Source organism: Anoxybacillus sp. LAT27 (genome assembly GCF_022030075.1).
Taxonomy (GTDB): Bacteria; Bacillota; Bacilli; order Bacillales; family Anoxybacillaceae; genus Anoxybacillus; species Anoxybacillus kestanbolensis.
The window spans coordinates 1-57,671 of record NZ_JAIWYK010000425.1 but is presented as its reverse complement, the minus strand read 5'-3'; the positions used below and the strand labels follow the sequence as shown (position 1 = coordinate 57,671).

Annotated in this window: 52 protein-coding genes, 1 pseudogene and 1 riboswitch (1 of these 54 running past the window's edge); of the genes and pseudogenes, 43 read left to right on the top strand and 10 right to left on the bottom strand. The window is 41.8% G+C overall.

Annotation, left to right across the window (positions count from 1 at the left end):
• The 9 genes in view from purC to purD are tightly spaced (at most 15 nt apart) and all read left to right on the top strand, a layout consistent with a single transcriptional unit that may run on beyond the window.
• On the top strand, window positions 1–174 hold the final stretch of the coding sequence (gene purC, locus LD028_RS13025; protein ID WP_237810531.1) for a phosphoribosylaminoimidazolesuccinocarboxamide synthase. 549 nt of this gene lie to the left of the window's left edge; the window shows 174 of its 723 coding nt (coding positions 550–723); its start codon lies beyond the left edge, outside the window; its stop codon occupies window positions 172–174.
• The gene (gene purS / locus LD028_RS13020) at window positions 162–416 is read left to right on the top strand and encodes a phosphoribosylformylglycinamidine synthase subunit PurS (protein ID WP_006323591.1); all 255 of its coding nucleotides are present in this window, start codon (window positions 162–164) and stop codon (window positions 414–416) included. The genes purC and purS overlap by 13 nt, the downstream gene beginning before the upstream one ends.
• Window positions 413–1,099, top strand: a complete 687-nt coding sequence (gene purQ, locus LD028_RS13015) for a phosphoribosylformylglycinamidine synthase subunit PurQ (RefSeq protein WP_237810532.1) — start codon at window positions 413–415, stop codon at window positions 1,097–1,099. The genes purS and purQ overlap by 4 nt, the downstream gene beginning before the upstream one ends.
• Window positions 1,083–3,305 carry a phosphoribosylformylglycinamidine synthase subunit PurL gene (purL, locus tag LD028_RS13010; protein ID WP_237810534.1) on the top strand — a complete coding sequence of 741 codons (2,223 nt, stop codon included), beginning with the start codon at window positions 1,083–1,085 and terminating at the stop codon, window positions 3,303–3,305. The genes purQ and purL overlap by 17 nt, the downstream gene beginning before the upstream one ends.
• Window positions 3,281–4,708, top strand: coding sequence for an amidophosphoribosyltransferase (purF, locus tag LD028_RS13005; RefSeq protein WP_237810535.1), 1,428 nt, complete (start codon window positions 3,281–3,283; stop codon window positions 4,706–4,708). Before purL ends, purF begins: the two co-directional genes overlap by 25 nt.
• The gene (purM, locus tag LD028_RS13000; RefSeq protein ID WP_237810536.1) at window positions 4,671–5,708 is read left to right on the top strand and encodes a phosphoribosylformylglycinamidine cyclo-ligase; all 1,038 of its coding nucleotides are present in this window, start codon (window positions 4,671–4,673) and stop codon (window positions 5,706–5,708) included. The genes purF and purM overlap by 38 nt, the downstream gene beginning before the upstream one ends.
• Complete coding sequence (gene purN / locus LD028_RS12995) at window positions 5,705–6,307, top strand: phosphoribosylglycinamide formyltransferase (RefSeq protein WP_237810537.1); 603 nt, start codon at window positions 5,705–5,707, stop codon at window positions 6,305–6,307. The genes purM and purN overlap by 4 nt, the downstream gene beginning before the upstream one ends.
• Complete coding sequence (gene purH / locus LD028_RS12990) at window positions 6,285–7,820, top strand: bifunctional phosphoribosylaminoimidazolecarboxamide formyltransferase/IMP cyclohydrolase (protein ID WP_237810538.1); 1,536 nt, start codon at window positions 6,285–6,287, stop codon at window positions 7,818–7,820. Before purN ends, purH begins: the two co-directional genes overlap by 23 nt.
• A gap of 15 nt (window positions 7,821–7,835) precedes the next feature.
• Window positions 7,836–9,116, top strand: a complete 1,281-nt coding sequence (gene purD / locus LD028_RS12985; RefSeq protein WP_237810543.1) for a phosphoribosylamine--glycine ligase — start codon at window positions 7,836–7,838, stop codon at window positions 9,114–9,116.
• On the opposite strand, the gene LD028_RS18115 is transcribed toward purD, so the two are convergent.
• Window positions 9,079–9,183 (bottom strand): EYxxD motif small membrane protein, encoded by a 105-nt coding sequence (locus LD028_RS18115; protein WP_004888776.1) that lies wholly within the window; start codon window positions 9,181–9,183, stop codon window positions 9,079–9,081. The two genes, purD and LD028_RS18115, sit on opposite strands and share 38 nt — an antisense overlap.
• A gap of 45 nt (window positions 9,184–9,228) precedes the next feature.
• Window positions 9,229–9,492: a YgaP family membrane protein gene (locus LD028_RS12980; RefSeq protein ID WP_049753973.1), complete on the bottom strand. Its 264-nt coding sequence runs from the start codon at window positions 9,490–9,492 to the stop codon at window positions 9,229–9,231.
• A gap of 85 nt (window positions 9,493–9,577) precedes the next feature.
• Here LD028_RS12980 and LD028_RS12975 point away from each other — a divergent pair, with 85 nt between their 5' ends.
• The 12 genes and pseudogenes from LD028_RS12975 (at window position 9,578) to LD028_RS12920 (ending at window position 24,679) form a co-directional block, all read left to right on the top strand.
• Window positions 9,578–11,320, top strand: a complete 1,743-nt coding sequence (locus LD028_RS12975) for an adenine deaminase C-terminal domain-containing protein (protein WP_237810539.1) — start codon at window positions 9,578–9,580, stop codon at window positions 11,318–11,320.
• A gap of 34 nt (window positions 11,321–11,354) precedes the next feature.
• A complete protein-coding gene (locus tag LD028_RS12970) occupies window positions 11,355–12,377 on the top strand; it encodes a DUF3048 domain-containing protein (RefSeq protein ID WP_237810540.1) in 1,023 nt (340 codons plus the stop codon).
• Window positions 12,378–12,387: 10 nt separating this feature from the next.
• On the top strand, window positions 12,388–12,705 hold the full coding sequence (locus LD028_RS12965; protein ID WP_006323616.1) for a YerC/YecD family TrpR-related protein: 318 nt from the start codon (window positions 12,388–12,390) through the stop codon (window positions 12,703–12,705).
• Between the two features lie 62 nt (window positions 12,706–12,767).
• Window positions 12,768–13,463, top strand: a complete 696-nt coding sequence (gene pcrB / locus LD028_RS12960) for a heptaprenylglyceryl phosphate synthase (protein WP_237810541.1) — start codon at window positions 12,768–12,770, stop codon at window positions 13,461–13,463.
• A gap of 43 nt (window positions 13,464–13,506) precedes the next feature.
• The gene (gene pcrA / locus LD028_RS12955; protein WP_237812070.1) at window positions 13,507–15,672 is read left to right on the top strand and encodes a DNA helicase PcrA; all 2,166 of its coding nucleotides are present in this window, start codon (window positions 13,507–13,509) and stop codon (window positions 15,670–15,672) included.
• A gap of 5 nt (window positions 15,673–15,677) precedes the next feature.
• The gene (gene ligA / locus LD028_RS12950; RefSeq protein ID WP_237812069.1) at window positions 15,678–17,696 is read left to right on the top strand and encodes an NAD-dependent DNA ligase LigA; all 2,019 of its coding nucleotides are present in this window, start codon (window positions 15,678–15,680) and stop codon (window positions 17,694–17,696) included.
• Between the two features lie 3 nt (window positions 17,697–17,699).
• Window positions 17,700–18,833 carry a CamS family sex pheromone protein gene (locus tag LD028_RS12945; RefSeq protein WP_237812068.1) on the top strand — a complete coding sequence of 378 codons (1,134 nt, stop codon included), beginning with the start codon at window positions 17,700–17,702 and terminating at the stop codon, window positions 18,831–18,833.
• Window positions 18,834–18,917: 84 nt separating this feature from the next.
• Window positions 18,918–20,465: an L-glutamate gamma-semialdehyde dehydrogenase gene (gene pruA, locus LD028_RS12940; protein WP_237812067.1), complete on the top strand. Its 1,548-nt coding sequence runs from the start codon at window positions 18,918–18,920 to the stop codon at window positions 20,463–20,465.
• Between the two features lie 124 nt (window positions 20,466–20,589).
• Window positions 20,590–21,318 (top strand): HI0074 family nucleotidyltransferase substrate-binding subunit, encoded by a 729-nt coding sequence (locus LD028_RS12935; RefSeq protein ID WP_237812071.1) that lies wholly within the window; start codon window positions 20,590–20,592, stop codon window positions 21,316–21,318.
• Between the two features lie 111 nt (window positions 21,319–21,429).
• Window positions 21,430–22,871, top strand: a pseudogene (gene tnpC, locus LD028_RS12930) (IS66 family transposase).
• A gap of 225 nt (window positions 22,872–23,096) precedes the next feature.
• Complete coding sequence (locus LD028_RS12925; protein ID WP_237812066.1) at window positions 23,097–24,335, top strand: DUF3238 domain-containing protein; 1,239 nt, start codon at window positions 23,097–23,099, stop codon at window positions 24,333–24,335.
• 26 nt (window positions 24,336–24,361) lie between these two features.
• Window positions 24,362–24,679: a hypothetical protein gene (locus tag LD028_RS12920; protein ID WP_219986372.1), complete on the top strand. Its 318-nt coding sequence runs from the start codon at window positions 24,362–24,364 to the stop codon at window positions 24,677–24,679.
• A 108-nt stretch (window positions 24,680–24,787) separates the two neighbouring features.
• Here LD028_RS12920 and LD028_RS12915 read toward each other — a convergent pair whose 3' ends face one another.
• Complete coding sequence (locus tag LD028_RS12915) at window positions 24,788–25,378, bottom strand: hypothetical protein (protein ID WP_237812065.1); 591 nt, start codon at window positions 25,376–25,378, stop codon at window positions 24,788–24,790.
• Window positions 25,379–25,420: 42 nt separating this feature from the next.
• Complete coding sequence (ade, locus tag LD028_RS12910) at window positions 25,421–27,133, bottom strand: adenine deaminase (RefSeq protein ID WP_237812064.1); 1,713 nt, start codon at window positions 27,131–27,133, stop codon at window positions 25,421–25,423.
• A gap of 23 nt (window positions 27,134–27,156) precedes the next feature.
• Window positions 27,157–27,258, bottom strand: a riboswitch (purine riboswitch).
• 153 nt (window positions 27,259–27,411) lie between these two features.
• Between ade and LD028_RS12905 the strand changes: the two genes are divergently transcribed.
• The 12 genes from LD028_RS12905 (at window position 27,412) to LD028_RS12850 (ending at window position 40,883) form a co-directional block, all read left to right on the top strand.
• On the top strand, window positions 27,412–28,866 hold the full coding sequence (locus LD028_RS12905; RefSeq protein WP_370642824.1) for an alanine/glycine:cation symporter family protein: 1,455 nt from the start codon (window positions 27,412–27,414) through the stop codon (window positions 28,864–28,866).
• 133 nt (window positions 28,867–28,999) lie between these two features.
• Window positions 29,000–29,290 (top strand): Asp-tRNA(Asn)/Glu-tRNA(Gln) amidotransferase subunit GatC, encoded by a 291-nt coding sequence (gatC, locus tag LD028_RS12900; protein ID WP_004888803.1) that lies wholly within the window; start codon window positions 29,000–29,002, stop codon window positions 29,288–29,290.
• Window positions 29,291–29,302: 12 nt separating this feature from the next.
• Window positions 29,303–30,760 carry an Asp-tRNA(Asn)/Glu-tRNA(Gln) amidotransferase subunit GatA gene (gene gatA, locus LD028_RS12895; RefSeq protein WP_237812062.1) on the top strand — a complete coding sequence of 486 codons (1,458 nt, stop codon included), beginning with the start codon at window positions 29,303–29,305 and terminating at the stop codon, window positions 30,758–30,760.
• Window positions 30,761–30,774: 14 nt separating this feature from the next.
• Window positions 30,775–32,205, top strand: a complete 1,431-nt coding sequence (gene gatB / locus LD028_RS12890; protein WP_237812061.1) for an Asp-tRNA(Asn)/Glu-tRNA(Gln) amidotransferase subunit GatB — start codon at window positions 30,775–30,777, stop codon at window positions 32,203–32,205.
• 364 nt (window positions 32,206–32,569) lie between these two features.
• Entirely contained in the window at window positions 32,570–32,872 is a 303-nt protein-coding gene (locus LD028_RS12885; protein WP_003398862.1) for an ArsR/SmtB family transcription factor, read from the top strand.
• A gap of 81 nt (window positions 32,873–32,953) precedes the next feature.
• Window positions 32,954–34,303, top strand: coding sequence for an aldehyde dehydrogenase (locus tag LD028_RS12880; protein WP_237812060.1), 1,350 nt, complete (start codon window positions 32,954–32,956; stop codon window positions 34,301–34,303).
• Window positions 34,304–34,673: 370 nt separating this feature from the next.
• The gene (qoxA, locus tag LD028_RS12875) at window positions 34,674–35,642 is read left to right on the top strand and encodes a cytochrome aa3 quinol oxidase subunit II (protein ID WP_370642826.1); all 969 of its coding nucleotides are present in this window, start codon (window positions 34,674–34,676) and stop codon (window positions 35,640–35,642) included.
• Window positions 35,632–37,608 (top strand): cytochrome aa3 quinol oxidase subunit I, encoded by a 1,977-nt coding sequence (gene qoxB, locus LD028_RS12870; protein WP_237812058.1) that lies wholly within the window; start codon window positions 35,632–35,634, stop codon window positions 37,606–37,608. The genes qoxA and qoxB overlap by 11 nt, the downstream gene beginning before the upstream one ends.
• Entirely contained in the window at window positions 37,598–38,203 is a 606-nt protein-coding gene (gene qoxC, locus LD028_RS12865) for a cytochrome aa3 quinol oxidase subunit III (RefSeq protein ID WP_237812057.1), read from the top strand. The genes qoxB and qoxC overlap by 11 nt, the downstream gene beginning before the upstream one ends.
• A complete protein-coding gene (qoxD, locus tag LD028_RS12860; RefSeq protein ID WP_237812056.1) occupies window positions 38,204–38,503 on the top strand; it encodes a cytochrome aa3 quinol oxidase subunit IV in 300 nt (99 codons plus the stop codon).
• Window positions 38,504–38,618: 115 nt separating this feature from the next.
• Entirely contained in the window at window positions 38,619–40,127 is a 1,509-nt protein-coding gene (locus LD028_RS12855) for an HD-GYP domain-containing protein (RefSeq protein WP_237812055.1), read from the top strand.
• Window positions 40,128–40,193: 66 nt separating this feature from the next.
• A complete protein-coding gene (locus LD028_RS12850; RefSeq protein WP_237812054.1) occupies window positions 40,194–40,883 on the top strand; it encodes a cell division protein ZapB in 690 nt (229 codons plus the stop codon).
• Between the two features lie 38 nt (window positions 40,884–40,921).
• Here the strand turns inward: LD028_RS12850 and LD028_RS12845 are convergent, their stop codons facing one another.
• The 4 genes from LD028_RS12845 to LD028_RS12830 form a co-directional block, all read right to left on the bottom strand.
• Window positions 40,922–41,554, bottom strand: a complete 633-nt coding sequence (locus LD028_RS12845) for a PspA/IM30 family protein (RefSeq protein ID WP_237812053.1) — start codon at window positions 41,552–41,554, stop codon at window positions 40,922–40,924.
• 1 nt (window position 41,555) lies between these two features.
• Window positions 41,556–42,038: a hypothetical protein gene (locus tag LD028_RS12840; protein WP_237812052.1), complete on the bottom strand. Its 483-nt coding sequence runs from the start codon at window positions 42,036–42,038 to the stop codon at window positions 41,556–41,558.
• Between the two features lie 88 nt (window positions 42,039–42,126).
• A complete protein-coding gene (locus LD028_RS12835) occupies window positions 42,127–43,497 on the bottom strand; it encodes a sensor histidine kinase (protein WP_237812051.1) in 1,371 nt (456 codons plus the stop codon).
• Window positions 43,487–44,158, bottom strand: a complete 672-nt coding sequence (locus tag LD028_RS12830) for a response regulator transcription factor (RefSeq protein WP_237812050.1) — start codon at window positions 44,156–44,158, stop codon at window positions 43,487–43,489. Before LD028_RS12830 ends, LD028_RS12835 begins: the two co-directional genes overlap by 11 nt.
• A 306-nt stretch (window positions 44,159–44,464) precedes the next feature.
• Here LD028_RS12830 and LD028_RS12825 point away from each other — a divergent pair, with 306 nt between their 5' ends.
• The 8 genes from LD028_RS12825 (at window position 44,465) to LD028_RS12790 (ending at window position 52,175) form a co-directional block, all read left to right on the top strand.
• Window positions 44,465–45,391, top strand: coding sequence for a diacylglycerol kinase (locus LD028_RS12825; RefSeq protein WP_237812049.1), 927 nt, complete (start codon window positions 44,465–44,467; stop codon window positions 45,389–45,391).
• Between the two features lie 64 nt (window positions 45,392–45,455).
• Window positions 45,456–46,826, top strand: coding sequence for a 23S rRNA (uracil(1939)-C(5))-methyltransferase RlmD (gene rlmD / locus LD028_RS12820; RefSeq protein ID WP_237812048.1), 1,371 nt, complete (start codon window positions 45,456–45,458; stop codon window positions 46,824–46,826).
• 173 nt (window positions 46,827–46,999) lie between these two features.
• Window positions 47,000–48,211: an MDR family MFS transporter gene (locus LD028_RS12815; protein WP_237812047.1), complete on the top strand. Its 1,212-nt coding sequence runs from the start codon at window positions 47,000–47,002 to the stop codon at window positions 48,209–48,211.
• 32 nt (window positions 48,212–48,243) lie between these two features.
• Window positions 48,244–49,095: a transcriptional regulator gene (locus LD028_RS12810; protein ID WP_237812046.1), complete on the top strand. Its 852-nt coding sequence runs from the start codon at window positions 48,244–48,246 to the stop codon at window positions 49,093–49,095.
• Window positions 49,096–49,281: 186 nt separating this feature from the next.
• Window positions 49,282–49,602, top strand: coding sequence for a PadR family transcriptional regulator (locus LD028_RS12805; RefSeq protein ID WP_275125069.1), 321 nt, complete (start codon window positions 49,282–49,284; stop codon window positions 49,600–49,602).
• Window positions 49,595–50,167, top strand: a complete 573-nt coding sequence (locus LD028_RS12800) for a GlsB/YeaQ/YmgE family stress response membrane protein (RefSeq protein WP_237812044.1) — start codon at window positions 49,595–49,597, stop codon at window positions 50,165–50,167. The genes LD028_RS12805 and LD028_RS12800 overlap by 8 nt, the downstream gene beginning before the upstream one ends.
• Window positions 50,168–50,539: 372 nt before the next feature.
• A complete protein-coding gene (locus tag LD028_RS12795; RefSeq protein WP_035020530.1) occupies window positions 50,540–51,019 on the top strand; it encodes a sigma-70 family RNA polymerase sigma factor in 480 nt (159 codons plus the stop codon).
• A complete protein-coding gene (locus LD028_RS12790; RefSeq protein ID WP_237812043.1) occupies window positions 51,006–52,175 on the top strand; it encodes an immunoglobulin-like domain-containing protein in 1,170 nt (389 codons plus the stop codon). Before LD028_RS12795 ends, LD028_RS12790 begins: the two co-directional genes overlap by 14 nt.
• Before the next feature lie 19 nt (window positions 52,176–52,194).
• Here the strand turns inward: LD028_RS12790 and LD028_RS12785 are convergent, their stop codons facing one another.
• Entirely contained in the window at window positions 52,195–52,446 is a 252-nt protein-coding gene (locus LD028_RS12785; RefSeq protein WP_237812042.1) for a hypothetical protein, read from the bottom strand.
• Window positions 52,447–52,673: 227 nt separating this feature from the next.
• Here LD028_RS12785 and LD028_RS12780 point away from each other — a divergent pair, with 227 nt between their 5' ends.
• Together LD028_RS12780 and LD028_RS12775 are read left to right on the top strand one after the other, a co-directional pair.
• On the top strand, window positions 52,674–53,735 hold the full coding sequence (locus tag LD028_RS12780; RefSeq protein WP_237812041.1) for a nitric oxide synthase oxygenase: 1,062 nt from the start codon (window positions 52,674–52,676) through the stop codon (window positions 53,733–53,735).
• A gap of 118 nt (window positions 53,736–53,853) precedes the next feature.
• A complete protein-coding gene (locus LD028_RS12775) occupies window positions 53,854–55,335 on the top strand; it encodes a methyl-accepting chemotaxis protein (protein WP_237812040.1) in 1,482 nt (493 codons plus the stop codon).
• Window positions 55,336–55,378: 43 nt separating this feature from the next.
• Here LD028_RS12775 and LD028_RS12770 read toward each other — a convergent pair whose 3' ends face one another.
• Window positions 55,379–57,496: a putative bifunctional diguanylate cyclase/phosphodiesterase gene (locus LD028_RS12770; protein WP_237812039.1), complete on the bottom strand. Its 2,118-nt coding sequence runs from the start codon at window positions 57,494–57,496 to the stop codon at window positions 55,379–55,381.
• Window positions 57,497–57,671 lie beyond the last annotated feature (175 nt).

Genomic DNA, 57,671 nt, shown 5'->3' with positions numbered 1-57,671 from the left:
GAAACGGGAGCGGTATTGTTGGCGGATGAAATTTCCCCAGATACGTGTCGATTATGGGATGTACACACGAAAGAAAAATTTGATAAAGATGTATTTCGTCGTGATTTAGGCGACTTAACAGAAACATATACGAAACTTTTACAACGATTAGGAGGATTATCATGTACAAAGTAAAAGTGTATGTCACATTGCGTGAAAATGTATTAGATCCACAAGGCAATGCGGTAAAAGGAGCATTGCATAGCTTAAACTATCGTGAAGTGCAAGATGTACGGATCGGGAAGTTTATGGAGTTACTCGTCGAAAAAAGTGATCGTAACATCGATGCAGTTGTGAAAGAGATGTGTGAAAAGTTACTTGCGAATACCGTCATTGAAGATTATCGCTACGAGATTGAGGAGGTTGTCGTTCAGTGAAATTTGCAGTCGTTGTATTTCCGGGCTCCAATTGTGATGTCGATATGTATCATGCCATTTCAGATGAACTAGGGGAGGAAGTTGAATACGTTTGGCATGATGTGGATAGCTTAGATGATTTTGATGCCATTCTTTTGCCGGGCGGCTTTTCGTATGGGGATTATTTACGCTCTGGAGCGATTGCACGCTTTTCTAACGTGATGAAGGCGATCAAAAAAGCAGCCGATGAAGGCAAGCCGATTTTAGGTGTATGTAACGGATTTCAAATTTTACTTGAAGCAGGACTTCTCCCAGGTGCGATGCGACGCAACAATACGTTAACGTTTATTTGCCGTCCGGTAAAGCTTCGTGTCGAAAATAACGAAACGATGTTTACATCGCAATACGAGCAAGGAGAAGTGATTACAATCCCCATTGCGCACGGAGAAGGAAACTATTATTGTGATGAACAAACGTTACAACAGCTTATCGCTAATAACCAAATTGTTTTTCGGTATGAGGGAGAAAATCCAAACGGCAGTTTATTCAACATTGCGGGCATCGTGAATGAAAAGGGAAACGTGCTTGGTATGATGCCACACCCTGAGCGAGCTGTTCATGAGTTGCTTGGAGGGGCAGATGGTTTAAAACTGTTTCAATCAATTGTGACGTATTGGAGGGACGCACATGTCGTTACTACTTGAGCCAAGTCCAACAATGATTAAAGAACAGAAGATGTATCGTGACATGGGATTAACAGATGAAGAGTTTGCGATGATTGAGCGTATTCTTGGACGTTTGCCTAATTATACAGAAACGGGCATTTTTTCTGTCATGTGGTCAGAACATTGTAGCTATAAAAATTCGAAACCCGTATTAAAAAAGTTTCCGACTGAAGGGAAACATGTGCTCCAAGGACCAGGAGAAGGCGCTGGTATTGTCGATATTGGAGATGGATTAGCGGTAGCATTTAAAATTGAAAGCCATAACCATCCATCTGCGATTGAGCCGTATCAAGGGGCTGCCACAGGTGTTGGGGGAATTATTCGCGATGTCTTCTCGATGGGGGCAAGACCAATTGCGTTATTAAACTCGCTCCGCTTTGGCGAATTAACGTCACCGCGTGTGAAATATTTATTCGAGCGCGTTGTCGCAGGGATTGCGGGATATGGAAATTGTGTCGGTATTCCGACCGTTGGTGGTGAAGTGCAATTTGATGCGGCGTACGAAGGAAACCCGCTTGTCAATGCGATGTGCGTCGGGGTGATTCGACATGAAGATATTCAAAAAGGAATCGCATCAGGCGTTGGAAATACAGTTATGTATGTTGGCGCGAAAACGGGGCGTGACGGCATTCATGGGGCGACATTTGCATCGGAAGAATTAACGGAACAATCTGAACAAAAACGGCCAGCTGTGCAAGTCGGGGATCCATTTATGGAAAAATTGCTTCTTGAAGCGTGTTTGGAAGTCATTCATTGCGATGCACTCGTTGGTATGCAAGATATGGGGGCGGCCGGTTTAACAAGCTCGTCGGCGGAAATGGCAAGCAAAGCAGGTTCTGGCATTGAACTAAACTTAGATCTCGTTCCACAACGTGAAACAGGAATGACACCGTATGAAATGATGCTGTCTGAATCACAAGAACGCATGCTTCTCGTTGTGAAAAAAGGTCGCGAACAAGAAATCATGGATGTATTTTCAAAATATGGACTAGAGGCAAAAGCGATCGGGCGTGTCACAGATGACCATATGTTGCGTTTGTATCATCGCGGGGACGTAGTTGCCGAAATTCCAGTTGATGCGCTGGCGAAAGATGCTCCTGTTTATCATAAACCGTCGCAAGAACCGGCGTATTATCGTCAGTTTCAAGCGACGGAATATGTACCGAAAGTGGATAATTATGAAGAAGCGCTGCTTGCGTTGTTAAGCCAGCCGACGATTGCAAGTAAAGAATGGGTATATGAGCAATACGACTATATGGTGCGGACAAACACGGTTGTGGCTCCAGGATCTGACGCAGCTGTTTTACGCATTCGTGGCACAAATAAAGCGTTAGCGATGACAACGGATTGTAATTCTCGTTACGTATACTTAGATCCAGAAGTCGGTGGGAAAATTGCGATTGCAGAAGCAGCACGAAACATTGTTTGTTCTGGGGCTCAGCCACTTGCTGTCACCGATTGCTTAAATTTTGGTAATCCAGAGAAGCCTGAAATTTTTTGGCAACTTGAAAAAGCAGTAGAGGGAATGAGCGAAGCGTGCCGTATACTTGAAACGCCTGTCATTAGCGGAAATGTATCGCTTTATAATGAGACGAACGGTGAAGCCATTTATCCGACACCGATTGTCGGGATGGTTGGTATCGTTGAACATATTAGTCATATTACGACACAAGCATTTAAACAACCTGGCGACTTGATTTATGTCATTGGGGAAGCTAAGCAAGAATTTGGTGGGAGCGAGCTACAAAAATGGCTAACAGGTCGTATTTTCGGCAAAGCTCCAACGATTGATTTACATGTGGAAGCGAAACGACAACGCCAACTTCTCGCTGCCATTCGAGCTGGGGTTGTAGCGTCAGCACACGATGTATCAGAAGGGGGCTTAGCTGTTGCCCTTGCGGAATGTTTAATGAGCGCAAAAGGTTTAGGTGCACGTGTGGCGATCAGTGGCGACGTCGTTTCTGAACTGTTTAGTGAAACGCAATCCCGCTTTGTTGTTTCTGTGAAAAAAGAGGATCAGCAAACATTTGAACAACTTGTTCAAGCGGTACGTATCGGGGAAGTGACCAATGACGGAACGCTCCATGTGACAGCCGGGGGTACGTGCATTCTCCACGTTCCAGTAGAAACGATGCGAAATGTATGGAAAGGAGCTATTCCATGCTTGCTGAAATCAAAGGATTAAATGAAGAATGCGGAATTTTTGGCATTTGGGGACATGAAGAAGCAGCGACGTTGACATATTACGGACTGCATAGTTTACAACATCGTGGTCAAGAAGGAGCGGGAATCGTTGTCGGTGGAAATGGAACGCTCCAGTTTCATAAAGGACTTGGTTTAGTGACGGAAGTATTTGGTCGTGGGGAATTAGCGCAATTAACGGGCATGGCTGCGATCGGCCACGTCCGTTACTCTACTGCTGGTGGGGGCGGATATGCAAATGTTCAACCGCTTTTATTCCGTTCCCAAGGCGGTAGTTTGGCGCTTGCGCATAACGGAAATTTAGTGAATGCCGATGAATTGCGCTTCCGTTTAGAACAACAAGGGAGCATTTTTCAAACGACGTCTGATACCGAAGTGCTTGCTCATTTAATTAAGCGTAGTGATGAGCCGGTTTTAAAAGAGCGAATTAAAGAAGCGTTAACACATTTACGTGGCGCTTTTGCCTTTCTTATTTTAACGGAAACGGAAATGTATATTGCGCTTGATCCACATGGTTTTCGTCCTTTATCGCTTGGGCGCTTAGGTGAGGCGTACGTTGTGGCATCGGAAACGTGTGCGTTTGATGTCATTGGTGCGACATATGAGCGGGAAGTGGAGCCAGGAGAGCTCATTATGATTAATAAACAAGGGATTCGTTCCGAGCGTTTCGCCCCTAAAGTAGCTCGCTCCATTTGTAGTATGGAATATATTTATTTCGCTCGCCCGGACAGCAATGTGGACGGCATTAACATTCATACAGCGAGGAAAAATCTTGGCAAGCGGTTAGCATTTGAAGCACCTGTTGAAGCAGACGTTGTTACAGGTGTGCCGGATTCGAGTATTTCGGTAGCCATTGGTTATGCGGAGGCAACAGGCATTCCATATGAGTTAGGGTTAATTAAAAATCGGTATGTTGGACGGACGTTTATTCAGCCATCGCAGGCACTTCGTGAACAAGGTGTAAAAATGAAATTATCGCCTGTTCGTGGAGTTGTAGCTGGGAAGCGAGTTGTCATGGTTGATGATTCCATCGTACGTGGAACGACGAGCAAGCGTATCGTGCGCATGCTTCGTGAGGCAGGGGCGACCGAAGTGCACGTACGCATTAGCTCACCGCCGATTACGCATCCATGTTTTTATGGCATCGATACATCAACGAAAGAAGAGCTTATTGCGGCTAACCATACGATCGAACACATTCGACAGCTCATTGAAGCGGACTCTCTTGCTTTTTTAAGTCCAGAAGGGCTTTTGCAAGCGATTGGAAGACCAAACGATTCAGCAAACTGTGGGCAATGTTTAGCTTGTTTTACAGGACAATATCCGACGAAGATTGGAGGAGAGCATGTTGGCACATGTGTACAAACAAGCCGGTGTGAATATTGAAGCTGGATATGAAGCGGTAGAGCGGATGAAAAAACATGTCGCCAAAACTGCCCGAATCGGTGCACTTGGAAGCTTAGGTGGTTTTGGAGGAATGTTTGACCTCTCTTCGCTCGGGTATAAACAACCTGTCCTTGTATCTGGAACAGACGGTGTAGGGACGAAACTAATGCTTGCATTCGCCCTAGACCGGCACGATACGATCGGAATTGATTGCGTAGCGATGTGCGTAAACGATATTGTCGTACAAGGAGCAGAGCCGCTTTTTTTCCTTGATTACATCGCTTGCGGAAAAGCGGTGCCTGAAAAAATCGAACATATTGTAAAAGGAATTTCTGATGGCTGTGTCGAAGCAGGGTGTGCCCTCATCGGGGGGGAAACAGCGGAAATGCCGGGCATGTATCCCGAAGATGAATACGATGTAGCTGGGTTTGCCGTCGGAGTAGTGGAAAAAGAAAAACTTGTTACAGGAGATGCGATTGTTCCTGGTGATGTGCTGATCGGTTTAGCTTCAAGTGGCTTGCATAGCAACGGATATTCGCTCGTTAGAAAAATTATAAAAGATGCGAATTTGCAATTGGATCACGTATATGAACCATTTGCTCACACGCTTGGTGAAGAACTATTGACCCCTACACGCATTTATGTTCGAGCAGTACTTGAAGCGTTAAAACAATTCCATATCAAAGGGATGGCGCATATTACAGGAGGAGGTTTTATCGAAAACATTCCACGTATGTTGCCGAATGGATTGCAAGCCGAAATCGATTACGGTTCATGGCCGATTCCATCAATTTTTAACTTTTTACAACAATACGGACAGCTACAGCGAATCGATATGTTCAATATTTTTAATATGGGCATCGGGTTTGTATTAGCGGTTGATAGCCGTGTTGTGTCAGACGTTGTACAGTTGCTTGAAGCGTGTGGAGAAGAGGCGTACATTATCGGTCGTGTAAAAGAAGGAACGGGTGTATCATTTGCTGGAGGAAAAATCGAATGAAGCGGATAGCTATTTTTGCTTCAGGAAGCGGCACGAATTTTCAAGCGATTGTTGATGCCGTAAAAAAAGGAGATATTCAAGCCGAAGTGGCGCTTCTTGTATGTGATCGACCGCAAGCGAAAGTGATTGAACGAGCGATGCGTGAACACGTGCCGATATTTGTTTTTAACCCTAAACAATATGAAACGAAACAACAATTTGAACGTGAGATTTTACAACAACTACAACAAAAAGAAATCGACTTAGTTGTTCTTGCTGGTTATATGCGGCTTATCGGTCCAACGCTTTTACAGGCATATCCGAACAGAATTGTAAACATTCATCCCTCTCTTTTGCCGGCGTTTCCAGGAAAAGATGCGATTGGCCAAGCGTATCGCTACGGTGTGAAAGTGACAGGGGTTACAGTGCATTACGTTGATGAAGGAATGGATACGGGACCAATTATTGCGCAACGGGCACTATATATTGATGACGGAGAACTATTAGAAAGCGTTGAGCGCCGCATTCATGAAATTGAACATGTGTTGTATCCGCAAGTCATTCAACAATTGTTGACGGAGAAAGGGAGTACAAAGGATGAAAAAGCGAGCGATCATTAGCGTATCAAATAAAAAAGGAATTGTTACGTTTGCTAAACAACTAGTTGAGTTAGGTGTTGAAATTATTTCAACGGGCGGAACGAAACGCGTATTGGCGGAGCATGGCATTCCGGTCGTAAGCATTTCTGATGTGACAAACTTCCCAGAAATTTTAGACGGACGGGTAAAAACATTGCACCCAAATATTCACGGTGGACTGTTAGCTGTTCGAGATGATGAAACGCATAAAAAACAGTTGCAAGAGCATGCCATTACGCCGATCGATTTTGTTGTTGTCAATTTATATCCATTTCAAGAAACGATCGCAAATCCGAACGTAACGCTGATGGAAGCGATTGAACAGATCGATATTGGCGGACCGACGATGCTTAGGGCAGCAGCGAAAAATCACGCTTATGTGACAGCGGTTGTGGATCCAGCTGATTATCACTTAGTCATTGAACAACTGAAACAATACGATGAAGTGTTGCTTGAGACGAGACGGGCGTTAGCTGCAAAAGTATTTCGCCATACTGCAGCGTACGATGCGATGATTGCACAATATTTGACAAACGTCGTTGGAGAAACGTATCCGGAAACGATGACGATGACGTTTGTGAAAAAACAATCGTTACGATATGGTGAAAATCCACATCAAACGGCTGCATTTTACGAAAAACCGCTCAGTTCACCATTTTCTATTACAAAAGCGAAGCAATTACATGGAAAAGAACTGTCTTACAACAACATTAACGATGCCAATGCAGCTTTACAAATTGTAGGGGAATTCGCTGAACCAGCGGCGGTAGCGGTGAAACATATGAATCCGTGTGGAGTCGGCGTTGGCAAGACGATCGCTGAAGCGTTTCAAAAAGCTTACGAAGCCGACCCAACGTCCATTTTCGGTGGCATCGTGGCGCTTAATCGTGAAGTTGACGAACAAACGGCTGCGAAATTACATGACATTTTTTTAGAAATTGTTATCGCTCCGTCATTTACAGAACAAGCGCTAGAAATTTTAACGAGAAAGAAAAACATTCGTCTGTTAACGATCGATTTTGAAGCAGAAAGGAAAAAAGAACCATTTGTCGTATCGGTACGTGGGGGACTACTTGTTCAAGACGAAGACACGTATACAATTGATGATGCGACATTGCGAGTTGTTACAGAAAGAAAACCGACAGAAGAAGAATGGTCGAATTTAACGTTTGCTTGGCGTGTGGTGAAGCATGTCAAATCGAATGCGATTGTACTCGCGAAAAACGGGATGACGATAGGTGTCGGCGCTGGACAAATGAACCGTGTAGGTGCGGCAAACATCGCAATAGAACAAGCCGGCGATCGTGCGAAAGGTGCTGTACTAGCATCTGATGCGTTTTTCCCGATGAGCGATACCGTTGAGGCAGCTGCACAGGCGGGAGTGACTGCCATTATTCAACCGGGCGGTTCGATTCGCGATGAAGATTCTATTCAAAAAGCAAATGAATACGGTATTGCGATGATATTTACAGGAGTACGCCATTTTAAACATTAAAGGAGGCGACAAATGATGAAAGTGCTCATTATCGGGCGCGGTGGTCGCGAACATGCACTTGTATGGAAAGTAGCCCAAAGCCCGCTTGTCACTCGTGTATATGTGGCGCCAGGAAACGATGGGATGAATAGTATGGCTACGCGCGTTCCGATTGCGGAAACGGATGTTGAAACACTTGTGCAGTGGGCGAAAAAAGAAGCAATCGATTTGACGATCGTTGGTCCGGAAGCTCCGTTGTTAGCGGGTATTGTCGATCGTTTTGAAGATGGAGGATTGCGCATTTTCGGTCCAAAACAGCAAGCCGCGTTGATTGAAGGAAGCAAAGCGTTTGCAAAGGACATGATGAAAAAGTACAACATCCCGACGGCAAATTATGCGACGTTTACAAATTACGATGAAGCTGTTCAATATGTGCATGAACAAGGAACCCCGATTGTGATTAAAGCGGATGGACTTGCAGCGGGAAAAGGTGTCACGGTAGCAATGACGATCGACGAAGCGCTTCATGCGTTGCATGATATAATGGTCGCCAAAAAGTTCGGTGAAGCTGGTGCCCAAGTTGTCATTGAGCAATATTTACAGGGCGAAGAATTTTCCTTGATGACGTTTGTGCATGGAGAACGAGTGTATCCAATGGTTATCGCCCAAGATCATAAACGTGCATTCGATGGCGATCAAGGACCGAACACAGGAGGGATGGGCGCGTATTCCCCTGTTCCGCAAATTAGTGAACAAATAGTGCGTGAGGCGGTTGAAACAATTGTAAAACCGATCGCGAAGGCGCTGAAACAAGAAGGTTGTGCATTTACAGGATTTTTGTATGCCGGCTTAATTGCAACCGAACAAGGACCGAAAGTAATAGAGTTTAATGCACGATTTGGCGACCCGGAAGCACAAGTGATTTTACCGCGGTTACAAAATGATCTTGTTGAGGTCATTGTCTCGCTTTTGGAAGATCGACCGATCACGTTGCATTGGAGTGACGAAGCAACGATTGGGGTTGTGTTGGCGGCGAAAGGATATCCTGAACAATATGAAAAAGGTGCTGTTATTCGTGGTCTAGAACGTATAACGAGAGCACAAATTTTCCACGCTGGCACAAAACGTGTGGACGATGAGTGGGTAACAGATGGGGGACGAGTGCTCCTTGTTGTGGCGAGTGGGAACACGTTGAAAGAAGCACAACGTCTTGTGTATGAACAAATTCAGAACATTGACTGTGCCCAACTTTTTTATCGACGTGATATTGGCAATAAAGCTATCGCGCACGTCGCTTGCGAACGTATACAAAACTAAGGGCAACGATGCTGCCAATTAAAAGAATAAGAATAAAGAATGTATCTGTTATATATTCAGCAATCATACTTTCTCTCCTTTCCCCCCTTGTATGCATACAAGGGGGTTATTGTTACGAAGGGTTAACTGGCTCAATCGGAATCGCTTTCTCTTTCTCATTGTTGCTGTCACAATGGCATTGATATCGTTCAAACAAAGCCATCACAGGACAAAAACGAACGATACCTTCTGCGATTTTCATCGCAGCGAGCATCATGACCCAAATATACGATTCACGCCACGGTTTGCGAGAAAAATTGGCAGTTGCCCAAGCTAGCATCGTAAATCCGCATGTGATGCGAATCATCGCATTGATGATACCGATGTTTTGTTTCATATTCATCCTCCTTTTTGTTTGTGAAATTTGCTTTCATCCGTTAAAATGTGTATAGACGATGGTACGATTTAGGAGGAAAGCGATCATGATGGAAAAACGATATCGATGGAAAAACGAGCAAATTCGCCGACACGTTGCCGTTGTTGACGGAAAGCAAGCGCCAACAAAAGTGTTCATGAACGCAACGTATTTACATCCATACATACGTCAATGGGTACAAGGAAACGTTTGGGTTTGCGATGACCGAATTGTATATGTCGGTCCAAATAAACCGAAGCAACTCGATTCATGCGAAGTAGTGGACTGCTCGAATCAAGTGCTTGTTGCTGGCTATATGGAGCCACATGCTCATCCGTTTCAGTTATATAATCCCCATACGTTAGCGGAATATGCAGCACAGCACGGTACAACAACACTTATTAATGACAATCTATTCCTTTTTTTACAGTTAACAAAAAAGAAAGCGTTTTCTTTTTTGTCCGCTATGGAAAAACAACCGGTGACGATGTATTGGTGGTGCCGACTGGATCCACAGACAGAAATGAACGGAGAAGAGCATTTTTTTTCGTATAAAAACATGAAAAGTTGGCTGGAAAATGATGCGGTATTACAAGTTGGCGAATTGACTGGATGGCCAAAGCTGTTAGAAGGGGACGATTTCATTCTCCATTGGATACAGGAAGCGAAAAAGATTGGCAAAAAAGTGGAAGGTCATTTTCCGGGAGCTTCAGACCGAACGTTAACAAAAATGAAATTGTTTGGTGCTGATGCGGACCATGAAGCGATGACCGGAAGCGATGTGTATAAGCGTTTAATGCAAGGATATACCGTATCATTGCGTCATTCGTCCATTCGCCCTGATTTGCCGACGTTGCTTAAAGAAATGAGACAATGCGGCATTCATCATTACGATCATTGCATGTTTACGACAGATGGCTCAACACCTGCGTTTTATGAAAATGGAATGATCGACGAAATGATTCGCATTGCATTACAAGAAGGAGTAATCGATATTGATGCATATAGCATGGCCACATGGAACGTTGCTCGTTATTATAATATCGATCATTTGCACGGAAGCATTACGCCAGGACGCATTGCACACATTAACATTCTTGAACATGCTTCTAATCCGACTCCTATTTCTGTTTTAGCGAGTGGACAATGGGTCAAACGTGACGGTGTACCTGTCGCTGCTTTTCCAACAGTTAATTGGGATATACACGGTCTTTCGCCACTTTCGCTATCTTGGGACTTACAGATGGATGATTTACAGTTTTCGATGCCGTTAGGGATGTATATGGAAAACTCGGTCATTATTAAGCCATATTCGATTTCGATTGATACATCTGCTGATGAGCTATCAATGGATCATGATGAAAGCTTTTTAATGCTTATTGATCGCAGCGGAAAATGGCGTGTAAACACTATATTAAAAGGGTTTGCGACACATGTGCAAGCACTTGTTAGTTCGTATTCTAATACAGGGGACATTATTTTAATTGGGAAAAGTAAACGTGATTTGTTGTTTGCTTTTGAACGTATGAAACAAATCGGAGGCGGTATTGTCCTTTGCGAACACGGAGAAATCATTCATGAAATCCCGCTTCCTTTAGGCGGATTAATGTCGGCAAAACCGATGGAAGTGTTAATGGAAGAAGAAAAAACGCTCGGCGAACTGTTGCGAGCGCGCGGTTATGCGTTTGCGGATCCAATTTACACCTTGCTTTTTTTATCATCGACACATTTACCGTATATTCGCATTACACCGAAAGGAATTTACGATGTCATGCATAAAACAGTACTCTTTCCGACAATAATGCGTTAAAATATAAAAGGGAAGGAAATGAAAGGTTGGGTTCATGTTGCGGCGATTACTTTTTGGATTGATCATCATGACGGTGTTTATGTTCGGCACCGGATGTCAACGTCCACAATCAAATGTAGAAGAAAACGAGTCCCCACCAAAAACAGTTGAACAAGAAAATGGACAAAAAACAGAAGAAACAGCGTGGACATTTCCGTTAACAGGCATGCCAGCAAAAGAAAAAGCGATGCAACGTGCGGTTGCGGTGATGATTAATAACTATCCTGCCGCTCGACCACAGTCGGGGTTACATAAGGCAGACATCGTGTATGAAGTGCTTGCTGAAGGAGATATTACAAGGCTGTTAGCGATTTATCAAAGTGAACAGCCTGCTATTATCGGCCCTGTTCGAAGCGCAAGAGATTATTTTATTCAATTAAGCAACGGCTTTCATGCGCTATATGTATGTCACGGTTGGAGTCCGGAGGCACAAACGTTATTAAAGTCTGGTGCTGCAGATTACGTAAATGGCTTATTTTATGACGGAACGTTATTTTGGCGAGATCTTTCACGAAAAGCACCACACAATTCATATATTTCTTTTGAAAATATTAAAAAAGGGGCTGAAAAAAACGGCTATGCTTTCGAAGAAGAAGTCAAACCGCTACCTTTTTTTACAAACGACTTGACGAATGCTGTAAAAGCAACGAATATTGATGTGGTGTACTCTAAACGATCGTATGCTCACGTTCATTATGCATATGACGGAACGAAATATGTTCGTTCGAGTGGCGATGAGCTGACGGTAGATCGGGAGACGAATGCACCGATTGCGGTAGACAATGTGTTTGTGATTGAGGCGACACATCGAATTATTGATGACTATGGTCGGAGAGATATTGACTTTACATCAGGCGGAAAAGGATATTTATTCCAGAAAGGGACAGTACAGGAAGTGGAGTGGAAAAATGTTGAGGGGCGCCTTCTCCCTTACAAAAGCGGTGTTCCACTCGGATTTGTTCCAGGGAAAACATGGATTCAAGTCGTTCCAAATCTCGAACAAGTACAATATGAATAGGGGGACGTATATGCAAATTAATAAATTGCGAGGCAGAGAGCTTGACCAATTATTTCGAGCGATTTTGTCATTAAAAGATTTAGAAGAATGTTATCGTTTTTTCGATGACTTATGTACGGTTAATGAAATACAAGCGCTTGCGCAACGTTTGGAAGTAGCGCGCATGTTGCGTGAAGGATATACGTATCATAAAATTGAGACAGAAACAGGGGCAAGCACAGCGACGATTTCACGCGTAAAGCGCTGCTTAAACTATGGAAATGATGCGTATGCGATGGCACTTGACCGCATTTATAACGAACAACAGGAAGAGGCTGGCTCACAGTGAGTCAGCTTCTTTTTACGATGTTTTGGTATGATTTTTGTTATAATGAGATGAGGTGAAAAAACATGAATGAGATGACAACATGGCGACATGTGTTTAAATTAGATCCGAACAAAGCCATTACTGACGAACAGTTAGAACAAGTATGTGAATCAGGTACCGATGCGATTATCGTCGGTGGAACAGACGGTGTAACGCTTGAAAACGTTATTGACTTACTTGCACGTGTGCGTCGTTTTTCCGTTCCTTGTGCGCTAGAAGTATCAAATATCGAGGCAGTCACACCTGGATTTGACTATTATTTCATTCCCATGGTGCTCAATAGCCGCGATCTTACTTGGTTAATTGATTTACATCACGAAGCGATCAAACAGTTTGGTGATTTAATTAATTGGGAAGAACTGTTTGTTGAAGGGTATTGTATTTTAAATGACGAATGTAAAGCGGCATCATTGACGAATGCACGAACGAATATAACAGAAGAAGATGTCATTGCATATGCTCGAATGGCAGAACATATGTATCGTTTTCCGATTTTTTATATAGAATATAGCGGACGGTACGGAGATGTGACACTTGTAGAAAAAGTGAAACGGACGCTAGAACGCACCCGTTTGTTTTATGGTGGTGGCATTCATACACCTGAACAAGCGAAAGAGATGGCGATGTGGGCGGATACAGTTGTTGTTGGCAACGCTATTTATACAAATTTACAAATGGCATTACAAACAGTTGAAGCGGTAAAAGGAAAATCAACATAAATGGAGAATAAAAAAGAGAACATATGTTTTGGTGGTGGAAAAAATGAGTATGTCGGCACATATGCTGTTGGATGGATTAAATGAAAAGCAAAAAGAAGCGGTAAAAACGACAGAAGGACCGCTTCTAATCATGGCGGGAGCAGGAAGTGGAAAAACGCGCGTGTTAACGCATCGCATCGCTTATTTAATGGCGGAAAAAGACGTTGCTCCGTGGAATATTTTGGCGATTACATTCACAAACAAGGCGGCACGTGAAATGAAAGAACGCGTAGAACGCATCGTTGGAAAGCAGGCAGAAGATATATGGATTTCTACGTTTCACTCGATGTGCGTCCGCATTTTGCGACGTGACATTGATCGAATCGGGATTCATGCGAACTTTTCCATTTTGGATCCAACCGATCAATTGTCTGTGTTAAAACATATTTTGAAAGATCGCAATATTGATCCAAAAAAATATGATCCACGTGCGCTTTTAGGTACAATTAGCAGCGCGAAAAACGAATTGATGACGCCAGAAAAATATGCCGATCAAGCAGCAAATCCATACGAAAAGCTTGTAGCAGAAGTATATAAAGAATATCAAAAGCGATTGTTGCGCAATCATGCGCTTGATTTCGATGATTTAATTATGACGACGATCCAATTATTCCAACGCGTTCCGGAAGTGTTGGAATATTATCAACGAAAGTTTCAATACATTCATGTCGATGAGTATCAAGATACGAACCGCTCGCAATATTTGCTTGTGAACATGCTTGCTAAGAGATTTCAAAACTTATGTGTCGTTGGAGATTCTGATCAGTCCATTTATCGTTGGCGCGGTGCTGATATTAGCAATATTTTATCGTTTGAAAAAGACTATCCGAATGCGAAAGTGATTTTGCTTGAACAAAATTACCGCTCAACGAAACGGATTTTACAAGCAGCCAATGCGGTCATTGAGCATAATACACAACGAAAACCGAAAAAGCTTTGGACAGAAAATAGTGAAGGACATGCGCTTGTGTATTACGAAGCGATGACGGAAGTCGATGAAGCACAATTTGTCGTTGGAAAAATTAAAGAATATGTTGATGCCGGAAAACGAACGTATAAAGATTTTGCCGTTTTATATCGAACGAATGCGCAATCACGCGTGCTTGAAGAAATGTTATTGAAGGCGAACATTCCATATAAAATTGTTGGCGGTTTAAAATTCTATGATCGAAAAGAAATTAAAGACATTTTAGCGTATTTACGCTTAATTGCGAATCCGAATGATGACATTAGCTTAACTCGTATTATTAACGTTCCAAAGCGCGGTATTGGTGCATCGACAATTGATAAAATTGCAGCATATGCTTCTAGTCAAGGGATATCGATGTTTGATGCGCTTGGTTCCATTGAAGAAATGGGGATTAGCGCTCGCATCGCTGCACCGCTCGTACAATTTCGCGAACAAATTCATCATTGGAGCCAAATGCAACACTATTTATCTGTAACCGAGCTTGTTGAAGATGTACTCGATCGTTCAGGTTACCGCGATATGCTTCGCGAAGAAAAAACGTTAGAAGCACATAGCCGACTAGAGAACATCGATGAGTTTTTATCAGTGACTCAACATTTTGAACAAGTAAATGAAGATAAGTCGCTCGTTGCCTTTTTGACAGACTTGGCGCTTGTAGCAGATATCGACCAGCTTGATAATAATAGCGAAGGACAAACAAATGATGCGGTCGTTTTAATGACGCTCCATTCAGCCAAAGGATTAGAGTTTCCGGTCGTCTTTTTAGTCGGGCTGGAAGAAGGGATCTTCCCACATAACCGTTCATTAAATGATGAAGATGAAATGGAAGAAGAGCGTCGTTTGGCGTATGTCGGCATTACTCGTGCTGAAGAAGAACTGTTTTTAACGCGCGCCCATATGCGTACGTTATTTGGACAAACGCATGTCAATGCTCCATCTCGTTTTATTGATGAAATTCCTGAAGAATTGATTGAATATGCGCATAAACGAGTGAAAAAATCATCCGCATCCGTGCGTCCATCTACTGCTTCGCAAGGGGAATGGCGCGTGGGGGATAAAGTAAGTCATAAAGTATGGGGAGTTGGCACAATCGTTCGTGTAAAAGAAAGCGATGGCGATCAAGAACTAGATGTTGCTTTTTCAAGCCCAATTGGAATTAAACGACTATTGGCGAAATTTGCTCCGATTACGAAAGTGTAGAAAGGATGAAAAACGTGGCACAACACGACGTTGAAAAGCAAATTGCTGAATTGCGCGAACAAATTGAAAAACATAATTACGCATATTATGTGTTAGATCAACCGTCTATTTCTGATGCTGAGTATGATGAATTAATGAGGAAATTAATGGAGTTAGAGGAGCAATATCCGCAATATAAAACGCCGGACTCCCCATCGCAGCGCGTTGGTGGCGCCCCATTAGAAGCGTTTCAAAAAGTGACCCACCGTGTGCCGATGCTTAGTTTAAGCAACGCTTTCAATGAAGGAGACTTGCGAGATTTTGATCGCCGTGTTCGTCAAGAAGTTGGCGATGTGCGTTACGTATGTGAATTGAAAATTGATGGTTTAGCGGTGTCGCTACGCTATGAAGACGGTTATTTTGTACAAGGGGCGACGCGTGGTGATGGAACGACTGGTGAAGATATTACCGAGAATTTAAAGACGATTCGCTCGTTGCCGCTTCGATTACGGAAACAAGTGACCATTGAGGTGCGTGGCGAAGCGTATATGCCGCGAAAATCGTTTGAAAAATTAAATGAAAAGCGCAAAATGAACGGGGAAGAATTGTTTGCGAATCCGCGTAACGCGGCAGCTGGCTCGCTTCGGCAACTTGATCCGAAAGTTGCTGCTTCTCGTCAATTAGACATATTTGTATATCATGTCGTCAACGCAGAAGAGCTCGGAATTTTGTCACATAGCGAAGCGCTTAATTATTTAGATGAGCTTGGATTTAAAACAAATCCAGCGCGACAAGTATGTGAAACGATTGATGATGTGCTTTCTTATATCGAACAATGGCATGAACGACGTGCGTCATTGCCGTATGATATTGACGGGATCGTCATTAAAGTAGACGCATTTGCGCAGCAAAAGCAACTTGGAGCGACAGCAAAAAGTCCGCGCTGGGCGATTGCTTACAAATTTCCTGCTGAAGAAGTTGTCACGCAACTTGTTGATATTGAGCTAAGTGTCGGTCGGACAGGCGTGGTGACACCGACAGCTATTTTGCAACCGGTACGTGTGGCAGGAACGATCGTGCAACGCGCATCACTTCATAATGAAGACTACATTCGTGAAAAAGATATTCGTCTCGGCGATTACGTTATCATAAAAAAAGCAGGCGATATTATTCCAGAGGTTGTTCGTTCGTTACCAGAGCGACGGACAGGAAAAGAAGAGCCATTCGATATGCCAACCCATTGCCCAGCGTGTGCAAGCGAGCTTGTTCGACTAGATGATGAAGTTGCCCTCCGCTGCGTGAATCCGCAATGTCCGGCACAAATTCGAGAAGGGCTTATTCATTTCGTCTCACGTCAAGCGATGAATATTGACGGACTAGGTGAAAAAGTCATTGCTCAACTATTTGAGCATGGTCTTGTTCGCAGCGTGGCAGATTTGTACACATTAACGAAAGACGAGCTTGTCGCATTAGAACGAATGGGTGAAAAATCAGCAACAAACCTACTGCAAGCGATTGAAGCGTCAAAACAAAATTCACTTGAGCGCTTATTGTTTGGTCTCGGTATTCGCCATGTTGGCGCAAAAGCGGCAAAAACGTTAGCGGAACATTTTGAAACGATGGAACGCCTCCAACAAGCGACAAAAGAAGAGCTGACGGCCATTCACGAAATCGGTGAAAAAATGGCGGATTCAATCGTCACGTATTTTTCAAAAGAAGAAGTGAAGCAGTTGCTTGAACGTTTGCGGGCATATGGTGTCAATATGACATATAAAGGAGCAAAACAGACAGTCGATATAAGCTCCACGTTTGCTGGGAAGACATTTGTTTTAACAGGTACGTTGCAATCGATGTCGCGGAGTGAAGCAAAAGAAGCGATTGAGGCGTTAGGTGGAAAAGTGACAGGAAGCGTCAGCAAAAAAACAGACGTTGTCGTTGTCGGTGAAGACGCTGGGTCAAAATTAGAGAAGGCGAAACAGCTTGGTATTACGATTTGGGATGAAGCGCGTTTTCTTCAAGAAATACAACAATCAAAGCAGGTGTGAACGATGAAAAAGTGGATCATATTGCTTGCTTGTATGCTTCTTACTTTGTCAGCATGCGCGCCAAAATTTAATCAAGAAGAGCAAGTAGTGCAAGAGACAGATAATAAAAAACAAAAGGCGATTATTCCAAAGTACAACATTTCTAATTCGTATTATCGTACCATTTTACCTTTTCAACCTGGAGAGGCGCGCGGGCTTGTCGTTGAAAATGTGAATACAAGATTAGATATGGATGAATTTGAACTTGGTTTAATGCGCATTGCACAAGAGAAATTTTCTCCATCGCAATATTTATTTCAACAAGGACAATATTTAGATCGAAAAACGATTGAGTCATGGCTTAAACGAAAGCAAGGAAATGGCGAAGGGTTGAATCCTGCTCTAGGAAATACAGGGACAAATGAAGAAAAAAATAAAAAACATCCACTCTACATTTCACATATTTTAGAGCATAACTACTTAGTGAAAACAGAAAACGATAAAGTGCAATTAGGCGGAGTTGTCATCGGGCTTGCGATGAATTCTGTTCATTACTATGAGACAGAAGAGGGGTATCCGCGCGAAGTAAAAATATCGAAAAGTGATATGGAGAAGGAAGGAAAAAAAGCAGCGGCGGAAATTGTTTCTCGCTTACGTCAAATCGATGGATTAAAGGAAGTGCCAATTGTTGTTGGTTTATTTGAGCAACAACCAAAATCGTCTATCGTTCCAGGACACTTTTTTGCGGTTGGTTATGTTGATAAGGGAAGTAACAACATTCAAGATTGGGAAAAAATAAATGAAGAATATTATGTGTTTCCATCGGATGAAGCGGAAAAAAATCATCGCGATGATTTAGTGAAATTTTTAAATTTAAAATCCGATATTGAAGAATTTTTCCCAAATTACACTGGAGTGATCGGCAGGGCGTTTTATCGCGATGACCAATTGCAACAATTGACAATTGATATTGTGATGCAGTTTTACGGAAAAGCAGAAGTCATCGGATTTACGCAATATGTCACAGGTCTTCTTATGGAAAAAATGCCTGATTACATGCCGATTTCTGTTTACATTTCTTCGGTGCGTGGACCGGAGAGCATCATTATAAAAAATCCAGATCAAAATGAGCCATTCGTTCACATCTATCAACCATAACATTTGAATACGGATCGTTCATCCGTTAGAATGGAATTGTGTGTATGAAAACGCTTTTGTAATTTCAACAAAGGGGGCTTACATATGGTACAACCTTACAAACATGAACCATTTACAGATTTTACAGTCGAAGCAAACAAAAAAGCGTTTGAAGAAGGGTTAAAAACGGTGCAAGCCTATCTCGGTCAAGATTATCCGCTTGTCATTGGCGGCGAACGCATCATGGCAGAAGATAAAATTGTTTCCATCAACCCAGCAAATAAAACAGAAGTGGTTGGTCGCGTAGCGAAAGCGAATAAAGATTTAGCAGAAAAAGCGATGCAAACAGCAGATGCCGCATTCAAATGGTGGAGCAAAACGAAGCCAGAAATGCGCGCCGACATTTTATTCCGTGCGGCAGCGATTGTGCGCCGTCGCAAACATGAGTTTTCCGCATTGCTTGTGAAAGAAGCAGGGAAACCATGGAAAGAAGCAGATGCAGATACTGCGGAAGCGATTGACTTTATGGAATATTATGCTCGCCAAATGTTGAAATTAAAAGATGGCATTCCTGTTGAGAGCCGTCCAGGAGAAACAAATCGCTTCTTTTACATTCCACTTGGCGTTGGCGTCGTCATTTCACCGTGGAACTTCCCATTTGCGATTATGGCGGGAACGACGGTTGCAGCGCTTGTAACAGGAAATACGGTGCTTTTAAAGCCAGCAAGTGCAACGCCAGTCGTGGCGTATAAATTCGTGGAAGTGTTAGAAGAGGCGGGCCTTCCAGCAGGTGTATTAAACTACATTCCAGGAAGCGGTGCGGAAGTAGGTGATTATTTAGTCGACCATCCGCGCACACGTTTCATTAGCTTCACAGGTTCTCGCGACGTTGGTATTCGTATTTATGAGCGTGCGGCTAAAGTACACCCAGGACAAATTTGGCTCAAGCGCGTCATTGCAGAAATGGGCGGAAAAGACACAATCGTTGTTGACAAAGAAGCAGATTTAGAATTAGCGGCACAATCGATCGTCGCGTCAGCTTTTGGCTTCTCTGGTCAAAAGTGCTCGGCATGCTCGCGTGTTGTGGCGCTCGAAGACGTATACGACCAAGTGTTAAACCGCGTCGTTGAGTTAACGAAGCAATTAAAAGTCGGCAACCCTGAAGAACAAAGCACGTTTATGGGACCGGTCATTGACCAATCGGCGTACAACAAAATTATGGAATATATCGAAATTGGGAAACAAGAAGGCAAGCTTATGACAGGCGGTGAAGGAGACGACTCGAAAGGCTTCTTCATTCAGCCAACGGTGTTTGCTGATCTCGATCCGAAAGCGCGTATTATGCAAGAAGAAATTTTCGGACCAGTCGTTGCGTTTACGAAAGCAAAAGACTTTGACCACGCGCTTGAAATCGCCAATAACACCGAATACGGCTTAACAGGCGCTGTCATTTCAAATAACCGCTTTAACCTAGAAAAAGCGCGCGAGGAGTTCCATGTCGGAAACCTTTACTTTAATCGCGGCTGCACAGGTGCGATCGTCGGCTACCATCCATTTGGTGGGTTCAATATGTCTGGAACAGACTCGAAAGCAGGTGGACCAGACTACTTGCTTCTTCATATGCAAGCAAAAACGGTGTCAGAAATGTTTTAATGGAAAACCCCTCTTGGCAAAAACGCTAAGAGGGGTTTCAATTATGTAACATAAGAGCGATAATAAAGAAAAACATCTTTCGTATGATATAGAAGTGGGTGGTGATGGGCGATTGAGTACAAACATGTACGGCTTAAAAAAGCAAACCTTTTATAACCTCATTTGTGTGTTTCAAAATTATGCGAACATCATTGAAAAAGTGATTTTGTTCGGATCAAGGGCAAGAGGCGATTATAAAGAAACGTCGGACATCGATATTGCGATTAAGTTTAGAAGCCATAACGAGCAGCTGTACCGCATTCAAGACGATTTAGCAGAAGCAAATATCATTTATACGGTGGATGCTATTGATTATGAAAAGATCAGCAATGAAAAACTCAAATCGTACATTGATCTCGAAGGAAAGATTATTTTTTTAACGAATGAACGAGGGGAGGCTGTTGTGACGATGAATAAAATCATGGATAAACTATTTGACTTTGAAAAAGCATTAAATAAACTACATCAAAGCATTACGCGTGATGTGGAAAAAGACGACCTAGTTCTTGACGCGACAATTCAACGATTTGAATTTACGTACGAACTAGCATGGAAATGGATGAAAAATTACTTAGAATATAACGGGAACAACGAAATGACAAGTCCGCGAAAAACGATTAAACAAGCATTTAAAGAAGGACTTATTCAAGATGGAGAAGCGTGGATTCAAATGTTAGAAGATCGAAATAGGACATCACATACATACGATGAACAAATAGCGATGGAAATTTATGAACATATTCGCCAGCGATATGTTCATTTATTTGATCAATTATTAGTAGAGATGAAAAAACGAGTTTCTGAATTAGAATAGTATGTAATTTTCGTCGGATGGTAACTATTCAGCCACATCATAAAGTGAGCTGAATATTTTTTGTATTTCTTGTCTATGATGTGAATATTGATAGACAAGGAGGTGAATCGCATGTTGACGATACAACAAGCTGTGTTTACAGTAGAGAGTTTAATTGGCAAAGTCCAACAACAAAAACAGCTCATTCATCAACTCGTTCAAGAAAATGAACATTTGCGTCACGAAATCAAACAGCTACGCAAAGAAAATGAACAACTGAAGTATCGCGTTCAAGAGCTGGAAGCACGCACGAAAAAAAACAGCTCCAATAGCCATTTGCCCCCATCTTCTGACCGTTTTCACACCCATTCTTCTCGCAAGCCATCTGGCAACAAGCCAGGCGGACAAGAAGGACATCAAGGAACGACGCTCCGTCAAGTGGAACATCCACATCATCGTGTCGTCCACCGTGTGCATACGTGTCAAGGATGTGGGGCTTCTTTGCGTGAAGTCACACCGTTCAAAGTCGATATCCGTCAAGTGTTTGATGTCCCTCCTGTGGCGATCGAGGTGACACAACATGAACGTGAAGTGAAATCGTGTCCACATTGTCGATGTGTTCAACAAGCCGAATTCCCATCCCATGTCACGAATCATGTGCAATACGGTCCACGGCTCACGGCGCTCGTTGTTTATTTACATCATATCCAATTGATCCCGTACAAGCGTTTAAGTGATACAATCGAAGCGTTATATCAACACTCGATTAGTACGGGAACTCTTGCCAATATGGTGAAACGAGGACGCGAAGCGCTGGAATCGAACATGGACATCATCGAAGACGCCTTACTTGAATCCAACATCCTGCATGTCGATGAAACGAGTTTGCGTATCAATGGGAAACTCGCATGGGTGCATGTCGCGTGTACATCAAAATACACGTACTTGGCTTCTCACGCTTCTCGCGGAAAGAAAGCGACCGATGATATCGGGATTCTTCCCCGATATCAAGGAACGATGATGCACGATGCGTTCGGTACGTATCCAAAATACACGCAAGCCACCCATGCTCTTTGCCATGCCCATCATTTGCGTGAATTGAAGGGTTTCATCGAACAAGGGCATACATGGGCATCGCGCATGACCACGTTTCTATTAGCCGCCAAACAGGCAGTCGAAGCTCATCACGGTACACTTTCCAAAAAAGAAGCGAAACGATGGGAACGAATGTATGATCGCATCCTAGCGAAAGCACAGCACGGATGGGAAACGATGACGCCTCTTCCGAAAAAATCACTCGCTTTTATTCGACGGCTTCAGAAACGAAAGGAAGAAGCGCTGCGTTTTTCACGTAAAGTGCATGTTCCCTTTGATAACAACCAAGCCGAATGCGATCTTCGCATGGTCAAAGTCAAAGAGAACATTTCGGGTACGTTTCGTGAAGAAACATTCGCCCAGTCTGCATCACAAGAAGCATCGTTTCCACACTGACGAAACACGAAAAAAACGTGTGGGACTCGTTATGTCTTCTGTTGACGGGCGACACGCTCGATCGTGTGCTTTCTACCACTTAGGGCATTTTCTATTACGGGGATGCCCTATTTGTGTTGCGCTTCTTTACATACTACTATTGGGGCGAATAGTTACAAAAATGTTGTTCTTTATTGTTTGATTAAAAGATTTGTAAAAAAAATGTCGAACGTTTAAGACTCGAACATACTTGACAGGTTTTTTTTTTTTTTTTACAGTGGTATAAAGATGAATTATTATAAAAATATAGAAAGAGTGGTGTGTTTTTTATGAAAAAAGTTGTCTCCTTAACAATTAGTGTTGTCTTATTGTTGTTTCTTGGTACTATTACTGATAGTTCTTCAGGAGACTATATTGAGGTTTATTTAATTGAAAAATCTGAGGATAGCCTGCGTTTAACGTGGAAGCAAATTTCTAAAGCTAAAAAATATGTTTTATATGATAATAGGGGAAAAGTTTTGTATGAAGGGAATGAAAGAGAGTTTATTCATAAGAACCTAACATCGGGTGAAATGTATGAGTATGTTTTGGCTGCATTTGATAAAGATGAGCAGTTATTGACCAAGATGAATGTTATCACAAATACATTGCATCCTCTATCAAATGATAGTGTGAAAGTAGATATGTTTTTTAATGAAAGAATGATAAAAATTGATTGGTCGGATATTCCAAATGTTCAAAGTTATACGGTTTATCGTGATGGAAAGCCAATGGTTGTTGTTTCACAAAGTGAGTTTAAAGACTTTAATGTATCATTTGGTCGAGAATATATGTATATCATTGAAGGCATAGAAAAAGTAAAAAAATTCGATAAAGAAAAAGACAAAGTAGTTGAAGACGAAAAAAATCATGTCATCCTAATATCTGCAAAGCAAGTAATTGATAAGCGTAATATGCGTTTTGAGGAATTCTCCCAGTCATTTTCAACACTCGCAGTTGAACCTGTAACTTCTTACCGCAATACAACATTTATTAAGCCCGCTAAAATATCCGCACTAGATGGTTACTGCTATGGGGGAGACAATCGTGACTTTTCTGCTTCTGCTAGCACTTATCGTACTCGAGTCGATCTCTCGATTTATTGGCAAGATAGGACTTATGGATTTTCAAAATACACAAGCGATTCTATTCGCTATAATAAAAATGATAATGGCACATGTGGTTCAACGGAATTGGCAAGAAAAAATGCTGGGACATCAGGTATAACGGCTGTAAAGGAATGGATTACATCCAGTGAAGCACAATTTCAAATTTCCCATTCTGTTGGATTGCCGTTTCTCATGGATGTCCCACCGAATATTGATTACAGCTATAGTTTAAATATTCAAAAAAGTGGAGTTACTTATATCAATGGTAGTCATGACCAGTATCCTTGGCATGAAATTTATAGATCGGATAATGGGGGAACATGGAAAACTCTGTATCAATTTAATCCTGATGCTGCAGGTACAAATGTCAATTATTTATTTCCTTCGTACCCCAATAAGAAAATCGCAGTGAGTAAGTAATTTTATATTAAAAGGGGATAGTATAAGTGAAAAAATTTTTAATAGGAGTTTTGTTGTCGTTTGTCATGTTTGCCCTTTCGCTCTCATTATTTAGCGGTTTTTCTTTCTTTATTGCCATTTTTCCAATTGCAGTACTAGCTGTTCCGTTTATATGTGCGGTAACAGAGGCGCTCATTTTTTTTATCGATGAAAAATGGGGATTTAAATGGGATGGGGCTGTTGTTTTAGGGATCGCAACGATTACGTCGCTTCCTTTTTATCCTTCTTGTGTTTTTGTAGCTTCAATTTATATAGGAGCATTGGGATATTATGTGGGGAGAAGACTATGTGCTCGATTACATTAGAGGCAATGTAGGTGTGTTGGGGATTATTTAATTCATTTCTGCAAGCGATGTTACCTTTAGATGAGAGAAGTATATAAATCGAATTTCATAGAGAGGGAAATGCCCTCTCTATGAAAACAACCGATTTCTCATTTTGAAAAGTTCGCGTTCTGTCATCGTTGTTTTATGAACGGTGAAATCAACGTCAAGTTGGAGGTTGTTGAGACGTTCGTTGAATTGTTCGTAGTGGGAGTCCATTTTTTCGTTTAGTGCGTGGATTTCTTGCTTCATTGCTGTCATTTCACCGCGCATATGATGGACATCCATTGTTAAAGCTTCAAGCTTTGCGTCCGTTTCGTCTTGACGATGGAGAAGAGCGTTCATAAGATCGTAAAGCTCCTTTTGTCCATTTTTTAATGCTTGTTGCTCTTCGCGAATGAGTTGCTGCTCTTTGCGGAATGCATTCATTTCCTCCCGCAACGAGTTTATTTCTTCGCGGAATGTTTTCTGCTCTTCGCGAATAGCCATTTGTTCCTCACGAATAGCCATTTGTTCCTTACGAATAGCTTGTTGTTCTTCACGAATGGCTCGCTGTTCTTCGCGAATGGCTTTTTGCTCTTCACGAATGTCCTGCAACTCTTTTTGGATGTCTGTGACGACGAGTAAAATTTTCTCCAATAATTGCTCGCTCATCTTCTCACCTCCTTTGCACACAACCATATTATAACATCATTCGACAAAAAAGAGGGATAAAAAATCCCTCTATGCTTCCACGTCTATAAATTGAAACGATGAAACGTCAAATAAACCTTGATCGGTTAGTTTCAGTTCTGGAATGACTGGCAACGCTAAAAAGGCGAGCGTAATAAATGGATTGAATTCGTCTGATGCTCCAATCGTTATTAAAGCATCGTGTATCTTTTGCAGTCGTTCTAATACGTCTTCAAACCTTTTCGCTGTCATGAGACCGCTGATTTCAAGCGGCAAGTCTGCCAACACGCGTCCGCTTTCGACAACAGCAAGTCCACCGTTTATGTGTTTTATATGTTCAATTGAAACGATGATGTCGTTATCGTTCATACCAGTGGCGATGATGTTATGTGAATCATGAGCAATCGATGACGCAATCGCCCCTTTTTTCAGTTGAAAGCCGTTGACGATACCAACACCAACGCCAAGACCGCGATGACGTTCCACAACAACAAGCTTCAGCAAATCTCGCTCGATCGACGGTTGAAAGACGCCATTTTCGACATCCACTTCTGTGATGAGCCGTTTCGTATGCAAATGATTTGGGATAATTTGAATGACATTTGCGCAATTTCCGCTTGTAAATGGAATTTGTACATCTTCTTTTGTTACCTTTTTAGTGTGAACCGATTGTGCAATCGTTTGATCGATAGCAGTTGCTTTCGTTACGGAAAAGATAGCCCGTCCGTTTTCTGCAACGAGTACCCCTTTTTTATAGACGTGCGTAATGGAAAACGACTGTAAATCTTCCACGAGCAAAAAGTCGGCATCATACCCAGGAGCGATCGCGCCTTTCGTATATAGGCGATAACATTCTGCCGCATTTAATGTCGCCATTTGAATAGCTGTCAGTGGATTCATGCCTGCTTGAATCGCTAGACGAATATGATGATCGATACTTCCTTCCGTGACAAGCTCATCAATATGTTTATCATCTGTGCAAAATAAAAAGCGGCGCGCGTTATACGTATTGACAGCTGGAAGCAGTTTATGCAAATCCTTTGCAACCGACCCTTCGCGAATTAAAACGTACATGCCGCGTTGAACGCGAGCGAGCGCCTCATGGACTTCGACACATTCATGGTCAGTATGGACATTGGCGCTTCGGTATATGTTCACAGCTGTTTCATCCAGTCCAGCTAGATGACCGTCGATTAGTTTATTTGCTTCCATCGCAGCGGCTAGTTTCGCAAGCATAGGTTGCTTTCCTTCTAGAAGTGAAGGATAATCCATCACTTCCGCAAGCCCAAGCACGCGCGGATGGGAGAAAAACGGTGTTAACTGTTCAGCGTGCAATGTCGCGCCAGCATGTTCAAAATCGGTGGCGGGTACGCATGATGGCAACATGACATATACATCAAGCGGAATGTGGTCGGAATCGTTTAGCATAAATTCAATGCCTTTTGTTCCAGCGACATTCGCAATTTCGTGCGGATCAGTAATGACGGTAGTGACGCCGTGTGGAACGACGACGCGAGCAAACTCGCTTGGGGTAACCATTGACGATTCGATATGAACGTGGCCGTCAATGAGCCCAGGACATACGTATTTCCCTTTGGCGTCAATGATGGTTTGCCCGTCATATTCTCCGATGCCGACGATTTTTCCATCAGCAATCGCAATGTCTCCTTCGATGATATCGTGGGTAAAAACATTGACGATTTTTCCGTTTTTCACAACAACATCAGCGATTTGTCTTTTGGAAGCTACTGCAAGTTGTTTCATAGATGTTCCTCCTCTTCAACTCGATACGAGGAGCGATCCCCCGTAGTCAAACGATTTACGGTCGTTTGGTAGAAACTTTCGGACCATATTTCCGAAATTATACGAGTTGTGTTTTGAAAATTTTTTTCATTCTACAATGTCCTTTGTTCTTTCGTCAATAGTTGATTGATGTCGAATAAACGATAAAAAATGATATTGTTTCGTGAAAAGATTTTATTATATAATTCTAATAAGTTTGAAAAGTAAAATATTTTTATTTCAGAAAGGAGATGAATGTTGTGGAGAATATTGTCGGATTTTTAAACGAATTATTATGGAGTCCTGTCATGATTTACTTTTGTCTTGGTGTTGGTCTTTTATTTTCGATTGTTACTCGCTTTTTACAAGTGCGCCATTTTAAAAACATGATTAAACTCATGTTTCAAGGGAAAAGCTCTGATGCTGGCGTTTCTTCTTTCCAAGCGCTATCGATTGCTCTCTCAGGTCGAGTAGGAACAGGGAATATCGCCGGCACAGCAACTGCCATTGCTTTTGGTGGACCTGGTGCTGTGTTTTGGATGTGGATGATCGCGTTTATTGGTGCATCAAGTGCATTTATTGAGTCAACATTAGCACAAATCTACAAAGTAAAGCAAGACGGACAATATCGCGGCGGTCCTGCGTATTACATTGAGAAAGGGATCGGCTGGAAGTGGTATGCAGTACTATTTGCGATTTCGTCAATTATTGCAGTTGGATTGTTAATGCCAGGCATTCAGTCGAACTCTATTGCGACCGGTTTAAACAACGCTTTTGGTTTAAGCCCGACATTAACAGGTATTTTGCTTGTTGCGTTGCTTGGGGCTATTATTTTCGGGGGAGTAAAACGCATCGCAACTGTAGCGCAATATGTCGTTCCTTTTATGGCACTTGCTTACATCTTACTCGCGCTCGTCATTATGGTATTAAATATTACACAGTTGCCAGCTGTATTTGCTTTGATCATAAAAAGTGCGTTAGGATTTGACTCCGCATTCGGTGGCATTTTAGGTATGGCGATTTCATGGGGAGTAAAGCGTGGCATCTATTCAAATGAAGCTGGGCAAGGAACAGGAGCACATGCTGCAGCAGCTGCTGAAGTATCCCATCCAGCGAAACAAGGGCTCGTTCAAGCGTTTTCTGTATATATTGATACACTGCTCGTTTGTTCAGCAACAGCGTTTATGATTTTATTTACGGGAATGTACAATACAGTTGGTGCGGATGGTGCATTTATTGTCGAAAATTTAAAAGGGGTAAACCCTGGCCCTGGTTATACACAAGCAGCGATTGAAACAGTTTTCCCAGGATTTGGTGCAGCGTTTGTCGCTATTGCGTTATTTTTCTTCGCGTTTACAACGATCATGGCGTATTACTACATTGCTGAGACGAATGTTGCTTATTTAATGCGTGGAAAAAATGGCACATGGTTGATGACAGGCTTAAAAATCATGCTTTTAATCGCAACGTTTTACGGGGCTGTCAAAACAGCAGACTTAGCATGGGCGCTCGGCGATGTCGGTCTTGGTATCATGGTTTGGCTAAACTTAATTGCTATTTTAATTTTGGCAAAACCAGCATTACAAACGTTAAAAGATTATGAAGAACAAAAACAACAAGGGCTTGATCCTGTATTTGATCCAATAAAGCTCGGTATTAAAAACGCAGATTATTGGGTGCATGATTTTAAACGAGATGAAGAGCGCGTGTCATAACGATAACGAGATGTCCAATGGGGCATCTCGTTTTTTTGTTCATCTAAAATGAATGGCAAATGTTGCTTCACTGCGCGAAAGTTTGGTATCATCATAGTATTGTGGAAGGTCGACAATATCGGAGGTGAAACATATGTCACGAATTTCAATCGAACAAGTAAAACACGTCGCGCATTTAGCACGTTTAGCGATTACAGAGGAAGAAGCAACAATGTTTGCGAAACAATTAGACGCCATTATTACGTTTGCGGAGCAGTTAAATGAGCTGGATACAGAAAACGTTCCGCCAACGTCGCACGTGTTAAATATGAAAAACGTCATGCGTGAAGATGTACCGACAGCTGGTCTTCCGCTAGAAGACGTATTGAAAAATGCACCAGACCATCAAGACGGACAATTCCGAGTGCCAGCTATTTTAGAGTAAGGAGGGAAGAACATGTCATTGTTTGATTATCGTGTATCTGAACTGCACAATTTATTACATAAAAAAGAAATTTCCGTTTCGGATTTAGTAGATGAATCGTTTAAACGGATTGCCGAAGTAGAAGAAAAAGTACAAGCGTTTTTAACGTTAAACGAAGAACAAGCTCGCATGAAGGCAAAAGAGCTAGATGAAAAATTGGGAACAGAAAAGGAATTTGGTTTACTTTTCGGAATGCCGATCGGTATTAAAGATAACATTGTTACAAAAGGGCTTCGCACGACATGTGCAAGCAAAATTTTATACAACTTCGACCCGATTTACGATGCAACAGTTGTTGAGCGTCTCAATGAAGCTGATGCAGTAACGATCGGTAAATTAAATATGGACGAGTTTGCGATGGGGTCGTCGACGGAGAACTCGGGCTTTCAACTCACACGCAATCCGTGGGATCTAGAGCGTGTACCAGGCGGTTCTAGCGGCGGTTCAGCAGCGGCAGTGGCAGCAGGGGAAGTACCGTTTGCGCTCGGATCAGATACAGGTGGTTCGATTCGTCAACCAGCTGCGTTTTGCGGGGTTGTTGGGTTAAAACCGACGTATGGTCGTGTCTCGCGCTATGGGCTTGTTGCGTTTGCGTCTTCGCTTGACCAAATCGGCCCAATTACACGTACGGTAGAAGATAACGCATATGTATTACAAGCCATCTCTGGTTTAGATCCAATGGACTCTACTTCTGCTAACGTTGATGTACCGGACTACGTTTCTGCTTTAACAGGCGATATACAAGGGCTAAAAATTGCCGTGCCGAAAGAATATTTAGGCGAGGGTGTATCAGAAGAAGTGCGCCAGTCGGTGCTCGATGCCCTAAAAGTATTAGAAGGCTTAGGGGCAACGTGGGAAGAAGTATCGCTTCCTCACTCCAAATACGCCCTTGCGACGTACTATTTATTAGCGTCTTCAGAAGCATCGGCCAACCTTGCCCGTTTTGACGGTGTTCGCTACGGGTATCGCACAGATAATGCGAAAAACTTAATGGAGATGTACAAGCAAACGCGCAGCGAAGGATTCGGCAACGAAGTGAAGCGCCGCATTATGCTCGGAACGTTTGCGTTAAGCTCGGGCTACTATGATGCGTATTACAAAAAAGCGCAAAAAGTACGGACGCTCATTAAACAAGACTTTGAAAACGTTTTTGAAAAATATGATGTGATTATCGGACCGACGACGCCGACACCAGCGTTTAAAATCGGTGAAAAAACAAGCGATCCGTTAACGATGTACGCCAACGACATTTTAACGATTCCTGTCAATCTTGCTGGTGTGCCAGGTATTTCGATTCCGTGCGGATTTGTCAATGGCTTACCTGTAGGGCTTCAAATTATCGGGAAACATTTTGACGAAAGCACAATTTATCGCGTCGCCCATGCGTTCGAACAAGCAACCGACTATCATAAACAAAAACCAACGTTGTAAGGGGGGAATGAGTGATGAATTTTGAAATTGTCATCGGACTTGAAGTGCACGTCGAGCTGAAAACGAAATCGAAAATTTTCTCGAGCAGTCCAAACGCATTCGGAGCGCCCCCAAATACGCAAACGAGCGTCATTGACTTAGGGTACCCAGGCGTTCTTCCGGTGTTAAATAAGCAAGCGGTCGAATATGCGATGAAAGCGGCGATGGCGTTAAACTGCGAAATCGCCACAGAAACGAAATTTGACCGGAAAAACTATTTTTATCCGGACAACCCGAAAGCGTACCAAATTTCACAATACGACCAACCGATTGGACAAAATGGTTGGATCGAAATTGAAGTGAACGGCAAAAAGAAAAAAATCGGCATTACGCGCATTCATTTAGAAGAAGATGCCGGAAAGCTGACGCATACAGGGGATGGCTATTCGCTAGTTGACTTTAACCGTCAAGGCACGCCGCTTATTGAAATCGTATCTGAGCCAGATATTCGCTCACCGGAAGAAGCGTATGCGTATTTAGAAAAATTAAAATCAATCATTCAATATACAGGCGTATCCGATTGCAAAATGGAAGAAGGTTCGCTTCGTTGTGATGCGAACATCTCCCTTCGCCCAATCGGTTCAGACAAGTTCGGTACGAAAACGGAATTGAAAAACTTAAACTCATTTAACTTCGTCCGTCAAGGATTGGAATATGAAGCAAAACGCCAAGAGAAAATTTTGTTGTCTGGCGGTGTGATCCAGCAAGAAACGCGCCGTTTCGATGAAGCGACGAAAACAACGATTTTAATGCGTACAAAAGAAGGTTCGGAAGACTATCGCTACTTCCCGGAACCAGATTTAGTGATGCTTTATATTGATGAGGAATGGAAAGAGCGCGTACGCGCGTCGATTCCAGAGCTTCCAGATGCACGGAAAAAACGGTACATTGAGGAACTCGGTTTGCCAGAGTATGATGCGAAAGTGTTAACACTCACAAAAGAAATGGCGGATTTCTTTGAAGCAACGGTTGCAAATGGAGCGGATCCGAAGCTTGCATCGAACTGGCTGATGGTTGAAGTATCTGCTTATTTAAACGCAGAACAAAAAGAACTGCACGACATCGCGTTAACGCCAGAAAGTCTTGCAGGCATGATTAAACTTATTCAAAACGGTACAATTTCGTCAAAAATTGCGAAGAAAATCTTTAAAGAACTTGTGGAAAAAGGCGGCGATCCGGAACAAATCGTCAAACAACAAGGGCTTGTGCAAATTTCTGACGAAGCAACGTTGCGCAAAATCGTATTGGAAGTGCTCGATGCGAATCCGCAATCGATCGAAGACTTTAAAAACGGAAAAGACCGTGCGATCGGCTTCTTAGTCGGTCAAATTATGAAAGCAACAAAAGGACAAGCAAACCCACCGCTTGTGAACAAGCTGTTGCTTGAAGAGATCAATAAACGATAAGGATAAAGCGGCATTGCCCTCGGACAATGTCGCTTTTCTTACAGATGAACAAGCTTTTGCAAGATGCTTTCTACTTTAAATACACGGTTGTTTAATACTTGGATGCTCGCTTTCTAAACGATGTTTTGTTGGAAGATGGCTGATGAATTGATAGAAGAAATAAGTATTGATTGAAGCCGATGACGGTTATGCTCTATGATTTCACAGCTAGTAAAACAAGAAATATCGCAGCGAAAAAACAAGAGACCAAAAGGTGCTTTTGGAACGGTTAAAGAGATAGTGAAGAGTTGACAAACAGATAAAAAGAGGATACGATAATATTATTAAATGTTTAAACTTTTAAACAAAAGAAAGGAAGAGAGAAATGGGACAAAAAGCGATCGAGGTGTTTCGATCGTGTATACCGTTATTTCAGGCATTAAGCGATCCTCACCGCCAAGATATTGTATTGTTGCTTGCAGAACACGATAAGCTGACAGTCAATGAAATTACAGAACGGTCAAGTTTATCTCGTCCAGCGATTTCACATCATTTAAAGATTTTGCGGGATCAAGGACTAGTGTCAGTAGAACAAAAAGGGACATTGCGATACTATGTATTATCTATCGAAAAAGCTGTTGAATTATTGAAAGATTTAATTCATGCTGTCGAGAAGGAGTGCCTTTAGATATGCTAAAGGCCAACTTTTTTAATTTTTATGTTTAAGTTTTTAAACACTTGAAAACGAGGTGTGATAAGGGGGAGAAACATGGAGCAGCTACTTCAAAAACAAAAGCATTATTTTCAAACAGGTGAAACACTTTCTCTTGAGTTTCGCTTAAAGCAATTAATACGATTAAAAGAAGCAATACAAAAATATGAACAGATAATTATAGATACGTTAAAAAAAGAGTTGCATAAATCGCCATTTGAAGCATATACGACAGAAATCGGGATTGTGTATGAAGAAATCCATTTTATCACGAAGCGGCTTGCTCGATGGATGAAGCGAAAGCGCGTGCCGACGCCGTTGACGCACTTTGGCTCCAAAAGCTACATATATCCAGAGCCATACGGTGTCAGTTTAATTATCGCGCCGTGGAACTATCCGTTTCAGCTTGCGATTAGCCCACTTATCGGGGCGATTGCGGCAGGAAATTGTGCGATCGTGAAGCCGTCTGAATATACGCCAGCGATGTCCGCATTATTGAAAACGATCGTTTCAGAAGCGTTTCCAGAGGAGTATGTTGCGGTTGTAGAGGGAGGAGTAGATGTTGGCCAGCAACTATTAAATTTGCGCTTTGATCATATTTTTTTCACTGGAAGCGTGCCGGTCGGAAAAATCGTTATGGAAGCTGCGGCAAAGCATTTGACGCCTGTTACACTTGAACTTGGTGGGAAAAGTCCAGCGATTGTCGATGCTTCTGCCCATATCGACTTGGCTGCGAAGCGGATCGTATGGGGGAAGTTTTTAAACGTGGGACAAACGTGTATTGCCCCGGATTATGTGTTCGTGCATGCGTCTGTTAAATCGTTGTTTATTGAGCGAATGAAGCGTTATATAGAGCAGTTATACGGTCATAAAGATACGTATAGTCGTATTGTTACTGTTCGTCATACAGAACGGCTCGTTCGTTTTTTATCCAGCGGCACAGTTGTACACGGTGGAACATACGATATCGAGCAACGTTGGATTGAACCGACGTTATTAGATGATGTCACGTGGGATGATGAGATCATGCAAGAAGAAATTTTTGGTCCTATCTTACCTATTCTCACGTTTCAGACGGTGGATGAAGCGATTCAAATGATCAATAATTACGAAAAACCGCTTGCGCTTTACTTGTTTTCAGAAGATCGCAATGTACAACGACAAGTATTGCAACAAGTTCGTTTCGGGGGCGGTTGCATTAACGATACGATCATGCATATCGCTAACCCCCATTTGCCGTTTGGTGGCGTCGGACAAAGCGGCATCGGTGCATATCATGGAAAAGCAAGCTTTGATGCGTTTACTCATTACAAAAGCGTGCTCAAACAGACGACGAAATTTGATATCCCGTTGCGGTACCCAAACTTTCCAAATGCGCTCAAGTGGGTGCGGAAGCTGTTGAGATGAAAAAGTGTTTTTCATGGGTATTTTTTGTTTTTGGAAATAAATTTGAACAAATTTCGAAAAAAATTTAACGAAAATGTGACAAAATTTCAAACGGACAACCTATTTCTTCTTGTATTTCTATTTATTATATAAAAGATAGCGCTTTTCTCGCATGATTTTTGATGTCGAGAAAAGTGTTTTTCTTTTTGTCAATCATTTTGCTTTTTGTTTCCCCCTCAATGCAGTTTCTTCCTTCCTTTTTTCGTCACAATTATTTTTACAATACATGTTAAAATCATTTCAATAGTGTTAATACTACAAAGTTATTTAAATTCGTTCGTTTTGTATTTGTTTCTTTGTTCAATGAATCACAATTTTGTTGAGGTGAAAAATGATGAAGCGCTTGTTTTCCTTACTGGTAGTCGGATTGCTTCCGCTTCTTGCAGGCTGTGAGATGGTTGTGTTTCAACCGCAAGGACCAGCGGCACGAAGCATTACGGAGTTGATTAACTGGTCGATTTGGTGGATGCTTCTCGTTGTTGTCGTTGTATTTGCCTTGTTCGCTTACATTGTATGGAAATATCGGGATCGCCCTGAACGACAAGGGGAGGAGCCGCCTGAAGAGCACGGAAGTACGGTACTTGAAATCGTATGGACGGTCATTCCGATTTTGATCGTTATTGCGCTAACGATTCCGACAATGAGAACGTTATACGATTTAGAAAAACCACCGAAAGGGTACGAAGATCAAAAGCCGCTCGTCATTCATGTCACGTCAGCGGATTGGAAATGGATTTTTAGCTACCCGGAACAAAATATTGAAACAGTCAACTACGTCAACATCCCAGCAGGTCGCCTTGTGCTATTTAAAATGACTTCCGCATCGACGATGCAATCGTTTTGGGTACCGGCATTAGCTGGACAAAAATATACGATGAACAAAATGGAAACGGAATTATACGTCGTCGCAGATCGTCCGGGATCGTATGAAGGGAGAAATACGAACTTTAATGGACGTGGGTATGCGCATATGCAATTTGAAGTGTTAGCGCAAACGCCAAAAGAGTTTGACAAATGGGTACAAGAAGTAAAACAAACGGCACCGAAATTAACGAAAGAAAAATATGAAGAGCTGTTATTGCCAACCCATTTAGGACGATTGACGTTTGTTGATACACATTTACAATGGGTAAACCATGCCGATTCGCATTCAAAGACGTACACAAATCCAGAATTATATCGTGGGCATGGATACCAAGGGAAAATTTTTGACGAAAATGATCGACATACATCAAATGTGACAGATGATGAGCAACAAGCTTCTGAAAGCCATAGCGGAGGTGAACATCATGGGCATTAAGTGGAATGAAATATTTGTTGGGGGAGACCCGCTTCTTGTCGGTTCACAAATTGCGATTGTACTGACTGTCGTTGCGATCGTTGTTGGATTAACGTACTTTAAAAAATGGGGTTGGTTATGGCGTGAATGGTTAACGACCGTCGACCATAAAAAGATCGGGATTATGTACATTTTATCTGGTGTATTGATGTTTTTCCGTGGTGGCATAGACGGGTTGTTGATGAAGGCGCAAACGGCCCGGCCAGAAATGAACTTTTTAGATGCACAACATTACAACGAAATTTTCACAACACATGGCGTGATTATGATTTTGTTTATGGCGATGCCGTTTTTGATCGGTTTAATGAACGTCGTCGTTCCGTTGCAAATCGGTGCGCGCGATGTGGCGTTTCCACAATTGAACGCACTTAGCTTTTGGTTGTTTTTTAGCGGGGCGATGTTATTTAACATTTCGTTCGTTGTTGGAGGGTCACCAGATGCAGGATGGACATCATACTTCCCACTTGCAGGAAAAGAATTTAGCCCAGGCATCGGGAATAACTACTATGCGATTGCATTACAAATTGCAGGTCTTGGGACGTTAATGACTGGTATTAATTTTATCGTCACGATTTTAAAAATGCGTGCACCGGGTATGACGTTAATGAAAATGCCGATGTTTACATGGACAACACTCATTACGTCAATCATTATTGTCGCGGCGTTCCCGATTTTTACAGTTGCCTTAGCATTAATGACGTTTGACCGCTTGTATGGAACACATTTCTTTACACTTTCTTCAGGCGGAAGCGATATGCTTTGGGCAAACTTGTTCTGGCTTTGGGGTCATCCAGAAGTATATATTGTTATTTTACCTGCTTTTGGTATTTTTTCTGAAGTCATTGCGACATTTTCACGAAAAACGTTGTACGGATATACGTCGATGGTCATTTCGATCGTTGGCATTGCGTTTTTAAGTATGATCGTATGGGTGCACCATTTTTACACAATGGATGCAGGTCCAGCAGTAAACTCGTTTTTCTCGATTACAACGATGTTAATTGCTGTTCCAACCGGAGTGAAAATTTTCAACTGGCTATTTACGATGCGAAAAGGACGCATTCAATTTACAACAGCGATGTTATGGGCGCTCGCTTTCGTGCCTAACTTCGTCATCGGTGGCGTGACGGGGGTCATGCTGGCGATGGCAGCCGCAGACTATCAGTATCACAACACGCTATTTTTAGTCGCACACTTCCATTACGTGTTAATTCCAGGTGTCGTGTTTGCGGTGTTTGCAGGATTGTATTATTGGTGGCCAAAAATGTTTGGTTTTATGTTAAACGAGAAACTTGGAAAATATCATTTCTGGTTGTTTACGATCGGATTTAACGTCACATTTATGCCGATGTTTTTCCTTGGTTTAAAAGGAGCGGTTCGTCGTGCGTATACGTATTCAGCAGAATCAGGTTTTGCGCCGCTATTTCTCGTTTCTGCGATCGGTTCGATCATTTTAGCGATCGGCTTTGCGGTATTTTGTTATAACATTTATTGGAGCTTCCGTTATGCGAAGCGCAATGTATCCCACGATCCATGGGATGCGCGCACGCTTGAATGGATGACAGCATCTCCAGTCCAGTTTTATAACTTTGCGGTCGTTCCAGAAGTGAAACAATTAGATGCGTTTTGGCATATGAAAAAACGTGGCGAAACGCTCACATTAAAAGCAAGCGACATTAAAAAGATTCATATGCCGAGCAACTCAGGCTTACCGTTTTATATGGCGGTTGTGTTTGGGATTACAGGTTTCTTCCTCGTCTTTGAAGCGCATATCGCGGCAGCTGTTGCGGCAATTGGGATTGTTGTTGGGCTTATTATCCGTTCGTTTGATTATAATGACGGTTATTATGTAAGCGTCGATGAAATTAAACAAACAGAGCGGACGTGGAGAAACGTAGAAGGGGGGACGGAAAACCATGTCGGCTAACGTCAATCATTCTCTTCCACTAGAATATCAGACGGAACAAAACCGATTAAATATTTTAGGTTTTTGGGTTTTTCTTGGGGCAGAAATTGTGCTGTTTGCGACGTTGTTTGCTGTTTATGGGGTGTTAGGTCACCGCTATGCCGGTGGCCCAATGCCGAGCGACATTTTTAAGCTGAACGATGTGCTTATTGAAACGTTGTTGTTGTTGACGAGTAGCTTCACGTGTGGATTAGCTGTCTTTTTCATGCGACAACGCGATATGAAAAAACTGCTCGTATGGTTTATTATCACCCTTTTGTTAGGGGCAGGCTTTTTGTTTATGGAAATTCGTGAGTTTATTCATTACGTGCATGAAGGGGCGACGATGCAAACGAGCGCGTTTTTGTCGAGCTTTTTCGTATTGCTTGGCACGCACGGAGCGCACGTGACGTTTGGGATCATTTGGGCAGTAATGCTTATTATTCAGCTTCTTCAGCGAGGATTGACGCCAGTTACCGCAAGAAAAATGTTTATCATTAGTTTATATTGGCATTTCCTTGATGTTGTTTGGATTTTCATTTTTACGTTCGTTTATTTAAAAGGGATGGTGGGGTAAATGGAACATAAAAGCAAATATCCCGTTAGCCACGTTGTCGGATTTTTATTTTCGCTTATTTTAACGTTTGTTGCGGTATTTGTCGCGTTGAAAATGAACGTATCGTATACGATTGTGATGTGGATTATCGGTTCACTTGCGGTGATTCAAGCCGGTCTTCAGCTATTTATGTTCATGCACGTAACAGAAGGAGAGGACGGAAAAACAAACGTCATTAATATGGCTTATGCGGCGTTTGTTGCGATTGTCATTGTCGCAGGTTCGATTTGGGTGTTAACATCGGGGCATGCCGCGCATTAAAACAACTGGTTATACGCCAGTTGTTTTTTTGTTTTTACATTTGTATATACATGTCCACCTCCCGCATTTTCATCATTCCTGTTATAATGAAAAGGAATAGGGAGGAGGGACGGGTGTGCGTGTATATGAAGAAACGTTAAAAAAGTTGTTTATAAATTACACCATCGGATCCGTTTTAGCCGTTGTTGGCGTTGGCAGTACGCTGATGGTGATGGCGCTAAACATTCGGCAAGTGGATTTGTTGATGTTGTTGCTTATTCAATTTTTCTCTTTTTGTATTATGTTATTTATCGAATATCGTGCCTTTCAAAAAGATATTCATCCCATTCGTCGCATTTTTTACGAAACAAACGTTACGGAAGAACAATTTTATTGGGCGCTTGTCCAAGCGAAGCGCTTCCCGCTGTTGACGGTCAGACGCATCGCCCTGCCACATTTTTTGGGGCTTTCGGTTCCAGCTGTTGCATTAACGCTTTCACTTATTTTTATCGACGTGTTGCGTATTCCATATATGTACGTCGCATATGCATTGTTTGGCGCGTTGTTGATCGCCATGCTTCATGCGATGATTGAGTTTTTTTTAACATTACGCACGATGCGTCCGCTTATTCGCGATATGATGCAAATCGGGAGAATGCATGGGTTTCATGAAGCAATTCGGGCGACAAACGTTGTGTATGTACCGATGAAAATAAAAATAGGACTGAGCGTATTATTTATTGGCATTTTCCCGGTGTTATTATTTGTGTTAGCGACAGAAGTGAAATTGTTTGCGGAGGGGCAAAATACGTTTTCAGGCTATTGGACGTGGACGATTGTTGTATTAGTTATTTCCATTATATTTTCTTTATTTACGGCTCGCGTCTTGTCTGAAGATGTGGAGCGAAGCATTGAAGATTTGCTTCAATCTATGAATCGCGTGCAAAGAAAAGAGTATGAACTGATGTGTGATAACGTATATATTGATGAATTTTCTGAGCTTACAAATGGCTTCAACCATATGGTCGATGCGATTGTTGAACGGGATGAAAAAAATAAAAAATTGTTAAATAGTTTTATTTCGGTTATGACGACGGCGCTTGATGCTCGCGATGAATATACAGCTGGCCATTCGCAACGCGTTGCGGTATATGCTGTGGAAATTGGTAAAAGGCTAGGAATGACAAATGAACAACTTGCGCGTTTATATCGTTCTGCGATTTTGCATGATATCGGCAAAATCGGTATCCCTGATCACATTTTATTGAAAGACGGAAAATTAACAGATGAAGAATTTGCGTGGATTAAAAAACATCCGATACTCGGTGAAAACATTATTCGCCAAGTACAGCCAATTGAGGAAGTGCAAGATTTGCTTCCAGGCATTCGGTCACATCATGAGCGGATCGATGGAAAAGGGTATCCAGATGGGCTGAAAGGAGAAGATATTCCATTATTCGGGCGAATTATTGCGGTTGCCGATGCGTTTGATGCGATGACATCAGACCGCCCATATCGAAAAGGAATGCACGTAGAAAAAGCAGTTTCGATTTTGTTAGAAGGTCGCGGGACACAATGGGATGCCAAAATGGTCGACTGTTTTATCGCTTTTTTGCAAGAAAGAGAACAAGAAAAAGTGAGCTAGATGCCGACACGACGGCATCTATTTTTCTTTTTAGGTGATATACTAAAAGAAAAAGGATGTGAGATCGTGAAACGATTGATTGTAGTGTTTATCATTTTACTTGTCGGATGTACAGCTCAACAAGACGAATCGAATGTTAAGCAGTTAGAGCAAACAATTGCAAAACAACAAACGACCATCGATCAACTACAAGAAAAAAATGAACAGCTTCAAAAGGAAAACGAACAATTGAAAAGTGAAGCAAAACAAGTGATTTCATCTTCGCTTTTATCGGTCGCTTTAGACGTTGTGGAGGCGTTGAAAAATAAAGATATGAATGCGCTTGCATCTTACGTTCATTCTACAGCAGGTGTGCGCTTCAGTTCGTACGGGCATGTCGATATTCAAAATGATTTGCAGTTTTCGGCTTCTCAACTTCCATCCCTTTGGTCTTCGACGCAAGTGTATCAATGGGGAGTATATGATGGTTCAGGTGATCCGATTCAGTTTACTTTTCAAGACTATTTCGATCGCTTCGTCTATGATGTCGATTTTGCGAATCCGCATATGATTGGAAACAATGTTGTTGTTGGTACAGGAAATATGATTAATAACATTCAACAAGCATATCCGAACGGGTCATTTGTTGAATTTCATTTTACCGGTTTTGATCCACAGTATAGCGGGATGGACTGGCGAAGTTTGCGTCTTGTTTTTGAACAAGAAAACGGTCAATGGAAACTTGTCGGCATCATTCATGATGAATGGACGACATAACATATGCAAAAGGTGTCCGGATAGGGACACCTTTTGTATTACTCACCTTTTAGTTGTTTCAGTTGTTGTTCGACTTCTATATCAAATGATTGAGGGGGCAACGTTTGAATGACTGAGCGAGCTTTTGCTTCTGCTTCAAGTAACATTACTTTTTCTTCCATACGTGCGAAGCCTTTTACGATATGATCGTAACGGAAAGACGTGATCGCCTCATCCATTTGTTTCATCGTTTCAGCGACATAAAAGCGCGTCATTAATTGCATTTGTTTCAATTTTAATTGCTCGTACGTTTCGTACAATTGTTTCACTTTTTCTGTTAAAACAGTTGTCTTTTCTTTTAATGTGTTGTATTGTTGCGTATATAGTTCTAATTTTTTTTCATAGGCGACTTTTTCTTGAAGGGCCATCTTTGCGATCGGCTCTTCATTTTTTTCTACAGCTAATTTTGCTTGGCGAGCCCGCTTTGCGATCATTTCTTCTGCATCTGCGATGAGACGCTCATATTTTTGTTGTAGCACAAATTGTTGTGCCAATGCTTGTTGTGCTTGTTCAAGCTGTTCTTCTAGTTCACGAATGTACTGTTTCGTCATGCGAATCGGATCTTCGCATTTGTCAATGATGTCATGTATGTCAGCAAGAACGACATGTTTGACACGTTTAAAAATGCCCATATCACTTTTCCTCCTTTTGGATTGTTTTTTCCCATTCATCTAAAAAGCTATGGTTTTGAATAGGTGGAACGAATGGTTCAAATTCAGTTGCTGACTTTGTCTTTCCTCTAAATAAAATGTAAGCGGCAACGATCGCTACAACAGCAAGCAACGCTTTCGGTAAAAGTGCGACCAACCCGATGGCCATGAGCGCACCGCCAATCCACTTCCCACCACCGCGCGTCGTTTTCCAAACGATCCATCCGATGATGACTAATGCCAGCTGAAGAAGGAAAGGAATCCATCCGAACATTGGCATACCGTGTGGTCGCATCATTTGTGGACCGTGATGACCGAATGCTCGATGATGTTTACCCATTCCCATCATGTGTTCTGTTGGCATTCGTCCGCCCCAACCGATGTGCATGAAATAAGTAGCGATGTGCGCGAATACGGCGATGACAACTAGTCCACCGATCAAGAAGAAAACTGTTCGTTTTTTCACATCTATCACCTCCTTCGTTATTTACAGTTTGAATTGTACAAGCGAAAAGAGAAAATTAGGTGAAAAATAAAAAAAAAACGTGCAACATTTATGCACGTTCATTCGGAAAAGTAATAGTGAATGTTGTTCCTTTGCCAACTTCGCTCTCTACGTGAATGTTTCCTTCATGTGCTTCGACAATCCATTTTGCGATGGAAAGCCCAAGTCCGTGTCCGCCAATTTGTCGTGTCCGCGCTTTATCTGCGCGATAAAATCGGTCAAAAATGTGGGGAAGATGCTCAGGAGCAATTCCAATACCTGTATCAGACACAGACATCGTTACTACTTTTCGTTGTTTTATCACGTGTTGAGCTAACGATAGGGAAACTGTTCCGCCTTTTGGTGTATATTTGATGGCGTTATCAAGCAAAATGTACAACAATTGCGTACATTTGTCCTCGTCCCCAACAAATTCAATTTGTTCAGACGCATGAAACTGAAGCGTAATGTTCTTTTTATTTGCAAGCTCTTGTAACGACTGTAACGTACGTTCTGCACATGTCCGCAAATCAAACGGTTTTTTTTCAATTTGAATTTTCGCATCGTCTGTGCGTGCAAGGGTGAGAAGGTTATTAATGAGCTTTGTCATTCGTTTCGTTTCGTCTCCTAGACGTTCAATCGTTTTTTGGCTGAATGGATCGGACGTTAATGACGCATCCATTTTCAACGCTTCGACAGATGAATAAATGACGCTAAGTGGGGTCCTTAGTTCATGGGAAGCGTCCGCCACAAATTGACGTTGCCGATTGTATGCGTCTTGAATCGGAACGAGCGCCCGTTTTGACATGAAATAGCTAAAGGCAATAGCGACAGCGATAAATAAGACGCCTAGACTAAGCAAAATAAATGTCGACCATTTGAGCAAGCGAAACATGCTTGTCGCATCCATCCCAACGTATAAAATGCCGATAAGTTGTCGGTCAACAATTACTGGCCGGGCAGCCGTTAATATTTTTAATTCATCCGCACGAAATCGTTTTAACTCATAGCGATGATGGGGGATCGTGACTTCGACATATCTCAATTCGTTTTTTTCCGGCGTCCACGGTTGAAGCGTCGAAAGGAGCAGCGGTCGCAATCCTTTATTCACTTCATCTCCCATCATCAATCGTCCACGTGTATCAATGACGTAAAAAAATAGTTGATCTTCACTTAAAAATATGACGTTTTGATCGCTAGACCACCCGATAAACGATTGCTCTTCTAGCATGTTTTCAATCGTTTGACCTTCTTGTTCGGCGAGCGTGCGAATGCGTCGCTCTTGGTCATTTGTAATAACGGTATGAATAAGAAAAGAAACAACCGCGATAAAAATGGCTAAAAAAGCGATAAGAATACCGCTATATGTGGTAGTTAATCGCCATTGTGTGCGGCGAAACATATCGGAATGATGAAACAAAGATCGTATACTATTTTTCAATGGTATATCCCACCCCGCGCACCGTTTTAATAAGTTGTTGTTGTTCATCGCCAATTTTTTTACGCAATAGCTTAACGGTTGCGTCAATCGTTTTCATCGATACGTCCGCATCGTATCCCCAAATGCGATCAAGAATAATGTCGCGTGTTAGAACACGTCCTTTATTTTGTAATAATAAATCAAGTAGTTGGAATTCACGTGGGGTTAATATAATTTGTTCACCATCTTTCAACAGTGTATGGCTTGTACGATTGACCTCAAACGCTCCCCAGCGAACAATTTCTTCTTGAATCGGTGCGAACGTGCGCCGGGACAATGCTTTCAGCCGCGCCATAAGCTCGTCGATTTCAAACGGTTTCACTAAATAATCGTCCGCTCCGGCTTCCAGTCCTTCAACGCGATCTTGAACCGCATCTTTTGCGGTTAACATTAAAATCGCTCCATGATAACCATTTTTTCTTAAACGTTGACATACGCTCACCCCATCGCCATTTGGCAACATCCAATCTAAAATGATCACATCGTAAAATGAAGCGAGTGCATAATCATAGGCATCTTCTCCTTCTTGTACCCAATCAACATGTTCGACACCTTTTTTCTTTAATAAATGGACAATGAGTTCACCTAAATATACATCGTCTTCAGCAAGTAACACTCTCATCCTCATCACCTTTTTTTCTTTCATGATATCAAATGTTGATGAAAAATGAGTGAAAATGAAGAAATGAGATCAGAAAAATAGAAGTGACTAGGAAAAGCGAGGAGTCATTATTTTCTACAAACATAAATACAAAAGTGCTCGAATACATTTTACTTGTATTAATTGTAGCGACTGTGATAAAAATTTGGTATGAAATGTTCGTGTAAGCTGGCTCGTTTGAGTCGGCTTTCTTTTGTTCGTTGCAACAGTCATGAAAATTTGATATGATGTTAAATAGTGGAAAAATAAAGAAATAGGATGATGAGGATGAAACGAGCGCGTATTATTTATAACCCGACGTCAGGAAGGGAAATATTTAAAAAGCATTTACCAGATGTACTGATTCGATTAGAACAAGCCGGATATGAAACGTCATGTCATGCGACAACAGGGGCGGGAGATGCGACAGAGGCAGCGAGAAAAGCGGTCGAACGCGAATTTGATCTCGTTATTGCTGCTGGTGGAGATGGAACGATTAACGAAGTCGTCAACGGGTTAGCGGATGCGTCATATCGCCCAAACCTTGGCATTATTCCAGTCGGTACGACGAACGATTTTGCCCGAGCGATCGGTGTACCACGCTCGATTGAAGGAGCATGTGATGTCATCGCAAACGGTGAAGCCGTGCCGATTGATATCGGTGCAGTAACGAATGAAGGAAAAACACATTATTTCATTAACATCGCAGGTGGCGGGCGTTTAACCGAACTAACATATGAAGTGCCAAGCAAATTAAAAACGATGATTGGCCAACTTGCTTACTATTTAAAAGGAATTGAAATGCTTCCTTCCCTCCATCCTGTTCACGTAAAAATCGAGTACGATGGCAAGATGTTTGAAGGGGCTGTCATGCTTTTCCTCGTTTCGCTTACGAACTCGGTCGGTGGTTTTGAAAAATTAGCCCCTGATTCATCGTTAAACGATGGTATGTTTGATTTAATTATTTTAAAAGAAACGAACTTAGCAGAATTTATTAAAATTGCAACGCTCGCGTTGCGCGGTGAGCATATTCACGATCCGCACGTCATTTATACGAAAGCAAATCGAGTCAAAGTATATACAGAAGAAAATATGCAGCTTAATTTAGATGGAGAATATGGCGGCATGCTTCCAGGGGAGTTTGTCAATTTGTATCGCCACATAAACGTATTTGTTCCGAAAGAAAAAGCTGAACAAATGAGAACAGGGGAATGAGCCTGTTCTTTTTTGTTCGACTATGCTACAATCTTGACAGCATTTTGTGGAAGGAGAAAGGACCATGGAGGCACCTGTTGCAAAAAACGAGTATTACGATGTCATCTTTGAAGATTTAACACATGACGGAGCAGGCGTGGCAAAAATTGATGGCTTTCCGATTTTTGTCGCGAACGGGCTTCCGGGAGAAAAGGCGAAAATTAAAGTTATCAAAGTAAAAAAAGGCTACGGCTACGGCCGTTTAATTGAATTATATGAGCCAAGCACAGATCGCGTAGAGGCACCGTGTACGGTTTATAAGCAATGCGGGGGCTGTCAGCTGCAGCACCTTAGCTATGAAGGGCAATTGAAAGCGAAACATAAACATGTAAAAGAAGTGCTTGCTCGCATCGGGAAAATTGAAGATGTCACAGTCCATCCTGTTCTGGGGATGAACGACCCGTGGCGATATCGAAACAAAGCGCAAGTGCCCGTCGGTGAACGCGAAGGTGGGCTCGTCGCAGGTTTTTATAAGGAAAGAAGCCATGACATTATTGATATGGACGCCTGTTTGATCCAACAAGAAATGAACGATATTGTCGTTCAGACAGTGAAAGCGATTTGCGAGCAATACAACATTCCAGCTTATAATGAACAGACGCATAAAGGGCTTCTCCGTCATATTATGGCTCGCTATGGGGCGACAACGAAAGAAGTGATGGTTGTACTCGTTACGCGCACCGAGGAGTTGCCGCATAAAAAGAAAATTATTGAGGCGATTGTAGAACGTGTACCGAATGTAAAATCGATTGTACAAAATATTAACCCGAAACGAACAAATGTCATTATGGGAGAACAGACGCGCGTCCTTTGGGGCTCGGAATATATTTATGATTATATCGGCGACATTCAATTCGCGATTTCTGCTCGCTCGTTTTATCAAGTAAACCCAGAACAAACGAAAGTGTTGTACGAACAAGCGTTGGAATATGCGGAGTTGACAGGAGAGGAAACAGTCATTGACGCTTACTGTGGTATCGGAACGATTTCGCTCTTTTTAGCAAAAAACGCGAAAAAAGTATACGGGGTCGAAGTCGTTCCCGAAGCGATTGAAGACGCGAAACGGAACGCTGAACTAAACGGCATGACGAATGTGGAATTTGCCATCGGAGAGGCGGAAGTCGTCATTCCGAAATGGTACGAGCAAGGAGTAAAAGCAGACTGTATTGTCGTCGACCCACCGCGCAAAGGCTGTGACGAATCGTTATTGCAAACGATCATTGCCATGAAACCGAAACGTGTAGTGTACGTTTCCTGCAACCCAGCTACCCTTGCGCGAGACCTTCGCATTCTCGAAGACGGCGGCTATAAAACGCTCGAAGTCCAACCGGTCGACATGTTCCCGCACACTGTGCATGTGGAGTGTGTGGCGAAGTTAGAGGTTAGTAAATGCTAGGAAAACATCGACAAAAAGGAAAGGGCGTCTCCTTTCCTTTTTCATTTGTGGCTCCTCTACATAGTCATGATCTGTTATGTGTGTGTATGCAATTTTATTAAAATACTGTTAATTTATTCCGAATTATAATATAATCTTAAACAAAAGTTCATTTTCATGATAGAAAGGGAATTATGGAGAATATAAAAAAACTACATCCTATTAGCATAACCATCATTATCGGAACGTTATTTGCGAGAATGGCGATGTTTATGACCATTCCGTTTTTAGCCATTTATTTAACGAGCGTAAAAGGAGTTAGCGCTTCGTTGGCAGGGGCAATTATTGGGATCAGCTCGATTGTCGGTTTGTTTGGTGGTTTTTTTGGCGGGTATTTTTCTGATCGATACGGGAAAGAAAAAATGATGAAAATGTCGCTTCTCATGTGGACGTTCGTGTTTATTGGTTTTGCCACAGCCGAGAGCGTTTGGACGTTTTTCTTATTAAATGCACTCAATGGATTATGTCGCTCGTTTTTTGAACCGTCTTCGCGAGCGTTGTTGTCGCAAGTGACAAAACAAGAACATAAATTGCTTGTGTTTAACTTGCGATACGCGGCAATTAATGTAGGGGCGGCGATTGGTCCATTAGTCGGCTTGAAGATCGGTGCTTCGTCATCGACGACGGCATTTTTTGTTACTTCTTTTGTTTATTTTCTTTATTTTATTTTACTTGTCACACTTTTTTCAAAGTATACAATTGAAAAGCATGGCGACGCATCTGAACATGTAACGCTTCGAAACGCTGTCAACGTATTAGGGAATGATCGTGTGTTTTTATTCACCGTGATTGGAATGATTCTCGGTGTTACGGGGTATTCGCAATTTAATTCAACCATTCCACAATATTTGTCGCAATACAAAGATGGTGTACAGCTTTTTTCCTATTTAATTGTATTTAACGCCATTACGGTACTCGTTGTACAGTATCCCGTTTCAAGAATTGGCAAGCATTATTCTGCATTAACATCGATTATGCTTGGCATTGGCGCGGTAGCCTTAGGTCTTTTTGGATTTGGTTTATTTACTGCTGTTCCAATGTTATTCGTGTCTATGTTTGTATTAACCGTCGGGGAAGTGATGATGTTTTCAATGATTGAAATATTTATTGATCAAATCTCACCTCAACATATGAAAGGATTATATTTTGGTTCGATGGGTTTTACGGCAATCGGGAATGCTGCCGGGCCTTGGATTGGAGGATTGATGCTTGAACACCTTGGTTATGGCAACCATCTACTTATTTTTACATTTTTAGCTTTATGCACTTCCATCGGTTTTCCTGTTCTCTTATATGTTGGTCGTTTAATGAAGGTGACGAAACGGCATATCGAGTATAGTTTGTAACAGTTTATTTGTACAATGGAGGAGGTGGAGGAATGAGGAAATTTGCAATCTTTAGTTTGCTTATTGTAGCCATGATTGTAGCGATGCTTTTTTATGGCGGGAACGATTTTAAAGCAAAGGATGCCATGCCTATTCTTGATGAAAATGGTTCCAGTTCGTATGAACTAAAAGATGCCACAAATGTTGAAAAAGCAGTAAGTGAAGCGATTAAAAAACATGGAAAGTCTTATCGAAAGGGAGAATATATTGCCGAAGGGCATACGATTCTTAGTATAGAACAAAAAGGAAACGAAGTGAAAGCATACACAATCGCAAGTGTGGGTGTATTTGAATTTCAAGATGGTATATTCGCCATTGTGTCAGGTAGCGGGGCCATTCCGACGGTAATGACATTTTCTATTGATGAGCACGGGCAATATAAACTCATCGCCTATGAAGAGCCACTTGATGGAGATGCATATGCAAAATCGGTTAAGCGCATGTTTCCGAAAAAACATTACTCTAAGGTGTTATACGCAGAGAAATACTATGATGAACTTGCTAAACAGCAAGAAAGACAGGCGCGGGAGTATTTGAAACAGATTGGTCGAGATGCAAAAGTGAGTACATCGCATGTGGAAAAACAACCGCTCAACATCTCCGTAGAAGCGATGAATCATTTTCTTACTCTGCTTGGCAGTGACTCGTTTTTGAACGAGTGTCCAGATTGGCTTGGAACGCGTGAAGTAATCGAACAAGGGATTCGGTATGTGTACGAAACATCTCAAAGTAAAACAAATGATGGAAGAGATGTAATTGTTTTAAGGAAGATGAGAGAAGATGGAACGGTCATCGACATGCGACAGTATGTCATTGAGGAAAATAAATTAAAGCGTATAAAGTAAAAGCAGTCCGATCGGCTAGGACTGCTTTTACGTTGGGGCGGTGGTTGAGCACTAATTCGATAAGAGAATCGCTATTTTCAATTGCTTAGTTAACTACTCTATATTACTATATAGTAGTACTCAATATTATTGAATACCAACATGATTGAGTACGTAGGAGGTGTTTTTTTGGATAATCTAAGCGAAATGCTGAAAGGGATTTTAGAAGGCATCGTACTAGAGATTATAAGCCGCGGCGAAATATACGGCTATGAGATTACGAAAAAGCTGCACGCGTTAGGTTTCCAAGGGATTGCGGAAGCGACGGTATATGCATTGTTGTTGCGGCTAGAAAAAAATAAGCTTGTGCACATTACGAAAAAACCGTCAGACATGGGGCCACCAAGAAAGTTTTATACGTTAAACGAACGAGGATTTGAGGAATTAGCAGCTTTTTGGGCAAAGTGGGATTTTCTTAGCGAGCGTATTCATCTGTTACGAACGAATGGAGGAGAAAACAATGTTTAGCTATGAAATGAAAGAAAAAATCAAGCAATTTGCGAAAGAGCAAGCGCCATATTATTTAGAGGAAGCGGAGATGACGTATATGGAAAAGCTACGTCGGAGAACGGGGGAAACGAAAAGTAAACTGATGGCGAAGCTCGCGAAATTCAAAAGTCGCTCCGAAACAGCGATGGAAGCAGAAAACGACATGGTTCTCTACATGAGCGACTATATGAAAGATTTAATGGAACAAGGACTATCGGAACAAGAAGCGTTTGAACGGGCAAAAGAGGAATTAAAGTTTCGCAGCGAAACGACAAAGTCTGCCGATTTACAAGAACGGATTGTCGCGCACTATCACCATATGGACATTGCCGATTATGAAGCAATTGGGTTGTTTTACGGAGCGTTTGTTTTCTTAGGAATTTCGATTGGTGCGCTCATTGGTTTTATCGGCAGCGGTGGCTGGGAGATGTTTTTATCTGGCGGATGGATTCGCACGCTCATTGGTGCGATTATCGGCTTTTTGATCGGAACGGGATTAGGGCTTTTGAGCAACGCTATCATTGTGTTGAAACGAAAAAGTTAATGTATTCTCATTAGTAAACTCTTCGTAATGAGGACAATGTTCCTGCCTAATAAGAGATGCTTATGACATTCATTTCGGATCGATTTCCACTAATGACGGCAACACCAGCGAATTGGCCGCATAACGAGTTAGTAGGCGATCAACTTATTATGCAGCCACCGCGCACGATTTAACAAGCAGAAGAACGATTAAATAAAGCGAAACAAGGGGAGATTAATTGCTTGGATTGGTGGTTTTGCACGAAACAAACATGAACAGACAGCGAGCGCATGATTCGCTGTCTTTTTGTATACTTAAAAAAATAAAAAGTTTCGATCGGCTGCAACATTTTCACCTGTTCAGTTGTATGTAAAGTGAAAGGAGGTCGTTTCTTTGTGCACAAAAGAACAAATCCAGCGTGCTATGGATCAATATGGGAACATGGTATTGCGCCTTGCGTATGTGTATATGAGAAACGAACATGATGCAGAAGATGTCTTTCAAGACGTATTTATTAAATTATATGAGCATATGGGGCGAATACAAAGTGAAGAGCATATGAAAGCATGGTTAATTCGGGTCACCATCAATGTGTGCAAAAATAAACTGAAATCGTTTGTATATCGAAAAATGGATGAGTATGAAGAGGGAACCCATATTTCTATCGATCATGACTATTTTGAAGTCACGTCAGCCGTCACATCCCTCCCGACAAAATATCGGGAGGTCGTTCATTTATTTTACTATGAAGGATATCAAACGAAAGAAATTGCCGAGTTGTTAGGAAAGCGTGAAAGTACAGTTCGTTCGTTGCTTTCTCGTGCGAGAGAAATGTTAAAAAACAAATTGAAAGGGGAGTATGATTTTGCGTGAGCGATATAAAAAAGAGATGGAATACATTGTTGTGACAGAAGAACTGAAAAATAAAGTGATCGTCCAGATTGATAAAATAGAACAAAAAAAGAAGCGAAAGTCATTTCGTCCGGCGTATGTTGCCATTGCTGTGGCAAGTGTATTATTAGCTGTTAGCTTGCATCCTACATTATCCACAAAAGAGAAAACAGAAGAAAAGGTAGAAATAATGATGGAAAACGATCAAGGAGAGGATATGTTGAAAATGGAAGCTACCGATTCGAATATAACGATTCATGATGTCACATATGATGCAAACGCCCAAAAACTTCATTTTTCAGTGACGAATAAAAGTAATGGTGTCATTTCATTTGGATATGCGTATGCGATCGAGCGATACGATGACGCAAAACAAACGTGGCAACCAACAACGTTAACGAATGATCTCGCATTTATTGAAATGCTTGCGTTAATTGACCAAGGACAGACTGTGAAAGATATGATTGATCTTTCATTGTTAAAACAACCATTAGAAAATGGGAAGTACCGCATCGTGCGTACGTATTACGCTGATGCAGCTCATTTCACAGGTTACATTGAATTTGACGTCGTCGATCAAAAGTTGTTGAACTTCCACACGTATATTGAGATGAAACCGACTGAAACGAGCAAAAGTCACGATGTAACATTGACATGTGAAAAAGACCCGCACTTTTCTCTGTATAGTGCTCATAACGGACTTGTCTCAACAAGAATCGGTCGCCAAGGACTGCACATATATCCGATATATGAAGGAAAAGAACAAGTCAATTTCTCGATGGAAGCTAGCGATGGAATGTTATTTACAGATAAAATGGTTGATGATGCGCTAACCATTTATGAAGCGGAGCAATCGGTATCGTCCGATGAACAAATGATTGCCGAATCCATCCCACCTGATCGTGGGCAAATCGGGGGCATTGAAGGGTATGAAGGGCCGAAAGTATTGTTTTTAAATGGTGAGCGAGTTAACGTTGAACCATCGATTGTTTTTTGGGAGCCAGATAAAATGAATAAAAAAGAGGAGATCAAAGTAAAAGTCACTGTGATGAACGCACGTACAAACGAATCTATTGGTACATTTTATGTCGTTATCGTTCGAAAAGGAGATGAATATATGTTAGACCGCATCGAATAAACGAGGGGGGATCCCTCGTTTATTTCGTTAAAATGGAACGAATGCTAGAAATCGCCGCCTCATGCTCAAGCGAGCGGTGTGAAAGAAGAGTTAGCAGTTGTTCATGGTTGTCGATTTTACTTTCTAGTTTTTTAACGATTTCATTTGTTTCAATTACTGCTTGTTGGACAAGCGCTAAGTCTTGCTTTGTTGCCATGTTCGCTTTAACTTTTGCGAGTTTTGCTTCCATGTTTTCAAGCTTGTCCAAAATGCGTTGTAGCATTTGCTCCATCGTTCTCCTCCTTTCTTGTGAGAAATTAGAAAGGGAAACAGCTGTGTGGCATGTCGTGTGTTGAAGAGAGGTTTTGTTTGATGTGGCAGTACAGATGAAGACCGTTCCCCAGTATTATAAATGATAAGGATGGAGAGTGGAACAGGAAACCATATGCTCTTTATTTTGATTTTCTCCATACATGATGTATTGTATAAGAAGATATGATTACGGGGTGACACGGGCATATGTTATGGAAAGAGGCAGAACAATTTATCACGTTATGTTATACAGAGTTAGGAAAAAGCGATGATGACATACATGAACGTTTGCAACAAATTCAGCATGAGATTGAACAAACGGGAACGTATGAACATACATATGAGGAGCTTGAGCACGGGGCGCGCATGGCATGGCGCAATAGCAATCGTTGTATTGGACGTTTATTTTGGCAAACGCTTCATGTGTTTGATGCACGTGCGATAGAGAGAGAAGAAGATATTGCCGAGTGGCTATTCCATCACATTGCTTTTGCGACAAACAGTGGGAAAATCCGTCCGACCATTACGATTTTTCGTCCGGAGCGTGTGCGCATTTGGAATCATCAGTTAATTCGCTACGCTGGTTATGAAACAGAGCACGGAATGGTCGGGGATCCATCGTCAATTTCGTTTACGAAAGCGTGTGAGAAGTTAGGATGGAGAGGGGAGCGAACGCATTTTGATATTTTACCGCTTGTCATCCAAGTCGATGGTCGCGAGCCGAAGTTGTTTCCGATTCCAAAGGATATTGTGCTTGAAGTGCCGATTGAACATCCGACGTTTTCGTGGTTTCGTGATTTACAGCTTAAATGGTATGCTGTGCCGATTATTTCAGATATGTGTTTGGAGATTGGCGGCATCCGTTATACAGCGGCCCCATTTAACGGATGGTATATGGGAACAGAAATTGGTGCGCGCAATTTCGCTGACGATTACCGATATAACATGCTTCCGAAAATTGCTTCATGCATGGGGCTTGATACGTCAAAAAATAGCACACTATGGAAAGATCAGGCGCTTGTTGAATTAAATATCGCTGTTCTATACTCATATAAAAAAGCAGGAGTAAGTATTGTCGATCATCATACAGCGGCTCAGCAGTTTAAACGTTTTGAACAAAAAGAGCAAGAAGTAGGAAGGAAAGTAACGGGCAGTTGGACGTGGCTTATTCCTCCGCTTTCGCCTGCAACAACGCACATCTTCCATCAATATTATGAGAATACAATAGTCAAACCGAATTATTTTTATCAACAACGTCCTTATGAGTGACACCGCCGTTCGCGCGGTGTTTTTTCACATGAATATATTCCTAATTTTCAGAATATCATTTACTACTTTCTTATTTTTTTGATATAGTTATAGAAAAAAGGAAAAGGGGGAGGCTCGAGTGGATTTTATTGAGCAGCTCAAAATGGAAGAAATGCGAAGGAAAAATTTTTTCTTGTTCCTTATTTACACATTTAGCGCAGTAACAGGTGTGATTGGGCTTATTTTGATTGGAGAGAAAGTTGAGAAGATTGCCATTTATGGCGGCAGTCTTGTTCTAAATACCCTCATGTATATGGCGTTAAAAAAGATGAAAAAGTACGAACACATCTATCCATATTTTATTATTTTTATATTATTTTCTGCGACATTAGGAAGTTTATTTACGACAGGGGGAAGTTTAGGAACGATCGCACTCGCTTTTTGTTTAGTTGTGTTATCTGTGTTGCATTTAAATCGCACGTTGTTTGTAACAGGACTTCTACTTGGCATTATCATTTTAGTTGTCGGTGCGCTTGTTCCTTCTTCTTTTCAGCAAGTATTTCAAAAAACGGGACATACGGTTTTTATTGTTTATGTGATGATTGGTATTGCCCTTTCGGTGTTATTGCATTTAAGTCGGAAGCAATTTCATCAACTCGTTGAACATGTAGGGCAAGCACATGCCGAAAAAGAAAAACAAATGGCAAGAAGACATGAACTGGAAGGTCAGTTAAAGCATATTATTGAAAATGTTGAACACATTCATCAACAAGTACTTCAAAATGTACAAGCACAAGAAGAAATGAAAGAAGCGATTCGACAAGCAGCGGTAGCAGGTCAAGCACAAAGTGAACAAGTCATTGATATTCATGATGAAGTAGCGGAAGCGAAAGCAATGAGTGAGCGGATTTACGAGACTTCTAAACAATTAAAGGAACATTCATCACAATCAAGCGAAATGGCACAAGCAGGTATACAAAAAATGCATCTATTATTAACACATACAGAAAAATTTCATGAGGCGATTCATGCGACAAAAGCAACATTAAATGCTTTAACAAATAAAATAGCTAATACAAATGAGTTAACGAAACAAATTAAACAAATTACAAATCAGACGAATTTATTGGCTTTAAATGCGACGATTGAGGCAGCACGAGCAGGAGAGTATGGAAAAGGATTTGCGGTCGTTGCTGAAGAAATTCGTAAGTTGGCCGTATTGACGGAAGAAACGACGCAACACATCGTTCGTAATTTAGCGGAAGTCAATGAAAGCAACAATGAGCTATTAGAGCGAATGGATGAAACGAGTGAACAATTAACGAAAAATGAAACGTTGACGGATGAAGTAAATGTGTATTTTGAAAAATTGTATCAGTCGTTAAATCATTTGCAAGAACAATTATCTTACTTTTTTATCATTAGCGAAAAGCTAGAGAAGCAAGGAGAGAAAATGGATCGTTCCATTAGTGATTTTTCTGTCTTTATTCAGCAGTCGAGCGCATCGCTTGAAGAAGTAAGCGCAACAGTTGAACATTTAAAAGACGCAAATGAAAAAATGGCAGCATATGTGACAGAAACCGCCCAACGCGCTGCAGTCATTCAACAACAAATAGTATAAAATGTAGAAAGCACCTCGAGAAATTGGAGGTGCTTTCTCATATTTATGTTGTCTGTAACTGTTTTATCATTTGTTCAAATGGAACAGGCGGGCTAAATAAATAGCCTTGGGCTTTGTCGCAATGAGTCGATTGTAAAAACGAAACGTGTTGATCGGTTTCGACTCCTTCGGCGACGATGTGCAACTGCAAGCGATGGGCAAGTGCGATAATGGCTTCGGTTAATTTTGCAGTATGTTCGTTTGTAATGACTTCGAAAATAAACGATTTGTCAATTTTAAGTGTATCGACAGAAATATGGCGTAAATAAGCGATAGATGAGTAGCCGCTGCCGAAATCGTCAATGGCGATGCGAATGCCCATTTGTTTTAGTGCCTGAATCGTTTCAATGACTTGTTTTTCATCGCTTAAAGCGATGTTTTCTGTAATTTCTAGTTCAATATATTGTGGTTGTAGACAAGTTTGTTTTAATAGCTGTTGTACGAAAGAAAGAAATTGCTCGTTTTTCAACTGACGAAGCGATAAGTTAATGCTTACATATACGTGAGACATGCCTTGTTCATGTAGTTGTTTTAAATGTGACACAGCTGTTTGGAAAATATATTCTCCGAGTGGAATAATAAACCCATCTTCTTCAGCGATGTGAATGAATTCATGTGGTGGAACGAATCCGAGCTCTGTATCTTTCCAACGAGCGAGCGCTTCCATCCCAACAAGCTCATTTCGTTTCACGTCAATAATCGGTTGATAATAAACAGAAATGGCACATTGTTCTAATGCAGCGTGTAGTCGTTGACGAATGAGCGATTTTCGTATCCTTTCTTGTTCGAAGGCTGGATCGTACATCGCCCATTGATTTTTTCCTTTTTTCTTCGCTTCATACATCGCCATATCTGCATGTTGAATTAATGTCATTTCATCTTCGCCGTGTGTCGGGTATATGCTTATGCCGAGACTTGTTGTAATAAACAACTCTTTTTGTCGAATGAAAAAAGGTTCACCAAGTATATCAATCATCTGTTGTGCCACTTGTTCAAATGAAGGAACATCGGAGACGATCATTGCAAATTCATCGCCCCCAAGACGAGCGACAAAATGATCGTGCAAATGGCTTAATCGTTTCGCCACCAATTGCAACAAAAGATCGCCAGCCGCGTGACCAAGTGAGTCATTAATGTTTTTGAAATTGTCTAAATCAAGAAAAAAAAGCCCCACCGTTTCATTTTTTTGTTTTGCGATTTCCAAACGTTCACGAAGTGTATCAATGAAATAGCGTCGATTTGGTAAATTCGTTAGTTCATCGAATAACGCTTGTTTTCTTAGTTGCTCCTGACTTTTAGCAAGCGCTTGTTCGGCGCGTTCCCTTGCTTGAAACGGCTCTTTGAATGTTGCTAAGTATAGGCCGCGTAAAAAATACGTAAATCCGACTACTTTGTATATGTGTCCGAGTACGTTTAACACATCATAAACGTTACGGTACAACGTAAAAATGAGCTCGCTTAAAAATAAAAAAACGAGACCAACAATGACATCAAGCGTCGGTGCTAACCGTTTTTCTTTATAGTGGTGGATGAGAACACCGATTGTGATAATGTGCAACGTTGTAATTATATATTCTACTCCATTTTTCAATGAAGTTGTCCCCGCTCCTTCGATTACAAGCGGTGGAAGGGAGTCCGCAACGTGCACAATTCCCGCCGACAATAGTCCGACATATAGTAAAGGAACGACGAAAGCTAGAAACTTCTCTTTTTCTTGAATCGGACCATCAGGAAGTAAGAAAGCGAGCAGTAAAAAGATTGCTTGTGTGAGCCGAGCGGCCAGCCAAAAAGAAGCTGTTAATTGAACTGAACTATCCGCAAATACAATGCCGGGCATTTGTTTATATGTAAGCGTATGCAATAAATCGAGGAAGCCGACGGCTAAAAACGTTGTCGCAATACGTAAACGGCGACGTGATAAGGCTTGTGGAAATGAAATCCATCCTTGAAACGCAATAGCCATTGCAACTGTAATGCTGAAAAACTCAAGCAATGTATGAAGCGATAAAAAGTGATTTCGTTCAAACGTCATTGCTAGCGACGAGCGAAATAGCAAAATGGTTAAGAAACATATAACGGCAAGGACGCTCACCATTATTGTTCGCTTTTCTTTTTTTGTCATCGATGTTATGTCCCTCCATCATCCCCATGTTACGTATATTATATATCGGAAAAGTGAGAGAGGAAATGAAAAAATCATGAAAAAAAGCAGGGAATATTCCCTGCTCAGACTGTTGACAAAATGGTTGGAAGACACCTGTCTTTCAACCATTTTGTTCCATTTGGGCATTTGTCTC

Bases quoted from the DNA above. Each gene is read 5' to 3' on its own strand.
- purS (WP_006323591.1), top strand. From the start codon at position 162: ATGTACAAAGTAAAAGTGTATGTCACATTGCGTGAAAATGTATTAGAT.
- purL (WP_237810534.1), top strand. From the start codon at position 1,083: ATGTCGTTACTACTTGAGCCAAGTCCAACAATGATTAAAGAACAGAAG.
- purF (WP_237810535.1), top strand. From the start codon at position 3,281: ATGCTTGCTGAAATCAAAGGATTAAATGAAGAATGCGGAATTTTTGGC.
- purN (WP_237810537.1), top strand. From the start codon at position 5,705: ATGAAGCGGATAGCTATTTTTGCTTCAGGAAGCGGCACGAATTTTCAA.
- purH (WP_237810538.1), top strand. From the start codon at position 6,285: ATGAAAAAGCGAGCGATCATTAGCGTATCAAATAAAAAAGGAATTGTT.
- purD (WP_237810543.1), top strand. From the start codon at position 7,836: ATGAAAGTGCTCATTATCGGGCGCGGTGGTCGCGAACATGCACTTGTA.
- LD028_RS18115 (WP_004888776.1), bottom strand. From the start codon at position 9,183: ATGATTGCTGAATATATAACAGATACATTCTTTATTCTTATTCTTTTA.
- LD028_RS12980 (WP_049753973.1), bottom strand. From the start codon at position 9,492: ATGAAACAAAACATCGGTATCATCAATGCGATGATTCGCATCACATGC.
- LD028_RS12975 (WP_237810539.1), top strand. From the start codon at position 9,578: ATGATGGAAAAACGATATCGATGGAAAAACGAGCAAATTCGCCGACAC.
- LD028_RS12970 (WP_237810540.1), top strand. From the start codon at position 11,355: ATGTTGCGGCGATTACTTTTTGGATTGATCATCATGACGGTGTTTATG.
- LD028_RS12965 (WP_006323616.1), top strand. From the start codon at position 12,388: ATGCAAATTAATAAATTGCGAGGCAGAGAGCTTGACCAATTATTTCGA.
- pcrB (WP_237810541.1), top strand. From the start codon at position 12,768: ATGAATGAGATGACAACATGGCGACATGTGTTTAAATTAGATCCGAAC.
- pcrA (WP_237812070.1), top strand. From the start codon at position 13,507: ATGAGTATGTCGGCACATATGCTGTTGGATGGATTAAATGAAAAGCAA.
- ligA (WP_237812069.1), top strand. From the start codon at position 15,678: ATGAAAAACGTGGCACAACACGACGTTGAAAAGCAAATTGCTGAATTG.
- LD028_RS12945 (WP_237812068.1), top strand. From the start codon at position 17,700: ATGAAAAAGTGGATCATATTGCTTGCTTGTATGCTTCTTACTTTGTCA.
- pruA (WP_237812067.1), top strand. From the start codon at position 18,918: ATGGTACAACCTTACAAACATGAACCATTTACAGATTTTACAGTCGAA.
- LD028_RS12935 (WP_237812071.1), top strand. From the start codon at position 20,590: ATGTACGGCTTAAAAAAGCAAACCTTTTATAACCTCATTTGTGTGTTT.
- LD028_RS12925 (WP_237812066.1), top strand. From the start codon at position 23,097: ATGAAAAAAGTTGTCTCCTTAACAATTAGTGTTGTCTTATTGTTGTTT.
- LD028_RS12915 (WP_237812065.1), bottom strand. From the start codon at position 25,378: ATGGTTGTGTGCAAAGGAGGTGAGAAGATGAGCGAGCAATTATTGGAG.
- ade (WP_237812064.1), bottom strand. From the start codon at position 27,133: ATGAAACAACTTGCAGTAGCTTCCAAAAGACAAATCGCTGATGTTGTT.
- gatC (WP_004888803.1), top strand. From the start codon at position 29,000: ATGTCACGAATTTCAATCGAACAAGTAAAACACGTCGCGCATTTAGCA.
- gatA (WP_237812062.1), top strand. From the start codon at position 29,303: ATGTCATTGTTTGATTATCGTGTATCTGAACTGCACAATTTATTACAT.
- gatB (WP_237812061.1), top strand. From the start codon at position 30,775: ATGAATTTTGAAATTGTCATCGGACTTGAAGTGCACGTCGAGCTGAAA.
- LD028_RS12885 (WP_003398862.1), top strand. From the start codon at position 32,570: ATGGGACAAAAAGCGATCGAGGTGTTTCGATCGTGTATACCGTTATTT.
- LD028_RS12880 (WP_237812060.1), top strand. From the start codon at position 32,954: ATGGAGCAGCTACTTCAAAAACAAAAGCATTATTTTCAAACAGGTGAA.
- qoxA (WP_370642826.1), top strand. From the start codon at position 34,674: ATGATGAAGCGCTTGTTTTCCTTACTGGTAGTCGGATTGCTTCCGCTT.
- qoxB (WP_237812058.1), top strand. From the start codon at position 35,632: ATGGGCATTAAGTGGAATGAAATATTTGTTGGGGGAGACCCGCTTCTT.
- qoxC (WP_237812057.1), top strand. From the start codon at position 37,598: ATGTCGGCTAACGTCAATCATTCTCTTCCACTAGAATATCAGACGGAA.
- qoxD (WP_237812056.1), top strand. From the start codon at position 38,204: ATGGAACATAAAAGCAAATATCCCGTTAGCCACGTTGTCGGATTTTTA.
- LD028_RS12845 (WP_237812053.1), bottom strand. From the start codon at position 41,554: ATGGGCATTTTTAAACGTGTCAAACATGTCGTTCTTGCTGACATACAT.
- LD028_RS12830 (WP_237812050.1), bottom strand. From the start codon at position 44,158: ATGAGAGTGTTACTTGCTGAAGACGATGTATATTTAGGTGAACTCATT.
- LD028_RS12825 (WP_237812049.1), top strand. From the start codon at position 44,465: ATGAAACGAGCGCGTATTATTTATAACCCGACGTCAGGAAGGGAAATA.
- rlmD (WP_237812048.1), top strand. From the start codon at position 45,456: ATGGAGGCACCTGTTGCAAAAAACGAGTATTACGATGTCATCTTTGAA.
- LD028_RS12815 (WP_237812047.1), top strand. From the start codon at position 47,000: ATGGAGAATATAAAAAAACTACATCCTATTAGCATAACCATCATTATC.
- LD028_RS12810 (WP_237812046.1), top strand. From the start codon at position 48,244: ATGAGGAAATTTGCAATCTTTAGTTTGCTTATTGTAGCCATGATTGTA.
- LD028_RS12805 (WP_275125069.1), top strand. From the start codon at position 49,282: ATGCTGAAAGGGATTTTAGAAGGCATCGTACTAGAGATTATAAGCCGC.
- LD028_RS12800 (WP_237812044.1), top strand. From the start codon at position 49,595: ATGTTTAGCTATGAAATGAAAGAAAAAATCAAGCAATTTGCGAAAGAG.
- LD028_RS12790 (WP_237812043.1), top strand. From the start codon at position 51,006: ATGATTTTGCGTGAGCGATATAAAAAAGAGATGGAATACATTGTTGTG.
- LD028_RS12785 (WP_237812042.1), bottom strand. From the start codon at position 52,446: ATGGAGCAAATGCTACAACGCATTTTGGACAAGCTTGAAAACATGGAA.
- LD028_RS12780 (WP_237812041.1), top strand. From the start codon at position 52,674: ATGTTATGGAAAGAGGCAGAACAATTTATCACGTTATGTTATACAGAG.
- LD028_RS12770 (WP_237812039.1), bottom strand. From the start codon at position 57,496: ATGACAAAAAAAGAAAAGCGAACAATAATGGTGAGCGTCCTTGCCGTT.